General features: G+C 70.6%; 50 protein-coding genes, 1 tRNA gene and 1 pseudogene (2 of these 52 only partly in view). 17 read left to right on the forward strand and 35 right to left on the reverse strand.

Going from position 1 to position 57,175, the window contains the following annotated elements:
• The 8 genes from tmk to bldG form a co-directional block, all read right to left on the reverse strand.
• Positions 1–272, reverse strand: the 5' end (the start) of a protein-coding gene (tmk, locus tag D1369_RS18160; RefSeq protein WP_118082524.1) for a dTMP kinase. Its footprint begins 2,926 nt before the window's first position; only the first 272 of its 3,198 coding nucleotides appear in the window; the start codon lies at positions 270–272; its stop codon lies beyond the left edge, outside the window.
• A gap of 135 nt (positions 273–407) precedes the next feature.
• Positions 408–3,242: a type I DNA topoisomerase gene (gene topA / locus D1369_RS18165; RefSeq protein WP_037900954.1), complete on the reverse strand. Its 2,835-nt coding sequence runs from the start codon at positions 3,240–3,242 to the stop codon at positions 408–410.
• Positions 3,243–3,501: 259 nt separating this feature from the next.
• A complete protein-coding gene (locus tag D1369_RS18170; protein WP_037900952.1) occupies positions 3,502–3,699 on the reverse strand; it encodes a hypothetical protein in 198 nt (65 codons plus the stop codon).
• 417 nt (positions 3,700–4,116) lie between these two features.
• Positions 4,117–5,643, reverse strand: coding sequence for a class I SAM-dependent methyltransferase (locus D1369_RS18175; protein WP_007383694.1), 1,527 nt, complete (start codon positions 5,641–5,643; stop codon positions 4,117–4,119).
• A 276-nt stretch (positions 5,644–5,919) separates the two neighbouring features.
• Positions 5,920–6,522 carry a hypothetical protein gene (locus D1369_RS18180; RefSeq protein ID WP_007383693.1) on the reverse strand — a complete coding sequence of 201 codons (603 nt, stop codon included), beginning with the start codon at positions 6,520–6,522 and terminating at the stop codon, positions 5,920–5,922.
• A gap of 214 nt (positions 6,523–6,736) precedes the next feature.
• Positions 6,737–9,145: a sodium-translocating pyrophosphatase gene (locus tag D1369_RS18185; protein WP_007383692.1), complete on the reverse strand. Its 2,409-nt coding sequence runs from the start codon at positions 9,143–9,145 to the stop codon at positions 6,737–6,739.
• A 287-nt stretch (positions 9,146–9,432) separates the two neighbouring features.
• Positions 9,433–9,870 (reverse strand): ATP-binding protein, encoded by a 438-nt coding sequence (locus tag D1369_RS18190; protein ID WP_007383691.1) that lies wholly within the window; start codon positions 9,868–9,870, stop codon positions 9,433–9,435.
• Positions 9,871–9,988: 118 nt separating this feature from the next.
• Complete coding sequence (bldG, locus tag D1369_RS18195; RefSeq protein WP_006132569.1) at positions 9,989–10,330, reverse strand: anti-sigma factor antagonist BldG; 342 nt, start codon at positions 10,328–10,330, stop codon at positions 9,989–9,991.
• Between the two features lie 80 nt (positions 10,331–10,410).
• Here bldG and D1369_RS18200 point away from each other — a divergent pair, with 80 nt between their 5' ends.
• Positions 10,411–12,972, forward strand: a complete 2,562-nt coding sequence (locus D1369_RS18200) for a DEAD/DEAH box helicase (protein WP_237557652.1) — start codon at positions 10,411–10,413, stop codon at positions 12,970–12,972.
• Here D1369_RS18200 and D1369_RS18205 read toward each other — a convergent pair.
• From D1369_RS18205 to ssd, 7 genes and pseudogenes are all read right to left on the reverse strand, one after another.
• Positions 12,944–13,267: pseudogene (locus D1369_RS18205) on the reverse strand (Rv3654c family TadE-like protein); the annotation flags it as partial. The gene D1369_RS18200 and the pseudogene D1369_RS18205 overlap by 29 nt on opposite strands.
• A gap of 221 nt (positions 13,268–13,488) precedes the next feature.
• Positions 13,489–13,866: a TadE family type IV pilus minor pilin gene (locus D1369_RS18210; RefSeq protein WP_007383688.1), complete on the reverse strand. Its 378-nt coding sequence runs from the start codon at positions 13,864–13,866 to the stop codon at positions 13,489–13,491.
• The gene (locus D1369_RS18215; RefSeq protein WP_007383687.1) at positions 13,853–14,074 is read right to left on the reverse strand and encodes a DUF4244 domain-containing protein; all 222 of its coding nucleotides are present in this window, start codon (positions 14,072–14,074) and stop codon (positions 13,853–13,855) included. The genes D1369_RS18210 and D1369_RS18215 overlap by 14 nt, the downstream gene beginning before the upstream one ends.
• Before the next feature lie 121 nt (positions 14,075–14,195).
• Positions 14,196–14,984: a type II secretion system F family protein gene (locus tag D1369_RS18220; protein WP_037900947.1), complete on the reverse strand. Its 789-nt coding sequence runs from the start codon at positions 14,982–14,984 to the stop codon at positions 14,196–14,198.
• Positions 14,981–15,910 carry a type II secretion system F family protein gene (locus D1369_RS18225; RefSeq protein ID WP_037903543.1) on the reverse strand — a complete coding sequence of 310 codons (930 nt, stop codon included), beginning with the start codon at positions 15,908–15,910 and terminating at the stop codon, positions 14,981–14,983. Before D1369_RS18225 ends, D1369_RS18220 begins: the two co-directional genes overlap by 4 nt.
• 79 nt (positions 15,911–15,989) lie before the next feature.
• Positions 15,990–17,159, reverse strand: a complete 1,170-nt coding sequence (locus D1369_RS18230; RefSeq protein ID WP_037903541.1) for a TadA family conjugal transfer-associated ATPase — start codon at positions 17,157–17,159, stop codon at positions 15,990–15,992.
• 188 nt (positions 17,160–17,347) lie between these two features.
• Positions 17,348–18,460 (reverse strand): septum site-determining protein Ssd, encoded by a 1,113-nt coding sequence (gene ssd / locus D1369_RS18235; protein ID WP_007383683.1) that lies wholly within the window; start codon positions 18,458–18,460, stop codon positions 17,348–17,350.
• A 611-nt stretch (positions 18,461–19,071) separates the two neighbouring features.
• Between ssd and D1369_RS18240 the strand changes: the two genes are divergently transcribed.
• Positions 19,072–19,905 carry an HAD family hydrolase gene (locus tag D1369_RS18240; RefSeq protein ID WP_007383682.1) on the forward strand — a complete coding sequence of 278 codons (834 nt, stop codon included), beginning with the start codon at positions 19,072–19,074 and terminating at the stop codon, positions 19,903–19,905.
• A 335-nt stretch (positions 19,906–20,240) separates the two neighbouring features.
• Here the strand turns inward: D1369_RS18240 and D1369_RS18245 are convergent, their stop codons facing one another.
• On the reverse strand, positions 20,241–21,065 hold the full coding sequence (locus tag D1369_RS18245; RefSeq protein WP_007383681.1) for a Fic family protein: 825 nt from the start codon (positions 21,063–21,065) through the stop codon (positions 20,241–20,243).
• Between the two features lie 101 nt (positions 21,066–21,166).
• Between D1369_RS18245 and D1369_RS18250 the strand changes: the two genes are divergently transcribed.
• On the forward strand, positions 21,167–22,147 hold the full coding sequence (locus D1369_RS18250) for an ATP-binding protein (protein WP_037900944.1): 981 nt from the start codon (positions 21,167–21,169) through the stop codon (positions 22,145–22,147).
• A gap of 18 nt (positions 22,148–22,165) precedes the next feature.
• Here D1369_RS18250 and D1369_RS18255 read toward each other — a convergent pair whose 3' ends face one another.
• Positions 22,166–23,443, reverse strand: a complete 1,278-nt coding sequence (locus D1369_RS18255; protein ID WP_007383679.1) for a hypothetical protein — start codon at positions 23,441–23,443, stop codon at positions 22,166–22,168.
• A gap of 297 nt (positions 23,444–23,740) precedes the next feature.
• Here D1369_RS18255 and D1369_RS18260 point away from each other — a divergent pair, with 297 nt between their 5' ends.
• Complete coding sequence (locus tag D1369_RS18260; RefSeq protein WP_007383678.1) at positions 23,741–26,155, forward strand: bifunctional SulP family inorganic anion transporter/carbonic anhydrase; 2,415 nt, start codon at positions 23,741–23,743, stop codon at positions 26,153–26,155.
• A 52-nt stretch (positions 26,156–26,207) separates the two neighbouring features.
• Here the strand turns inward: D1369_RS18260 and D1369_RS18265 are convergent, their stop codons facing one another.
• Together D1369_RS18265 and D1369_RS18270 are read right to left on the reverse strand one after the other, a co-directional pair.
• Complete coding sequence (locus D1369_RS18265) at positions 26,208–26,813, reverse strand: hypothetical protein (protein ID WP_007383677.1); 606 nt, start codon at positions 26,811–26,813, stop codon at positions 26,208–26,210.
• Positions 26,810–27,415, reverse strand: a complete 606-nt coding sequence (locus D1369_RS18270) for an RNA polymerase sigma factor (protein ID WP_037900934.1) — start codon at positions 27,413–27,415, stop codon at positions 26,810–26,812. Before D1369_RS18270 ends, D1369_RS18265 begins: the two co-directional genes overlap by 4 nt.
• Positions 27,416–27,661: 246 nt before the next feature.
• Here D1369_RS18270 and acs point away from each other — a divergent pair, with 246 nt between their 5' ends.
• From acs to D1369_RS43890, 5 genes are all read left to right on the forward strand, one after another.
• Positions 27,662–29,620: an acetate--CoA ligase gene (gene acs, locus D1369_RS18275; protein ID WP_007383675.1), complete on the forward strand. Its 1,959-nt coding sequence runs from the start codon at positions 27,662–27,664 to the stop codon at positions 29,618–29,620.
• 150 nt (positions 29,621–29,770) lie between these two features.
• Positions 29,771–31,189, forward strand: coding sequence for a Na+/H+ antiporter NhaA (gene nhaA, locus D1369_RS18280; protein WP_037900932.1), 1,419 nt, complete (start codon positions 29,771–29,773; stop codon positions 31,187–31,189).
• A gap of 76 nt (positions 31,190–31,265) precedes the next feature.
• A complete protein-coding gene (locus D1369_RS18285; protein WP_007383673.1) occupies positions 31,266–31,772 on the forward strand; it encodes a phage holin family protein in 507 nt (168 codons plus the stop codon).
• Positions 31,769–32,710: an alpha/beta hydrolase gene (locus D1369_RS18290; protein WP_007383672.1), complete on the forward strand. Its 942-nt coding sequence runs from the start codon at positions 31,769–31,771 to the stop codon at positions 32,708–32,710. The genes D1369_RS18285 and D1369_RS18290 overlap by 4 nt, the downstream gene beginning before the upstream one ends.
• Before the next feature lie 127 nt (positions 32,711–32,837).
• Complete coding sequence (locus tag D1369_RS43890) at positions 32,838–33,023, forward strand: hypothetical protein (protein WP_007383671.1); 186 nt, start codon at positions 32,838–32,840, stop codon at positions 33,021–33,023.
• A 22-nt stretch (positions 33,024–33,045) separates the two neighbouring features.
• On the opposite strand, the gene D1369_RS18300 is transcribed toward D1369_RS43890, so the two are convergent.
• From D1369_RS18300 to nth, 3 genes are all read right to left on the reverse strand, one after another.
• Positions 33,046–34,245, reverse strand: a complete 1,200-nt coding sequence (locus D1369_RS18300) for a MarP family serine protease (protein WP_007383670.1) — start codon at positions 34,243–34,245, stop codon at positions 33,046–33,048.
• 90 nt (positions 34,246–34,335) lie between these two features.
• Positions 34,336–35,025 (reverse strand): CoA pyrophosphatase, encoded by a 690-nt coding sequence (locus D1369_RS18305; RefSeq protein WP_037903539.1) that lies wholly within the window; start codon positions 35,023–35,025, stop codon positions 34,336–34,338.
• A gap of 601 nt (positions 35,026–35,626) precedes the next feature.
• Entirely contained in the window at positions 35,627–36,589 is a 963-nt protein-coding gene (nth, locus tag D1369_RS18310; protein ID WP_205574477.1) for an endonuclease III, read from the reverse strand.
• 336 nt (positions 36,590–36,925) lie between these two features.
• On the opposite strand from nth, the gene D1369_RS18315 reads away from it, so the two are divergent.
• Positions 36,926–37,600, forward strand: a complete 675-nt coding sequence (locus D1369_RS18315) for a Crp/Fnr family transcriptional regulator (RefSeq protein ID WP_007383667.1) — start codon at positions 36,926–36,928, stop codon at positions 37,598–37,600.
• A 288-nt stretch (positions 37,601–37,888) separates the two neighbouring features.
• A complete protein-coding gene (locus D1369_RS18320; RefSeq protein ID WP_007383666.1) occupies positions 37,889–38,713 on the forward strand; it encodes a nucleotidyltransferase domain-containing protein in 825 nt (274 codons plus the stop codon).
• Here D1369_RS18320 and D1369_RS18325 read toward each other — a convergent pair.
• The 4 genes from D1369_RS18325 to D1369_RS18340 form a co-directional block, all read right to left on the reverse strand.
• Positions 38,706–39,536 (reverse strand): MBL fold metallo-hydrolase, encoded by an 831-nt coding sequence (locus tag D1369_RS18325; protein ID WP_007383665.1) that lies wholly within the window; start codon positions 39,534–39,536, stop codon positions 38,706–38,708. The two genes, D1369_RS18320 and D1369_RS18325, sit on opposite strands and share 8 nt — an antisense overlap.
• Positions 39,533–40,402 carry a hypothetical protein gene (locus tag D1369_RS18330; RefSeq protein WP_007383664.1) on the reverse strand — a complete coding sequence of 290 codons (870 nt, stop codon included), beginning with the start codon at positions 40,400–40,402 and terminating at the stop codon, positions 39,533–39,535. The genes D1369_RS18325 and D1369_RS18330 overlap by 4 nt, the downstream gene beginning before the upstream one ends.
• Before the next feature lie 558 nt (positions 40,403–40,960).
• Positions 40,961–41,440: a RidA family protein gene (locus D1369_RS18335; RefSeq protein WP_007383663.1), complete on the reverse strand. Its 480-nt coding sequence runs from the start codon at positions 41,438–41,440 to the stop codon at positions 40,961–40,963.
• Between the two features lie 14 nt (positions 41,441–41,454).
• Complete coding sequence (locus D1369_RS18340; protein WP_007383662.1) at positions 41,455–41,619, reverse strand: DUF4177 domain-containing protein; 165 nt, start codon at positions 41,617–41,619, stop codon at positions 41,455–41,457.
• A gap of 142 nt (positions 41,620–41,761) precedes the next feature.
• On the opposite strand from D1369_RS18340, the gene D1369_RS18345 reads away from it, so the two are divergent.
• Both D1369_RS18345 and D1369_RS18350 read left to right on the forward strand, forming a co-directional pair.
• Positions 41,762–42,739, forward strand: coding sequence for an ArsA-related P-loop ATPase (locus tag D1369_RS18345; RefSeq protein WP_007383661.1), 978 nt, complete (start codon positions 41,762–41,764; stop codon positions 42,737–42,739).
• The gene (locus tag D1369_RS18350; protein ID WP_007383660.1) at positions 42,736–44,223 is read left to right on the forward strand and encodes an ArsA family ATPase; all 1,488 of its coding nucleotides are present in this window, start codon (positions 42,736–42,738) and stop codon (positions 44,221–44,223) included. Before D1369_RS18345 ends, D1369_RS18350 begins: the two co-directional genes overlap by 4 nt.
• A gap of 126 nt (positions 44,224–44,349) precedes the next feature.
• On the opposite strand, the gene wblA is transcribed toward D1369_RS18350, so the two are convergent.
• Positions 44,350–44,688 carry a transcriptional regulator WblA gene (gene wblA / locus D1369_RS18355; RefSeq protein ID WP_030324083.1) on the reverse strand — a complete coding sequence of 113 codons (339 nt, stop codon included), beginning with the start codon at positions 44,686–44,688 and terminating at the stop codon, positions 44,350–44,352.
• Between the two features lie 507 nt (positions 44,689–45,195).
• Here wblA and D1369_RS18360 point away from each other — a divergent pair.
• Positions 45,196–47,493, forward strand: coding sequence for a transglycosylase domain-containing protein (locus tag D1369_RS18360; RefSeq protein WP_007383658.1), 2,298 nt, complete (start codon positions 45,196–45,198; stop codon positions 47,491–47,493).
• A gap of 84 nt (positions 47,494–47,577) precedes the next feature.
• On the opposite strand, the gene D1369_RS18365 is transcribed toward D1369_RS18360, so the two are convergent.
• Positions 47,578–48,042, reverse strand: a complete 465-nt coding sequence (locus D1369_RS18365; RefSeq protein ID WP_007383657.1) for a GatB/YqeY domain-containing protein — start codon at positions 48,040–48,042, stop codon at positions 47,578–47,580.
• Between the two features lie 176 nt (positions 48,043–48,218).
• On the opposite strand from D1369_RS18365, the gene D1369_RS18370 reads away from it, so the two are divergent.
• The 3 genes from D1369_RS18370 to D1369_RS18380 all read left to right on the forward strand — a co-directional run bounded on the left by D1369_RS18370 (position 48,219) and on the right by D1369_RS18380 (position 50,169).
• Positions 48,219–49,145, forward strand: coding sequence for a metallophosphoesterase (locus tag D1369_RS18370; RefSeq protein WP_007383656.1), 927 nt, complete (start codon positions 48,219–48,221; stop codon positions 49,143–49,145).
• Positions 49,146–49,275: 130 nt separating this feature from the next.
• Positions 49,276–50,061: a Pr6Pr family membrane protein gene (locus tag D1369_RS18375; RefSeq protein ID WP_007383655.1), complete on the forward strand. Its 786-nt coding sequence runs from the start codon at positions 49,276–49,278 to the stop codon at positions 50,059–50,061.
• 34 nt (positions 50,062–50,095) lie between these two features.
• Positions 50,096–50,169: transfer RNA gene (locus D1369_RS18380), tRNA-Pro, on the forward strand.
• 120 nt (positions 50,170–50,289) lie between these two features.
• On the opposite strand, the gene D1369_RS18385 is transcribed toward D1369_RS18380, so the two are convergent.
• From D1369_RS18385 to D1369_RS18415, 7 genes are all read right to left on the reverse strand, one after another.
• The gene (locus D1369_RS18385; RefSeq protein WP_007383654.1) at positions 50,290–51,798 is read right to left on the reverse strand and encodes a LacI family DNA-binding transcriptional regulator; all 1,509 of its coding nucleotides are present in this window, start codon (positions 51,796–51,798) and stop codon (positions 50,290–50,292) included.
• A 58-nt stretch (positions 51,799–51,856) separates the two neighbouring features.
• Positions 51,857–52,213: a helix-turn-helix domain-containing protein gene (locus tag D1369_RS18390; protein ID WP_106433516.1), complete on the reverse strand. Its 357-nt coding sequence runs from the start codon at positions 52,211–52,213 to the stop codon at positions 51,857–51,859.
• A gap of 431 nt (positions 52,214–52,644) precedes the next feature.
• Positions 52,645–54,120 (reverse strand): hypothetical protein, encoded by a 1,476-nt coding sequence (locus D1369_RS18395; protein WP_007383652.1) that lies wholly within the window; start codon positions 54,118–54,120, stop codon positions 52,645–52,647.
• Between the two features lie 2 nt (positions 54,121–54,122).
• Positions 54,123–55,001, reverse strand: a complete 879-nt coding sequence (locus D1369_RS18400) for a hypothetical protein (RefSeq protein ID WP_007383651.1) — start codon at positions 54,999–55,001, stop codon at positions 54,123–54,125.
• Positions 55,002–55,089: 88 nt separating this feature from the next.
• Positions 55,090–55,527 (reverse strand): NUDIX hydrolase, encoded by a 438-nt coding sequence (locus D1369_RS18405; protein ID WP_037900929.1) that lies wholly within the window; start codon positions 55,525–55,527, stop codon positions 55,090–55,092.
• Between the two features lie 23 nt (positions 55,528–55,550).
• A complete protein-coding gene (locus D1369_RS18410; protein ID WP_007383649.1) occupies positions 55,551–56,045 on the reverse strand; it encodes a hypothetical protein in 495 nt (164 codons plus the stop codon).
• 236 nt (positions 56,046–56,281) lie between these two features.
• Positions 56,282–57,175: the final stretch of an FtsK/SpoIIIE domain-containing protein gene (locus D1369_RS18415; RefSeq protein WP_007383648.1), read on the reverse strand. It continues 1,281 nt past the right edge of the window; 894 of the gene's 2,175 nt are visible here — the last part of the coding sequence; the start codon falls outside the window, past its right edge — the gene reads right to left on this strand; the stop codon is at positions 56,282–56,284.

Genomic DNA, 57,175 nt, shown 5'->3' on the forward strand with positions numbered 1-57,175 from the left:
AGGATGCGCGTACCGAAGACGGTCGCCACTGCGAAGGCCACGCCACGGTAGCCGCCGCCGAACGAGCCCTCGGCGATCGCCGCCTGAAGGGCCAGCAGCACCAGCGCCAGAAGGGCGAGGGTGTCGCCGACACCCCCCACGAGCTGGGCGCTCCACAGGCGTTTGAGCTGGGGCCTGCGCAGCAGGGCGCGGACGGCGCGCTCGCGGGAGTCCGCGACCAGGGCGTCGTCGGGGGCCGGGTGAAGGGCCGTTGGCTGCTCGGCACGGGTCATGCATTCAGCCTATCGGGAGCCACCGACAGCCCGGGGAGTGCGTCCTGACGTGCGCACGTCCCGACACCAAAGTGATGCCGGGACGTTCGTTTTGCGAAGCCTGCGCGGGGAAACGGGTCCGTGAGAAGGCCGGACTCAGTCCTCGGACGCCGTCTTGGAAGCCGTCGCCTTCGCGGTGGTCTTCTTCGCCGTCGTCTTCTTCGCTGCCGTGGTCGTCTTCTTCGCCGCGGTCTTCTTGGCGGCCGTCGCCTTCTTGGCCGGGGCCTTCTTCGCGGGCGCCTTCTTCGCCGTCTTCTTGGCGGGCGTCTTCGCCCGCTTCTCGGCGAGCAGCTCGAAGCCGCGCTCGGGGGTGATCTCCTCGACGCTGTCGCCGGAGCGCAGGGTCGCGTTGGTCTCCCCGTCGGTCACATACGGTCCGAAGCGGCCGTCCTTGACCACGACCGGCTTCTCGCTGACCGGGTCGGTGCCCAGCTCCTTCAGCGGCGGCTTGGCGGCCGCGCGACCGCGCTGCTTGGGCTGGGCGTAGATCGCCAGCGCCTCGTCCAGCGTGATCGTGAAGAGCTGCTCCTCGGCCTGCAGCGAGCGCGAGTCCGTGCCCTTCTTCAGGTACGGGCCGTAGCGGCCGTTCTGCGCGGTGATCTCCTGGCCCTCGGCGTCGACGCCGACGACGCGCGGCAGCGACATCAGCTTGAGGGCGTCCTCCAGCGTCACCGTGTCGAGCGACATCGACTTGAACAGCGAGGCCGTACGCGGCTTCACGGCGTTCTTGCCGGTCTTCGGGGTGCCCTCGGGGAGCACCTCGGTGACGTACGGGCCGTAGCGGCCGTCGCGGGCGATGATCTGATGACCCGTCACCGGGTCGGCGCCGAGCTCGAAGTCACCGCTCGGCTTGGCGAGCAGCTCCTCCGCGAGCTCGACGGACAGCTCGTCCGGCGCCAGGTCCTCGGGCACGTCCGCCCGCTGGTGGTTCTCGGAGTCCTTCTCGCCGCGCTCGATGTAGGGGCCGTAGCGGCCGACCCTGAGCACGATGTCGTTGCCCACCGGGAACGAGGAGACCTCGCGCGCGTCGATCGCGCCCAGGTCGGTCACCAGTTCCTTGAGGCCGCCGAGGTGGTCCCCGTCGCCGTTGCCCGCGTCGGCGGCGCCGCCGGTGGTGGAGCCGCTGTTCGGCGATGTCTCACCGAAGTAGAAGCGCCTCAGCCACGGCACGGACTGCGCCTGACCGGCCGCGATGCGGTCGAGGTCGTCCTCCATCCGGGCGGTGAAGTCGTAGTCGACCAGCCGGCCGAAGTGCTTCTCCAGGAGGTTGACCACGGCGAAGGACAGGAAGGACGGCACGAGTGCCGTGCCCTTCTTGAAGACATAGCCGCGGTCGAGGATCGTGCCGATGATCGACGCGTACGTCGACGGGCGGCCGATCTCGCGCTCTTCGAGCTCCTTGACCAGGCTGGCCTCGGTATAGCGGGCCGGGGGCTTGGTGGCGTGCCCGTCGACCGTGATCTCCTCGGCGCTCAGGGCGTCGCCCTGGGCGACCTGGGGCAGCCGGCGCTCGCGGTCGTCCAGCTCGGCGTTCGGGTCGTCGGCGCCCTCGACGTAGGCCTTGAGGAAGCCGTGGAAGGTGATCGTCTTGCCGGAGGCGCTGAACTCGACGTCCCGGCCGTCGGCGGCGGTGCCACCGATCTTCACGGTCACGCTGTTGCCGGTCGCGTCCTTCATCTGGGAGGCGACGGTGCGCTTCCAGATCAGCTCGTAGAGCTTGAACTGGTCGCCGGTCAGGCCTGTCTCGGCAGGCGTGCGGAAACGATCACCCGAGGGGCGGATCGCCTCGTGCGCCTCCTGGGCGTTCTTGACCTTCCCGGCGTAGGTGCGTGGGGAGGAGGGCAGGTAGTCGGCGCCGTACAGCTGCGTGACCTGGGCGCGGGCCGCGGTGATCGCGGTGTCGCTGAGGGTCGTGGAGTCCGTACGCATGTAGGTGATGAAGCCGTTCTCGTACAGCTTCTGGGCCACCTGCATGGTCGCCTTCGCGCCGAAGCCCAGCTTGCGCGAGGCCTCCTGCTGGAGGGTCGTCGTACGGAACGGGGCGTAGGGCGAGCGGCGGTACGGCTTGGACTCGACCGAGCGGACCGCGAACCGGGTCTGCTCCAGGGCGGCGGCCAGCGCGCGGGCGTTCGCCTCGTCGAGGTGGAGGGTGTTCGCGCTCTTGATCTGTCCCAGGGAGTCGAAGTCGCGGCCCTGCGCGACCCGCCTGCCGTCGACGGTCTGCAGGCGCGCGACCAGCGACGACGGGTCCGAGGAGTCTCCCGCGCGGCCGGTCGCGAAGGTGCCCGTCAGATCCCAGTACTCGGCGGAACGGAACGCGATGCGCTCGCGTTCCCGCTCGACGACGAGCCGGGTGGCGACCGACTGGACACGGCCGGCCGACAGGCGCGGCATGACCTTCTTCCACAGGACCGGCGAGACCTCGTAGCCGTAGAGGCGGTCGAGGATGCGGCGGGTCTCCTGGGCGTCGACCAGCTTCTGGTTCAGCTCGCGCGGGTTGGCGACAGCGGCCTGGATCGCGGCCTTGGTGATCTCGTGGAAGACCATCCGCTTGACCGGGACCTTGGGCTTGAGCACCTCCTGGAGGTGCCACGCGATGGCCTCGCCCTCGCGGTCCTCATCGGTGGCGAGGAAGAGCTCGTCGGAGTCCTTCAGCAGGTCCTTGAGCTTCTTGACCTGGGCCCGCTTGTCGGCGTTGACGACATAGATCGGCTCGAAGTCGTGCTCGACGTCCACGCCGAGGCGGCGGACCTCACCGGTGTACTTCTCGGGCACTTCGGCGGCGCCGTTGGGGAGGTCGCGGATGTGCCCGACGCTCGCCTCGACGACGTATCCGGGGCCGAGATAGCCCTTGATCGTCTTCGCCTTGGCAGGCGACTCGACGATGACGAGTCGGCGGCCGCCCTGTGCGGTCTCGCTGGTCGGGGACAACTTCGCTCTTCTCTCCGGTCGACACTGGGGTCTCCCCAGGTCTTGTTTCCCGGGGTCGGGTCATACGGACGCTTGCGGAGTGTGACGGTACATCCCGCCCCCGTGTCAAACGGGAAAAGCCCGCAACGGCCACTCGAACGGTAACCCGACTACCGCCATTCCTGCCGCCCGGAGTACCCACCTGCCTTTTCGAGCTCGACCGGAAGGCGATCTCCCCATTACCGGTCGACCCGCTTGCGCCGACCTCCCAGGAGCCGTCCTAGAGACGGTTGAAGCACCAGACGCCGAGGGCCAGCGTGATGAGCGCGACGAGGGTCGTGAGGCTCGCGGATGCGACGGGACTCACACCGTGTGCGACGGGCTCGCGATGCCGTACCCGGGCCGCGGTCCACACCAGCAGCCCTCCTCCGAACAGGGCGAACACCATTCCCGCGAAGATCGCCGGTCCGCTCTCCATGGTTTCCCGCGCCCCTTTTCCCCTGTCCGCGCATGTACTTCCTGCGGAGACTGGCACGCGCGGGCGGCGGGCAGGCGAACCCCGGGTGAACGCCCGCGCCGACCCCGGGCCCGGACTCCCCCGACGGACCCCTGACCGACCGCCGGGCCGCCACCCCGGCCGCCCGGACCCCCATGGATCCCGTCCGGTTCTCGCCCCCTTCTCACCCGGATCCCGCACTTCCGCGACCGATCCGCACCGGATTCGGCACGAAAACCGACCGGATTCAGACCGCGCTGTCGGTCAGGCCGACCGTGGACACGATCTTGGTGCGTCTCTCTTTTGTCGCTGAGTTCAGTGGCGAGGTCCCGGAAGCGGCCTGGGCCAGCTACTGGCGCGCCCGGCTCAGGCGCGGTTACGCCGGCAGGCGGCGGTGGGTCACGCGGGTTCCAGGAACCCCTGCTCCACCAGCAGCCGGATCTGCGCGGGCGTACGGTCGCGCAGCATGACCGGGTCCTCGTCCATGAGCTGGGCGATCGCGTCCAGGATGCGGCCCGCGCTCAGCGAGCCGTCGCACACGCCGGCGAAGCCCGCGCCGACGGTGTCCACCTTGGTGGCCCGGCGCATCCCGCGGTGCTGGCGCAGCACCACATGTTCGGGGTCCTCCGCGCCGGGCAGCCCGACCTGCTCCTGCACGATCTCGGGCACGAGCTTGAAGTGGGCCTCCAGCAGGGCCGCGTCGTCATGGGCCCGCAGGTAGTCGAGGCGCTCGAAGTGCGCGCGGACGGTGTCGCCGAGCGGCTGCTCGACGGGGTGCGGCCACTCCTCGACGGTGATCGAGGGCTCGGCGGAGTCCGTCCTGCGCAGGGTGATCCAGCCGAAGCCCACGGCCCTCACCTTGCGCGCCTCGAACTCGTCCAGCCATGCGTCGTAGAGCGCCTGGTACTCGGCCGGGTCGCCGCGGTGGTCACCGGCGTCCCTGAGCCACAGCTCGGCGTACTGCGTGACGTCCTGGACCTCGCGCTGCACGATCCACGCGTCGCACCCGCGCGGCACCCACGACCTGAGCCTGTCCTGCCAGTCCTCCCCCGCGACGTGCTGCCAGTTGGCGAGGAACTGCGCGAACCCGCCCTCGTTCAGCAACTCCCCCGCCCCCTGAACGACCGAGCGGCACAGATCGTCCCCGCCCATCCCGCCGTCGCGGTACGTCAGCCGCGCTCCGGGCGAGATCACGAAGGGCGGGTTCGACACGATGAGGTCGTACGTCTCGCCCTGCTTGACGGGCTCGAACAGCGAGCCCTCCCGCAGGTCGGCCGCCGGGGCGCCGGACAGGGCCAGCGTGAGCGCGGTGATGTGCAGCGCGCGCGGGTTGAGGTCGGTCGCCGTCACGCGCGTGGCGTGCTGGGCGGCGTGCAGGGCCTGGATGCCGGAGCCGGTCCCGAGGTCGAGGGCGGAGCCGACGGGCGTGCGGACGGTGATGCCGGCGAGGGTCGTGGAGGCGCCGCCGACGCCGAGCACGACCCCTTCCTCCCGGCTGCCGATGCCACCGGCACCGCCCACGGCGCAGCCCAGGTCCGACACGATGAACCAGTCCTCGCCACCAGGGCCGCCGTACGGCCGTACGTCCACCGTCGCGGCGACCTCGTCCGTCCCGGAGCGCACCAGCCAGCCGCTCTCCAGACACGCCTCAACGGGCAGAACGTCGGCCACGCGCGCGTGGAGCACCGGCTGCTGGAGGAGGAACAGGCGTACGAGCACCTCCAGCGGGGTGTCCCCGCGGGTCGCCCGGAGCGCGGGCACGGTCTCGCTGCGCGCGAGAGCCGCGTACGCGGGGGCGCCGAGCAGCTCCAGCAGCCCGTCGGCGGTGAAGGAGGCCCCGAGCAGGGCGTCCCGGAGCCGGGCGGTGGCATCGGGACGGCCGGGAGCGGGGGCAGCGGGCAGCGTGGGCAGACTCGAGGTACTCACGCCCCCATTGTGTCCCGCACCCGCCCCGCCGCACGCCTCACCGAGCGACTCGGGGCGCGGCCTCGGGGCACGGCTCGGGGCGCGACTCGGCCACCGAGGCCGGCACGGGCGCAGAACGGGGCGGCGCCGGGAGCGTCCACAGGAGGCAGGCAGCCGGCGGCTAGGTGACAGGCGTCATGCGGCAGGCGGCAGGCGGCAGGCGGCAGGCGGCTAGGTGTACTCGGCGATCCATGACCGCATGCGCCCAGCCGCCTCTCCCCAGCACCCACCGACCGCTCAGCTGTCCGTCGCCGGCGCGGACGCCGCCGGGGACGTGGACGCCTGCTTGCAGCCCGACTGCTCGGACAGGGCCTTCTTGGTGTCGCCCGACTCCAGGTCCTTCAGCGCGGCGAGGGCGGTCTGGCGCTGCGTCTCGACCTTGTTCATCTCGGCCGACACGTCCTTGAGACCGGTCGCGAACTTCGCCTGGTCCTTGGTGTCGAGCCCGTCCACCTGCGTCTTCATGTCGGCATAGGACGCCGAGAGCGCCGTGAGCTGCTTGACGGCCGCCTGGAGCTTCTTCGCACCGTCCTCGGCACCGGGAGGCGCCCCGGCGTTGCTGATGACCGTGGCGCGCGCCTTATAGCCGTCGGACAGGTCCTGGAAGGCCTGGGAGTCGGCCTTCTGGAGCTCCGCCGGGGTGCTCTCGGTGTCCTCGGCCGCCTTGGTGATCGCGTCGTAGGCCGCCGTGATCTTCTGATTCTGGGCCGGCACCAGGTCACAGACCTTCTTGGCCCAGGCGTCGAGTTCCTTGTTGTCCTTGTCGCCGCCGCCGCATCCCGACAGCGCCAGTACCAGTACCGCACCGCCGGACAGTGCGGCCGCGAGCTTCGTGTTCACCGGATCGGTCCCTTCCGTGGCCTCTCAGCCCCCGGACCTTACACAGGACCCGCCCCGCACCCGCGAACCGAATGTCGCTTATAGATGTCTTTATTACTGTATGCGCCAGGCGAGAGAAGCCTCACGGCCGAGCGGCGCGCACGCACAGGGCGGGCGTGCGGCGCATGAACACACGCCGCACGCCCGCCCCTTGAGCTGGGCCTCGTGCCAGGACCTACGAAACCACCGCGGGATCCACCGACTTGGCCACCTTCTTCTCGTTGTCTTCGTCACCCACGGCGATGCCGCGCCGCTTGGAGACGTAGACCGCGCCGGCGATCACGAGGAACGCGAGAACGGCGATGAAGATCCGTACGCCGATGCTCTTGTCCTCGCCGTAGCTGAACTTGATCACCGCCGGGGCGATCAGCAGCGCCACCAGGTTCATCACCTTCAGCAGCGGGTTGATCGCGGGGCCCGCGGTGTCCTTGAAGGGGTCGCCGACGGTGTCGCCGATCACCGTCGCCGCATGGGCCTCGCTGCCCTTGCCGCCGTGGTGGCCGTCCTCGACGAGCTTCTTGGCGTTGTCCCAGGCACCGCCGGAGTTGGCCAGGAAGACCGCCATCAGGGTGCCCGCGCCGATCGCGCCCGCGAGGAACGCGCCGAGCGCGCCGACGCCGAGCGTGAACCCGATGAAGATCGGCGCCAGCACGGCGAGCAGACCGGGTGTGGTGAGTTCCCGCAGGGCGTCCTTGGTGCAGATGTCGACGACCTTGCCGTACTCCGGCTCCTCGCTGTAGTCCATGATCCCGGGATGGTCGCGGAACTGCCGCCGCACCTCGTAGACCACCGAGCCCGCCGACCTCGACACCGCGTTGATCGCCAGCCCCGAGAAGAGGAAGACGACCGCCGCGCCGGCGATCAGGCCGACGAGGTTGTTGGGCTGCGAGATGTCCATCATCAGGCTCATCGGCGCGCCCGCCCCGCTGAGCTTCTCGCCGACGTCCTGCGCGCCGGTCGTGATCGCGTCACGGTACGACCCGAAGAGCGCCGACGCCGCGAGGACGGCGGTGGCGATGGCGATGCCCTTGGTGATGGCCTTGGTGGTGTTGCCGACGGCGTCCAGGTTGGTGAGCACCTGCGCGCCCGCGCCCTCGACGTCGCCGGACATCTCGGCGATGCCCTGCGCGTTGTCGGAGACCGGCCCGAAGGTGTCCATGGCGACGATCACACCGACCGTGGTGAGCAGGCCGGTGCCGGCCAGCGCCACCGCGAACAGCGCCAGCATGATCGACGTGCCGCCGAGCAGGAAGGCCCCGTAGACGCCGAGGCCGATCAGCAGGGCGGTGTAGACGGCCGACTCGAGACCGATGGAGATACCGGCGAGGACGACGGTGGCGGGCCCCGTGAGCGAGCTCTTGCCGATGTCCTGGACCGGGCGGCGGGTGGTCTCGGTGAAGTAGCCGGTCAGCTGCTGGATGACGGCCGCCAGCAGAATGCCGATCGCCACCGCGACCAGGGCGAGGATCCGCGGATCGCCGTCCCTGCCGCTGATCGCCGTGTCGGTGACGCCGTCGAGGTCGGCGTACTTCCCCGGCAGGTAGACGAAGGCGGCCACCGCCACCAGCACGAGCGAGATCACCGCGGAGATGAAGAACCCGCGGTTGATCGCGGACATGCCGCTGCGGTCGGAGCGTCGCGGGGCCACCGCGAAGATGCCGACCATCGCGGTGAGCACGCCGATCGCCGGGACGAGCAGCGGGAAGGCGAGTCCGGCGTCACCGAAGGCCGCCTTGCCGAGGATCAGCGCGGCGACGAGGGTCACGGCGTACGACTCGAAGAGGTCGGCCGCCATGCCCGCGCAGTCACCGACGTTGTCGCCCACGTTGTCGGCGATGGTCGCGGCGTTGCGCGGGTCGTCCTCCGGGATGCCCTGCTCGACCTTGCCGACCAGGTCGGCGCCGACGTCGGCGGCCTTGGTGAAGATGCCGCCGCCGACCCTCATGAACATCGCGATGAGCGCCGCGCCGAGACCGAAACCCTCCAGGACCTTCGGCGCGTCGGCCGCGTACACCAGCACCACACAGGAGGCGCCCAGCAGACCGAGCCCCACCGTGAACATGCCGACCACGCCACCCGTACGGAAAGCGATCTTCATGGCTTTGTGGGAGACGGCGGTGAGATCCTTTTCCGGCTCGCCTTCCGCCGGAGTGGCTTCTCGCGCCGCCGCGGCCACACGCACATTGCTGCGCACGGCGAGCCACATGCCGATATAGCCGGTGGCCGCCGAGAACGCCGCGCCGATCAAGAAGAACACGGATCGGCCTGCGCGCTGATTCCAGTCGTCCGCGGGCAGCAGCATGAGCAGGAAGAACACGATGACGGCGAATACGCCGAGCGTGCGCAACTGGCGCGCCAGATAGGCGTTCGCGCCTTCCTGGATGGCCTTCGCGATCTTTTTCATGCTGTCGGTGCCCTCGCCGGCCGCGAGCACCTGGCGCACCAGGACGCCTGCCACCACGAGTGCCGCCAGGGCGACGACCGCGATGACGGCGATCAGCACCCGGTTGTCGTCAGTGAGCACCGCGGCCGCGAGGGTTGTTGTGGGCTGGTCCAACTGATCAGGGGTAGAAAGCCCCGCCATTCGTCCTCCTTGACGCTTGGGCTGAGCTCAAGATGTGGACGGATTGTAGGTACCCCGCCCTGATCAAAACAGGGCGCGGTAAACGGAATTGGCCTTTACACAACCGAAAGCAGTAATGCCCCGAAGGCATTCATGGCCGATATCTAGATCGTGAACCAATTCACGATACGCATCGCGCCTGACCACTGTAGGCACAGAAAGCCCACGCCGACATGCGGAAGGGCCCCACCGGTGTGGTGGGGCCCTTCCGCTGTCGAACAGAAATCTGATGCGAACCGGGGAGAAAGTCAGGGAAGCACTGCGGCCGGCGGCGTGGTCGGCCAGGTCATACGGATCTGTCCGCCATGCTCCCCTGCGGTGACCTCGACGTCGTCGACGAGGCCGCTGATGACCGCGAGGCCCATCTCGTCCTCCTCGGTCTCGGCGTCGGGCTCCTCGCCCGGTGCGCCCGACGCCCGGTCACCCGGGGTCGAACGCGGTGCCTCGTCGCCGACCTCGATGGAGAACTGCTTCTCCTCCTCGATCAGCAGCACCTGGACCGGCGCGGAGATGCCGCCGCTCTGGTGCAGTCCGACGGCACGGGTGCAGGCCTCGCCGACGGCGAGCCTGACCTCGTCGAGGACGGCCTCGTCCACTCCGGCCCTGCGCGCCACCGCTGCCGCCACCAGTCGGGCGGTCCTGACGTGCTCGGGCAGCGCGCTGAAACGGAGTTCAACGGTGGCCATGCGTCCCCCTCGGAACTACGGGCGTGCTGTCGGGGGACCGGGCCGCCGAAAGCCCGGACCCCCTCTCTTGCTTCTGTCGACGTCCTTCTGCCGCTCCGGGCACGGGCCCGGAGACGGATCAGTCGGTCGCCGCCACCGCTTCCTCGACCGAGGTGTGAATCGGGAACACCTTGGTGAGTCCGGTGATACGGAAGATCTTGAGAATGCGCTCCTGGTTGCAGACCAGGCGCAGCGAGCCCTCATGGGCGCGCACCCGCTTCAGTCCGCCGACCAGTACGCCGAGCCCGGTGGAGTCGAGGAAGTCCACGCCCTCCATGTCGACGACAAGGTGGAAACTGCCGTCATTCACCAGCTCGACCAGCTGCTCGCGCAGCTTGGGCGCGGTATATACGTCGATTTCGCCACCGACCCTGACGATCGTGCGATCGCCGACGGTCTCGGTCGACAGGGACAGGTCCACGGATCCTCCAGCACCTTGCTATCGAGCGGTCGCCCCTCGGGACACCTCGGCAGAGCCCCCGGGACGGTTCGCCAGCCGCGATGGCATTCAATCACTTACCGGCAGGCGTGCACGACGCCTTGGTCCCATTGTCCGTCACGCCAGTGACACACTCGGTGCCGATGGCCAAGAATCTCCGATCCGATCGACCCTCGACGGACACCGGTCCCCGCCCCACGCCGAGCACGGTCCTGGACCGACTCGCCGCCGGGCCGAGCCGGGCTGCGCGCATCACTCATACGGAGCACTTGCCCCCACGTGCGGGTCGCCATGCCGTCTGGCCGGACCGGATCCGCTCGGAGGTCATCGCGGCCGTCCAGGCCTGCGGCATCGAGCACCCCTGGGCCCACCAGGCACGCGCGGCCGAACACGCCCTGGACGGCGAGTCGGTCGTCGTCGCCACCGGCACCGCCTCCGGCAAGTCCCTGGCCTACCTCGTGCCGGTCCTGTCCACCCTCCTGGACGGCTCCGAGGCCCCGAACGGCCGCGGCGCCACCACGCTCTACCTGTCCCCCACGAAAGCCCTGGCGGCGGACCAGTGCCGCTCGGTGAAGGAACTTTCACAACCGCTGGCCAATTCCGTACGCCCCGCGGTCTACGACGGCGACACGCCGTTCGAGGAACGCGAGTGGATCCGCCAGTACGCCAACTACGTGCTGACCAACCCGGACATGCTGCACCGCGGGATACTCCCGTCCCATGCCCGCTGGTCCTCCTTCCTGAAGGCGCTCAAGTACGTCGTCATCGACGAGTGCCACACCTACCGGGGCGTGTTCGGCTCCCATGTCGCCCAGGTGCTGCGCCGCCTGCGCCGCCTCTGCGCCCGCTACGGTGCCTCCCCCGTCTTCCTGCTGGCCTCCGCGACCGCCGCCGAGCCGTCGGTCGCCGCCCGCCGCCTCACCGGCCTCCCGGTGGTCGAGGTCGCCGACGACGCCTCACCGCGCGGCGAACTGGTGTTTGCCCTCTGGGAGCCCCCGCTGACCGAGATGCAGGGCGAGAAGGGCGCCCCCGTCCGCCGCACCGCCACGGCGGAGACCGCCGACCTCCTCACCGACCTCGCCGTGCAGGGCGTGCGCTCGGTCGCCTTCGTGCGCTCCCGGCGCGGCGCCGAGCTGATCTCCGTGATCGCCCAGGAACGACTGGCCGAGGTCGACCGCTCCCTGGCCCGCCGCGTGGCGGCGTACCGCGGCGGCTATCTCCCGGAGGAACGCCGGGCCCTGGAACAGGCACTCCACTCGGGAGAGCTGCTGGGCCTGGCCGCCACCACGGCCCTGGAACTCGGCATCGACGTCTCCGGCCTCGACGCCGTGCTGATCTCCGGCTACCCCGGCACGCGCGCGTCCCTGTGGCAGCAGGCCGGCCGGGCGGGTCGAGCCGGCCAGGGCGCCCTGGCGGTCCTGGTGGCCCGCGACGACCCCCTGGACACCTTCCTCGTCCACCACCCCGAGGCCCTGTTCGACCAGCCGGTGGAATCCACCGTCCTCGACCCCGACAACCCGTACGTCCTCGCCCCGCACCTGTGCGCGGCCGCGGCGGAACTGCCGTTGACGGACGAGGACATGGAGCTGTTCGGGCCGGAGACCGAGAACCTGCTGGGGCAGCTGGAGTCCGCGAAGCTCCTGCGCCGCCGCACCAAGGCCTGGCACTGGACCCGCCGGGAGCGGGCCGCCGACCTCACCGACATCCGCGGGGAGGGCGGCCGGCCCATCCAGATCGTCGAGTCGGGCACGGGCCGCCTCCTCGGCACGGTCGACGCGGGCTCCGCCCACACCGCCGTCCACGAGGGCGCGGTCCACCTCCACCAGGGCCGCACCTACCTCGTCCGCTCCCTGGACCTGGAGGACTCGGTCGCCCTGGTCTCGGAGGCCAACCCGTCCTACTCGACGGTCGCCCGCGACACGACCTCCATCACCGTCCTGGAGACGGACACCGAGATCCCCTGGGGGGACGGACGCCTGTGCTACGGCTCCGTCGAGGTCACCAACCAGGTCGTCTCCTTCCTCCGCAGACGCCTCATCACCGGTGAAGTACTGGGCGAGACGAAACTCGACCTCCCTCCTCGTACGCTCCGCACCCGCGCGGTGTGGTGGACGGTCACCGAGGACCAGCTCGACGAGGCCCGGATCAACCCGGAGATCCTCGGCGGCGCCCTGCACGCCGCCGAACACGCCTCGATCGGCCTGCTGCCCCTCTTCGCGACCTGCGACCGCTGGGACATCGGCGGCGTGTCGATCCCCCTGCACCCCGACACACTGCTCCCCACGGTCTTCGTCTACGACGGTCACCCGGGCGGCGCGGGCTTCGCGGAGCGCGCCTTCCACACCGCCCGCGCCTGGCTCACCGCCACCCGCCAGGCCATCGCCTCCTGCGAGTGCGACGCCGGCTGCCCGTCCTGCATCCAGTCCCCCAAGTGCGGCAACGGCAACGACCCGCTGCACAAGAGGGGCGCGGTGCGGCTCCTCACGGTGCTGTTGCGGGGGGCGCCGGAGGAGGGGCGCCCTGAGAAGCCTCAAGAGGAACCCCCTCCGGAGCCCGGGCTCCGGGAGTCGGCGGAAGCGGAGCCTGCGACGGAACCGGCCCAGCAGGCCCCGCCCGCGCCCTGACCTCCGCCGTGAACGGGCCCCGACCGGAAGCGGCCGTCACATCGGAGATCTCACCGACCATCACGCATCGCACGATCCGCGCATCCTGATCCCGCGCCACCTCCTCCGCCCGAGCGCAGGCCACCGCCGGTCCGTCCGCCCAGTGGTCCGCCGCCGCGAGCGCCGCCAGATCCGCGCCACCGGCCGCACGATGCCGTACGACCACGGCCTGCCCGAGGCCCAGCACGGCCCCGAACACCACGCACAGCACCGCGATGGCACCGACACTCCAGACGGTTGCCGAACCCCGGTCCGAACGGGCGCCGACGACCTGCGCGCCGACGCACCGGGCGACAGAGCGGCAGCCGGCTCGGGTGAACCGCCCAGCACCCACCCAGGCTTTCGCGAACCGCCCAGAGTCCGACGGAGCACAGGCACACCGGGCACCGTCCAACCGAGCACAGGCGCACCATTCACCGCCATACCGAGCGGCCGAGAACCCCCCGCCGCCGACCTCGCGCTCCGTAGCTCCGCCGCTCATCCCTCCTCCCCCACCGTGGCCTCGACCGTCGCCTCCACCAAGGCCACGGCCTCCTCCCGCACCTCGAAGGGCAGGCCGTGCAGCGCCGGTGGCCTCGCCACGACCACGACACGGACCCGGTCGCCCTCCCGGGCGACCGTCACCTCCGCGTCGCGCGGTGCCGTGTCCCTAACCACCCGGACGACCGCCTCGGTGGGGTCCTCCCGGGCCGCCGCGCGGGCGCCCGTCCTGGCCGCGTCCACGCACTGGATCTGGGCGGCCACCACGAGCAGCCCCCACACCAGCGCCATCGCGAACATCACCAGCACGGGCAGCACCATGGCCGACTCCGCCGTCACGAACCCCTGGTCCGCCGTCCGTTCACGCCTTCGCATCGAGCGCCCGTTTCACGATGGCCTGGAGTTCCGCGCTGACGGCCCCGCTCGTCACCACCTTGTAGAGCACCACCGCGAACGCCACCGCCGCGACGATCCCCATCGCGTACTCGGAGGTGACCATTCCGTCGTCCCCGCGCATCGACCGCATCCGGCACATCGTCCTGCACACCAGGGCACCCATCCGCGCCCGCACTGCCTTGTACATCTCAACCCCCGTAAGGATCAGTCCTGTTGACTACCGTCTGACTGCTCGTTGACTGCTTGTACGCCTGCTCGTCCGTCTCCTCGTCCGTCTCCTCGTCCGCCGCCTCAGCGACCGTCGGCCGTCATCGCCCACCCCCTCCCAGCACTCCTCCCGCGAGCCCGATCACGATCGGCAGCACGCCGACGGCGATGAACGCGGGCAGGAAACACAGCCCCACCGGCGCGGTGACCAGCACAGCGGCCTTGCGTGCCCGTGCCGTCGCGGCGCGCCCCCAGTCGGCGCGGGCGTCCGCCGCGAGGCCGCCGACCGGTCCGGCCGCGGGCAGCCCGGTCACGTCGGCGCGTTCCAGCAGCCGGGCCAGCGCCCCCGCACCCGGTGTCGAGGCGAGCCTTCGCCAGGCCTCGTCCGGTTCGCCGCCGAGCCGTACCTCCGCCGCCCCGCGCGCGAGTCCCTCTCCCACGGGCCCGCCCAGAGCCTCACCCACAGCCTGGGCCGCGATCACGGGTCCGGCGCCCGCCGCGATACAGGCGGCCAGCAGGTCGGCGGCGAGCGGTAGTTGCCGGGCCGCCTCACCCGCGTCGGCCTCCTCCGCACCCACACCGGCCCTCTGGCGCAGCCGCCACCGCCACAACCCCACCGCGACGACCAGTCCGACCACGGCACCGGCGACTCCCCCGACCAGCACCCACCCGGCACACCCGACGCCGAGCACGGGCAGCCACCGCCGCGCGAACTCCCTCCCCTCGAACCGCGGGCCCTCGCCCCTGGCCTCCGATGCGGCCAGCAACTCTCCGAGCCGCCGTCGCATCCTGCGCTCACGCCGCACCGCCACGGCCCACCGGGCGAGCCAGGCGAGCGCCGACGCGGTCCCCAGAACCGCCCCCAGCCTGTGGACGAACTCCGCACTCATGCCGCCTCGGCTCCCCGTACGATCCGCGTCGCCCACCACATCCCGACGCCCTCCAGCAGGCCGCCGACCAGCAGACAGCCCAGCCCGCTCCCGGTGTGCAGAAGGACGTGCAGGGGGTCGGCGCCGAGGGCGGCACCGAGGCCCAGCCCCAGCACCGGCAGCGCGGCGAGCATCCACACCGTGGACCGTGCTCCCGCCAACTGGGCGCGGAGATCGGCCCGTTGGTCACGCTCGGCCCGCAATGCCCCTTCGAGCCGGTCGAGCCCGGCTGCGAGCCCCGCGCCCTGGTCCACGGCCACCCGCCAGCACGCGGCAAGCCCCAGCAGCCCCTCCGCCCCGGGCCGGCGAGCCGCCGCGGCGAGAGCCCCAGGAACATCCCCACCGAACCGGGCCGCCGCCAGCACAGATGCCTGTGTCTCTCCGAACCCACCGGCCTCCGGGGCCGCAAGACCGGACCCGCCCGAGCCGGCCCCAGCGCGCCCCGGCCCCTCGAAGTCCCGCACAGCCCGCACCAGCGCCTCTCCCGGTTGCCGCCCCGCACGCACCTCCCCGGCGACCAACGCGCACAGCGCGATCACCTCGGCCGCCCGCCGCTCACGCACCCGACGTTCCTCCCGGGCCAGCCGCACCCGCCGCAGCAACGGCACCCCGGCCGCCGCCGCGACGACCGGCAGCACCGAGGCCCCAAGGACGGCGAGCACCAGCCCGGCGGCCACCGCCCACCACTCGAACCCCAGCCGCCCTCGAACCCGCCGCAGCTCCCCCGCCAGCCGCCGCCACGGCGGAGGCCCCAGTCCCACCGCTCCTCCGTCGGTCAGCAGCACCTGTGCCCGCCGCACCCCGGAACGCCGCCCGCCCCACAGCCACACGGCCATCCCGAGGCACCCCACGGCCACTCCCGTCGACCCCACCGACATCTCCCCCATCCCGATCACCACGTCCTCTCACCGTCCGAGCCCGTTCGTCGCCGTCCCGTCGCCCCCCTCCCGTCCCCTCCCGTCCGGGTCATCCGCCCTCCCCCGGGCCCCGCATCGCATCCCCGAGCAGCCCCCGCAGCCGCTCCCACCCCCGCTCGTACACGAACGCCTCCGCTCCCCACCGCAGCGCCGGCACCGTCCGCACCAGCCCGGTGGAGTCCCGCTCCAGCACCCGCACCTCGGCGATCCGCCGCCGCCCGGTCCGGTCGCGCACGAGATGCAGGACGACCGACAGCGCGGCCGCCAACTGGCTGTGCAGCGCGGCCCGGTCGAGCCCGGCTGCCGTACCCAGCGCCTCCAGACGGGCCGGTACGTCGGCAGCCGCGTTGGCGTGCACGGTCCCGCAGCCGCCCTCATGGCCCGTGTTCAACGCGGCCAGCAGGTGCACCACTTCGGGCCCGCGCACCTCGCCCACGACGAGCCGGTCCGGTCGCATCCGCAGGGCCTGGCGCACCAGGTCCTCGAGCGTGACGAGCCCGGCGCCCTCCTGGTTGGCGGGTCTCGTCTCCAGCCGAACCACATGCGGATGGTCCGGCCTGAGCTCTGCCGAGTCCTCCGCGAGCACGATCCGCTCACCCGGTCCGACGAGCCCCAGCAGCGCGCTCAGCAGCGTCGTCTTCCCGGTGCCCGTCCCACCGCTGATGAGGAAGGACAGCCGCGCGTCGAGCAGCGCCCTGAGCACCCGGTCCCCGCCGGGCGGCACCGTGCCGGCGGCGACCAGTTCGTCCAGCGTGAACGCGCGGGGCCGTACGACCCGCAGGGACAGGCAGGCACAGCCGACGGCGACCGGAGGAAGCACCGCGTGCAACCGCGTTCCGTCCGGCAGCCGGGCGTCCACCCAGGGCCGCGCGTCGTCGAGGCGCCGCCCCGCCACCGCGGCGAGCCGCTGCGCGAGTCGTCGTACGGCGGCAGCGTCGGGGAAGGAGACGGCGGTCAGTTCGAGTCCGCCGCCCCGGTCCACCCAGACCCGGTCCGGCGCCGACACCAGGACGTCCGTCACCGACGGGTCGGCGAGCAGCGGCTCCAGAGGTCCGCTGCCGACGAGTTCGGACCGCAACCGCTCGGCCGCGCCCAGCACTTCGGCGTCCCCGAGGACCCGCCCCTGCTCCCGGAGCGCCTGTGCCACCCGCGCGGGTGTCGGTTCGGCTCCGCTCTCGGCCAGCCACTGCCGTACGCCGGCCAGCAGACCGGGGGCCATGTCGGCGCCGGCCGCCGAGGCCGCCGTAGGCACACCGGCCGGGGTCGGCCGCAGCCGTCCGCCGGTGCCGACCGATGCCTCGTCCGACAGCCGTCGCTCGACAGGGCCCGCTGCCGGATCACCCGTCCGCCACGCCTCGGCAGAACCGCTGCCCGCCCCGTCCATCCGTTCGACCCCTGAGAACACGCTCATGCCGCTCCCGCCTCGGTCAACGCGCGCTCCCAGAACTGCTTGCAGAACCGCGCCAGCGGTCCCCGGACGGCCGCCCCGGGTGGTGATCCGCTTCCCTGGGGCCGTTGGAGTGCCGACTCGACCGGGACCTCGCCCACCAGGGGCAGGCTCAGCAGGCGGGCCACCTCGCGGTCGTCGAGGCCGGGTGCGTACGGGCCGCGGACCGCCACCCGCAGGTCGCGCAGGACCATGCCGACCGCCGAGGCCACGCGGCCGGCCGCGGCGACGGCGCGCAGTTCGGCGGGGACGACGAGGATCCCGAGGTCCAGTTGGGCGAGGGCCTCGGCGACGCCGTCGTCGAGGCGGCGGGGCAGGTCGACGACGACGGTGCCGCCCCGACGCCGGGCTGCGGCGAGCACCGCCCGTACGGCCTGCGGCGGGACGGCGATGCGGTCGCCGCGGTCCCAGCTCAGGACCCGCAGCGAATGCAGTTGTGGCAGCGACTCCTCCAGGGCGCCGCCGCCGACCCGCCCGCGCGAGGCGGCGAACGCGGGCCAGCGCAGGCCCTCGGTGGTCTCGCCGCCGAGGAGTACGTCGAGTCCGCCGCCCAGCGGATCGGCGTCCACGAGGAGCGTGCGCAAGCCCTCACGCGCGGAGGTGACGGCGAGGGCACACGCGAGCGTGGAGGCTCCGGCCCCGCCGCGGCCGCCGATGACGCCGACGGTGAGGGCCGGGCGGCCGACGCCCTCGGTGACGTCGGCGATCCGGTCGACCAGCCACTGCTCGCCGTCGGGCAGCATCAGGACGTGGTCGGCGCCGATCTCGACAGCCCGCTTCCACACCCCGGAGTCGTCCTGGTCCCGGCCCACGAGCACCACTCCGCGCCTGCGGGCGGCTCCACGCACCCGCCGTGCGGCGTCGTCGCCGACCAGGATGAGCGGGGCGGCCTCCCAGCTGCCCCTGGGCTGCGGCACCCCGTGATGGACCTCGGCGGTCGCCCCGGCCGCCGCGCACAGCCGCAGCAGGTCGTCGAGCAGGTCCTCGTCCTCCGTGACGATCAACGGCCGGCCCGGCCGCCCCCCGGCGGCGGGCTGTCCCTCGTGTGTGACGGCTGCGGTCACGGTCTCCATCCCCCTTCGCCGCGCCACGCGGGAGCCTCCTCGAAGGCCCGCGCGACGCCTCTCTCACGCGGCCCCTTCGGCCCCGCGATTCCCAAACATGTGAAGAACCGGCAACCGGCCTCCATATGAACGGCCGATACGAACCGGCCAAACACCCCCGACTAACCAGAACCGGCCATGAAGGCGGCCCGAGCGGGACGTGTGGGAATCACGGTGCAGCGATCCTGGAAATCGTGTGGATCTTGGTCGATAACTGTGGACAACTCGGCGGTTGTGAATATCGCCATCACCCATACCGGTGAGCCCGCACCACACCGTGGACGACCTCCACAGAGCAGCGCGGTGACTACACACAGTGACCGATCATGGGCATGCAGAAAAGGCGGCCGAAGCCGCCTCGGTACGGTCACAGGACCGCGTACGAAAGAGGAAAACCCACCCGGACATGCGACGACCCCCACCGGGGGGGAGAGTGGGGGTCGCCTCCACGGCCGACTCGGGGGGGGGAGGAGCCGGACCGGGTTAGCACGGTCGCGAACGATCCGTGACTTCCATGGTGTACCCGAGAGCCCTCTCAGGCAAACCCACGCGCCTCACCTTACGCCGAATGGGCTGCGCCTATGCTCGGGGTCGTGGAAAACCACTCGTTGCCCCGCACAGCCGCCTTCTTTGACCTGGACAAGACGGTCATTGCGAAGTCGAGCACGCTCACGTTCAGCAAGTCGTTCTACCAAGGCGGTCTGATCAACCGCAGGGCCGCCTTGCGGACCGCATATGCCCAGTTCGTCTTCCTCGTCGGCGGTATGGACCACGACCAGATGGAGCGCACCCGCGAGTACCTCTCCGCGCTCGTGCGCGGCTGGAACGTCCAGCAGGTCAAGGAGATCGTGGCCGAGACCCTCCACGACCTGATCGACCCGATCATCTACGACGAGGCCGCCTCCCTCATCGAGGAGCACCACACCGCCGGCCGGGACGTCGTCATCGTCTCCACGTCCGGCGCCGAGGTGGTCGAGCCGATCGGCGAACTCCTGGGCGCCGACCGGGTGGTGGCAACCCGGATGGTCGTGGGTGAGGACGGCTGCTTCACCGGCGAGGTGGAGTACTACGCGTACGGCCCGACGAAGGCGGAGGCGGTCAAGGAGCTGGCGGAGTCCGAGGGATACGACCTGGAGCGCTGCTACGCCTACAGCGACTCGGCGACCGACCTGCCGATGCTGCGGGCCGTGGGCCATCCGCACGTGGTCAACCCGGACCGGGCGCTGCGCAAGGAAGCCCTCGCGCGCGGGTGGCCGATTCTCGATTTCCACCGTCCGGTCCGCCTCAAGCAGCGGCTGCCCGGATTCGCCGTACCGCCCCGCCCGGCGCTCGTCGCGGTCGCCGCGATAGGCGCGGCAGCGGCGACGGCAGGCCTCGTCTGGTACGCGAACCGGCGGCGCTCGACCGTGGCCTGAGGTGATTACGACTACTTGGCGCCTGTTTGAGACAAAAGTAAAGAACGACGGCCAGGGCTTCCGCTTGCTGCGGTCCAGGAGTACAAAGGGGTTAACGGCCCGCGAGACCAAGGACATCCGAGAGGATCACCTTAGAAACGCATTTGGCCCCACGGACCGAGCATGAACACCGGGCACCCACGCGACGTCGACCCGTCGATTACGGGCCAGCCGCACCAGGTGACGGGCAAAGTTCCCGACCTGATGGGCAATATCTCGAGGACGCTTGGTAACTCGGTGAACATGCCAGCGGCGGTACGAGTCCTCGTACCGCCGCAACCCTGTTCCAGGGGTTTCTACGCCGCTCCGCGCTGAAGCGCCTCGCACACCGCCGTCGACTCGCGCGCGCCCAGTTCGATCGCGCTGCCGCAGTGGGCGATCCAGGCGGCCATGCCCTCGGGAGTGCCGGAGACGTACCCGTCGAGCGCCGCCAGATAGGCCGCGCGGCCCAGTTCGGCGTGACCGACCTCCGCCGGGCAGACCGACTTCGGGTCGAGACCGCTGCCGACCAGGACGATCCGCGCGGCCGCGCGCGCCACCAGGCCGTTGTGGGAGACGAAGGGCCTGAGGGCGAGCAGCTCGCCCTGTACGACGGCGGCCGTGACCAGCGCGGGGGCCGAACTGCCCGCGATGATCAGCTCGGACAGGCCCTCCAGCCGGCCCGAGACCTCCGCCGCGGCCGGCAGCGGCAGCTCGATCAGCGGTTCGTCGACGCTCTCGCCGGCCTGACGGGGACGCCCGACCTCGTCCTCGTCGGTCGCCGCCGCGACCAGATGCAGCCGGGCCAGCACCCGCAGGGGCGACTGCCGCCAGATGGACAGCAGTTGGCCGGACTCGGAGGTCAGCCTGAGCGCCGCGCCCACGACCCTCGCCTCGTCGTCGACGCCGAAGTCGGAGCGTCGACGTACCTCTTCGAGGGCCCAGTCCGCGCCGGACAGCGCGGCCGAGCCACGGGCGCCGCGCAGGGCCGCCTCGGAGGTGATCTCGTTGCTGCGGCGCCGCATGACACGGTGTCCGTAGACCCGGTCCACGGACTTGCGCACGGACTCCACGGACTCGGCCACACCGGGCAGCGAGCCCAGGGCCGCGAGCGGATCGGCGTTCGCGCCTGTCGTACTCATGAGTACGACATTACGCAACCTCGCCGCCCACCCCTCGATGGAGTGGTCTTCTTCACGCACTCCTGTCACATACAGCTATCTGCCGACTACTCTTGGTGAACATGAAAATTGCTTTCGTCGGGAAGGGCGGCAGTGGCAAGACCACCCTGTCCTCCCTGTTCATCCGCCACCTGGCGGCCACCGGAGCACCGGTGATCGCCGTCGACGCCGACATCAACCAGCACCTGGGGCCCGCGCTCGGCCTGGACGAGGCGGAAGCGGCCGCGCTGCCCGCCCTGGGCGAGCGGCTGTCGCTGATCAAGGAGTACCTGCGCGGCACCAACCCGCGGATCGCCTCGGCCGCGGAGATGATCAAGACCACCCCGCCCGGCGAGGGCTCGCGGCTGCTGCGGGTGCGCGAGGACAACCCGGTCTACGACGCCTGCGCCCGGCCGGTGGAACTCGACGGCGACGTCGTCCGTTTGATGGTCACCGGCCCCTTCACGGACGCCGACCTGGGGGTCGCCTGCTACCACTCCAAGACGGGAGCGGTGGAGCTGTGCCTGAACCACCTGGTGGACGGGCAGGGCGAGTACGTCGTGGTGGACATGACGGCTGGCTCGGACTCCTTCGCCTCCGGCATGTTCACCCGCTTCGACATCACGTTCCTCGTCGCCGAGCCGACACGTAAGGGGGTCTCCGTCTATCGCCAGTACAAGGAGTACGCCCGTGACTTCGGCGTCGTCCTGAAGGTCGTCGGCAACAAGGTGCAGGGCCAGGACGACCTCGACTTCCTCCGCGCCGAAGTCGGGGACGACCTGCTGGTGACGGTCGGGCACTCCGACTGGGTGCGGGCCCTGGAGAAGGGCCGGCCGCCCCGGTTCGCGCTCCTGGAGGACGTCAACAGGCGCGCCCTGCACCGGCTGCGGACGGCCGCCGACGCGACGTACGACCTGCGCGACGGGCAGCGCTACACCCAGCAGATGGTGCACTTCCATCTGAAGAACGCCCAGGCGTGGGGCAACGAGCGCACCGGGGCCGATCTGGCGGCGCAGATCGACCCCTCGTTCGTGCTCGGTGAAAGCACGGTGGCGGCCGTCTGAGGACGGCCGCACAGCCGCCTACTGCTTCTTGGCCGCCGGCGCCCCCGGGACGCCCTTCGGCGCCGGGGCGGGCCGGTCGGACAGGAAGGCCGGCCAGCCCTGCTTCGGTGCCTCGCCGACCCCCAGGGCACGCAGCTTCTCAAGGGTGTTCGGGTCCTGGGCGTCCAGCCAGTCGGCGAGCTGCCGGAAGGAGACACAGCGCACGTCGGGCTTGTTGCACACCTGCTCGACGGTCTCCTTGACGGCGCGCATGTAGGTGCCGCCGTTCCAGGACTCGAAGTGGTTGCCGATGATCAGAGGCGCGCGGTTGCCTTCGTAGGCCCGCCGGAAGCCCGTGAGGAGGCCGTCGCGCATCTGGTCGCCCCAGAACTCGTACTTGCCCGGGTCGCCCTGGGTCCTGGTGCCGGACTGGTTGACCATGAAGTTGTAGTCCATGGTGAGCTGCTCGTAGGAGTGCCCGGGGAAGGGCACGAGCTGCATCGACAGGTCCCACAGGCCCTGCTTCTTCTTCGGCCAGAGCTGCTCGTTGACGCCGCTGGTGTCGTAGCGGAAGCCCAGCTCGCGGGCGGCCTTCATGAAGTTCTCCTGGCCCTCCAGGCAGGGGGTGCGGCCGCCGACGAGCTCCTTGTCGTAGTCGAAGGGCAGCGGGGAGGCCTTCGTCATCCCGGTGTTGGTCTTCCAGGACTTGACGAACTTCTTCGCCTGGGCGATCTCGTCCTTCCACTCCTCGACCGACCACTGGCCGACCCCGCCGCCGCTGCCGCAGAAGTGGCCGTTGAAGTGGGTGCCGATCTCGTTGCCCTCCAGCCACGCGAGGCGCAGCTGCTTGACGGTGTCGGCGATGCCCTGCTCGTCGTTGAAGCCGATGTCGGACCGGCCCGGGGAGTGCTGCGGCGGCCTGTACTCGGCGCGCTTGTCCTCCGGCAGCATGTACACACCGCTCAGGAAGTACGTCATCGTCGCGTGGTTCGCCTTGGCGACCTCACGGAAGTGGGAGAACAGCTTCTGGCTGTCCTCGCCGGCGCCGTCCCAGGAGAACACCACGAACTGCGGGGGCTTCTCGCCGGGCTTGAGGCGCTGGGCTCTGGGCAGGTGCGGCTGGGCTCCGGTGTACGCGGTGGAGCCGTCGCCGATCAGGCGGAACACCCGCTTGGGGGGTGCCTGGGCGGGCTTCGCCTTCAGCGGGCCGGCGGCTCCTCCCTCGAGGTCGTCGGTGCCGGTCGCGCAACCGGCGAGTGAGGCGGCGCAGACCGCGGCGACCACGGCTCCCGCGGCAATCCTGTGGGTGGCGGCCATGTTCCGCCCACCTTCTTCCTTCTCTCGGGGCAACGACAGCGCCGCCAAGTTCGCACGAGCCCGAGAAGGAATTAGTACGACAAGCCGATGAAATTGCCACTTCACCCGTTCAGGTGAGCAATTCCCCTATTTGCCCGGAAAGTCTATGCCTGCGCTTTACTCTGCATTACGATCCATTTACCGAGCGTTGATTCATCCCGCCGCTGCACGCCGTGACCCACGGCCGCGACCCGACCCCCGCCATCGACGGGGGACCACCTATTCCGCGACCGCGCTGCCCCGGAGGAGACGGGAAAAATGTCAGCCAGTGTTCCCACCCGAGCCACCGACCCGAGCGACTCGCACCACACGAGGCGCATCCACCCTTCCCACAGCCCCCCGCCGACCCCGCCCCGCCGCTTCCGTGTCGCTGGCGCCGACGTGTCGGCCTCGATCGCGGTCTTCCTGATCGCCCTGCCCCTGTCCCTGGGCATCGCCCTCGCCACCGGCGCCCCCCTCCAGGCCGGTCTCGTGGCCGCCGCCGTCGGAGGGATCGTCGCCGGCCGGCTGGGCGGCTGTCCGCTCCAGGTCAGCGGTCCCGCCGCCGGACTCACCGTGGTCACCGCCGATCTGATCCACCGCTACGGCTGGCGGACGACCTGCGCCATCACCGTCCTCGCCGGAGTGGTCCAACTCGGCCTCGGCTGCCTGCGGGTGGCCCGTACCGCGCTCGCCGTCAGCCCCGCGATCGTGCACGGCATGCTCGCCGGCATCGGTGTCACCATCGCCGTCGCCCAGTTGCACATCGTCCTCGGCGGCACCCCGCACAGCGCCGTCCTCGACAACCTCCGCGCCCTGCCCGCCCAGTTGGCGCGCGTGCAGCCCGCCGCGGTCTCGGTGAGCGCGCTGACCCTGGCGCTGCTCTTCATCTGGCCGCGCATCCCGGGCCGGGCCGGCCAACTCCTGCACAGGATCCCGGCCGCGCTCGTGGCCGTCGCCGGAGCCACCACCGCCGCCTCCCTCGCCGGGCTGGCCGTGCCGAAGGTCGACCTGCCGTCCTGGAGCAGCCATGCCCTGGCCGGACTGCCCGAGGGTCCCGTGCTGGGGCTCACCGCCGCCGTGCTCACCACCACGCTGGTGTGCAGCGTGCAGTCGCTGCTGGGTGCGGTGGCCGTCGACAAGCTGGCGTCGGGACGACCCGACCTGATCGCCGCGAGCCCGGATCCCGGTCGCCGTACCCGGGTCGGCCGCTCCGACCTGGACCGTGAGCTGCTCGGACAGGGAGCCGCCAACATCGTCTCCGGCGCCCTGGGCGGACTGCCCGTCGCCGGTGTGGCGGTGCGCAGTTCGGCGAACGTCCAGGCGGGTGCCGTCAGCCGGAACTCCACGATGCTGCACGGCGTTCTCGTAGTGATCGCCGCGCTGCTGATGGTCCCGGTCCTCGAGTTCATCCCGCTCGCCTCGCTCGCCGCCCTGGTGATGGCCGTCGGCATCCAGATGGTGTCCCTGCACCACATCCGCACGGTGACCCGCCACCGAGAGGTCCTGGTCTACGCCGTCACCACCCTCGGCGTGGTCGTGTTCGGCGTCCTGCAGGGCGTGACGCTGGGGATCGCCGTCGCCGTCGCCGTCTCCCTGCACCGCCTCACCCGCACCCGGATCACCCACTGCGAGAGGGAAGGAGTCCATCATGTCCACGTACGCGGGCAGTTGACGTTCCTCGCGGTGCCCCGGCTGAGCCGGGCCCTGCACCTCGTCCCCCAGGGGGCCGACGCCGTCGTGGAGCTGGACGGGTCGTTCATGGACCACGCGGCCTACGAAGCGCTGCAGGACTGGCAGAAGACGCACACCGCGCAGGGCGGTTCCGTCGAGCTGACCGGACGCAGACCTGGGACGCGCATCGCCGAGCCCGACTCCGCCCACTGCCGCTGCCGCCCCTGGACGGCCTGGCGCAACCACCAGTGCGAGCGCCCGCACACCGCGCAGGCCGCCGGACAGCCCGGTGCGTCCGGCGAGCCCTGTACCGCGCAGGCTCCGGGCGCGCCCCGCGAGTCGAGCGGGCAGGAACTGGCGCGTGGCATCAGCGCGTTCCAGCGCAACACCGCGCCGATCGTGCGCGGTGAGCTGGCCCGGCTGGCGCGCGAGGGCCAGCAGCCCGACCAGCTCTTCCTCACCTGCGCCGACTCACGGCTGGTCACCTCGATGATCACCTCCAGTGGTCCGGGCGACCTGTTCGTGGTGCGCAACGTGGGCAACCTCGTCCCCCTGCCCGGTGAGGAGAGCGGGGACGACTCGGTGGCGGCCGCCATCGAGTACGCGGTGGACGTGCTGAAGGTGCGCTCCATCACGGTGTGCGGGCACTCCGGCTGCGGGGCCATGCAGGCGCTGCTCAACTCCGAACCGGGCGGCGCCCGTACCCCGTTGAAGCGGTGGCTGCGACACGGACTGCCCAGTCTGGAGCGGATGGCCGACGGCAGCGGGCCCTCCGCCGGGCTTGCCGGGCGGGCGCCCGCCGACGCGGTGGAACAGCTCTGTCTGACCAATGTGGTGCAGCAGTTGGAGCATCTGCGGGCGCACGAGCCGGTGGCCCGGGCGCTGCGGGAGGGAGAGTTGGAGCTGCACGGGATGTACTTCCATGTGGCCGAGGCGCAGTCGTATCTGCTCACCGAAGCGTCCGGCGCGGAGGTGTTCGACCTCGTGAGGGATGCGGAGGGCCTGCCCAGCCCTGCGTAGCCGGGGCCCGCCCCTGGGCGCGCGGAGACACCGGCGCGCCCACACCGCCTGCTCAGTGGAGACCGGACGTCTCCGCCGGGCGGGGCTCCGGGGCTGGGATCGGATTGCACGGGGCGACCTCGCCGCGGAAGAAGCCGTAGCCGGTGACCGGCTGGAAACTCCCGTCGGGCCGGCGCTGCCTCAGGTTTTCGAGGACCAGGGAGTCCCCGCGCCGCAGGTCGAAGATCCAGCTGGGGCCCTCGCTCGGATCGGAGCGGCCCGAGACCTCCTTCCCCCGTGGCTCGGTGCACTCGTAACCGTTCGGCACCTTGTCCACGACCACGTGGATGCCGTGCTTCTCGAGCCGTTCGACGAGTCCGTCCGGCAGGGTGCCGCCGAGGCCGAAGTCGTTCATGGTGACCGTCACACTCCCGTCCGAGTGCGACACCACCGCGTAGGCGGGGCTCTGGGCGGGGGAGCCCGGCATCAGCACCCACGCGCCCGCGACAGCGGCGCAGGCCAGGGCGACGAGGCCGAGCCTCGGCGTGGTGAGGGCCGGGAGACGGCGGCGCCGCCCGGGCGGCGGCGCCGCGTCCGCCGCAGGGGCGTCCGCGCGCAGGTCGATCTCGCGGTGCAGTTCCGCCAGCAGCCGGTCCTCGAATGTCGTCCTGGTGGTCATGCCTCTCCCCCGGTTCCGCCGGTGACGTATGACAGGGATGTGCCGAGCGGCCCGTCGGTGGGCTCACCCGCCGCCCCGCGCAGCGACTTGCGCGCCCGGTGTAGCCGTACCCGGGCCGTGACCTGGGTGATGCCCAGTGCGGCGGCGGCCTCGGAAACCGTCAGCTGGTCGACCGCGACCAGTTCCAGGACGGCCCTCTCCCCCGCGGGGAGCCGTTCCAGCGCGGCCAGGGCGCGGCGGCCCGGGCTCTGCGCGTCGAGCTTGTCCTCCAGGCGAGCGATGTCGTCGGGCTCCAGCAGCCGCCGGCCCGAGATGCGCCGGTCGCGGTCGGTCTCGCGGGCCACCCGTCGGCGCTCCCCGGCGACCACGTTGCGCGCGACGCCGTACAGCCATGCCCTCTCGCTGCCCCGGGACGGGCGGTAGGTGTGGGCGGAGTCCAGGACCGCCAGGAAGATCTCGGCCGTCAGGTCGGCGACCGTGTGGGGATCCGCGACACGCCGGGCCACGAAAGACGTCATCGCGTCCACATGGCGCCGGTAGAACTCCTCGAAGAGCTGTGGGTCGCGGGCCGCGGCCCGCGGTCCGCCCCGTATCCCGTCCACTCGGGCTCCCTTCTCGTCGAGCGCCGGTGCTCGACGGCGCTTCACCCGTACTTGGGCGGGAGTGTGAAAGGCGTTACACGTGGTGAACTCCGCCTGGTCGGCGTCCGTGGGTACGGATGGGCCGGGCCGCCGGACTCGACGAATCCACAGGTCTAAACCAATTTTCGGTCGGCCCTTGTCATCGCACCCCCGGTCTGATGAGCTGTGGCCCGGGACACAACGGACACCCTGGGAAAGGCAGATGCCGTGAGCAACGAAAGCCTGGCCAACCTGCTCAAGGAAGAGCGCAGGTTCGCACCCCCCGCCGACATGGCCGCCAACGCCAACGTCACGGCGGAGGCGTATGAGGAGGCCAAGGCTGACCGGCTGGGTTTCTGGGCCGCGCAGGCCCGCCGGCTGAGCTGGGCCAAGGAGCCGACCGAGACCCTGGACTGGTCGAACCCGCCGTTCGCCAAGTGGTTCCAGGACGGCGAGCTCAATGTGGCGTACAACTGCGTCGACCGGCATGTCGAGGCGGGGCACGGCGACCGGGTCGCCATCCACTTCGAGGGCGAGCCGGGCGACAGCCGCGCGATCACCTACGCCGAGCTCAAGGACGAGGTCTCCAAGGCCGCGAACGCCCTGCTGGAACTGGGGGTCCGCAAGGGCGACCGGGTCGCCGTCTACATGCCGATGATCCCCGAGACGGCCGTCGCGATGCTCGCGTGCGCGCGGATCGGCGCGGCCCACTCCGTGGTCTTCGGCGGGTTCTCGGCGGACGCCCTCGCCACCCGTATCCAGGACGCCGACGCCAAGGTCGTCATCACCTCCGACGGCGGCTACCGGCGCGGCAAGCCGTCCGCGCTCAAGCCGGCCGTCGACGAGGCGGTCGGCAAGGCCGGCAACGTCGAGCACGTGCTGGTCGTCCGCCGGACCGGCCAGGAGGTCGCCTGGAACGACAGCCTGGACGTGTGGTGGCACGAGATCGTCGAGCGGCAGTCCGCCGAGCACGCCCCCGAGGCGTTCGACGCCGAGCAGCCGCTGTTCATCCTCTACACGTCCGGTACGACGGGTAAGCCCAAGGGCATCCTGCACACCTCCGGCGGCTACCTCACCCAGGCCGCGTACACCCACCACGCCGTCTTCGACCTCAAGCCGGAGACCGACGTCTACTGGTGCACGGCCGACGTCGGCTGGGTGACCGGGCACTCGTACATCGTCTACGGCCCGCTCGCCAACGGCGCCACCCAGGTCATGTACGAGGGCACGCCGGACACCCCGCACCAGGGCCGTTTCTGGGAGATCGTCCAGAAGTACGGGGTGACGATCCTGTACACGGCGCCGACCGCGATCCGTACGTTCATGAAGTGGGGCGACGACATCCCCGCGAAGTTCGACCTGTCCAGCCTGCGGGTGCTCGGCTCGGTCGGTGAGCCGATCAACCCCGAGGCGTGGATCTGGTACCGCAAGCACATCGGCGCCGACCGGACCCCGATCGTGGACACCTGGTGGCAGACCGAGACCGGCGCGATGATGATCTCCCCGCTGCCGGGGGTGACCGCGACCAAGCCCGGTTCCGCGCAGACGCCGCTGCCCGGTATCTCGGCCACCGTCGTCGACGACGAGGCGAACGAGGTCCCGAACGGCGGAGGCGGCTACCTCGTCCTCACCGAGCCGTGGCCGTCGATGCTTCGCACCATCTGGGGCGACGACCAGCGCTTCCTGGACACCTACTGGTCCCGCTTCGAGGGCAAGTACTTCGCCGGTGACGGCGCGAAGAAGGACGACGACGGCGACATCTGGCTGCTGGGCCGCGTCGACGACGTCATGCTGGTCTCCGGCCACAACATCTCCACCACCGAGGTGGAATCCGCGCTCGTCTCCCACCCCTCGGTCGCCGAAGCGGCCGTCGTCGGTGCCGCGGACGAGACGACCGGACAGGCCATCGTCGCCTTCGTGATCCTGCGCGGCACGGCGAACGCCGAGGACGAGGGCCTCGTCGCCGACCTGCGCAACCACGTGGGCGACACCCTCGGTCCGATCGCCAAGCCGCAGCGGATCCTGCCGGTGGCCGAGCTGCCGAAGACCCGCTCCGGCAAGATCATGCGCCGTCTGCTGCGGGACGTGGCCGAGAACCGGCAGCTCGGTGACGTCACCACGCTGACGGACTCCACGGTCATGGACCTCATCCAGGCCAAGCTGCCGGCCGCGCCCAGCGAGGACTGAGCGGCTTCTTGAACAAGGGGGCGCCGGGCGCGAGAGCGCGCCGGGCGCCCCTTTTAGGTAAACTAAACAAAACAGCGTGACCCTCAAGGTGTGCCGGGAAGTCTGGTCGGCGAGTAGCCCAGTCCTGCCCACCGACCGGAGGTCCCCCTGATGCCCGCGCCCACCCGTAAGGTCCTCGGACGTCTCTCCCTTCCCGAGCGGACCTTCGTCGCGGACGCGCTGCGCACCGAGACGGTCGGCGGTGTGCTGCTGCTCATCGCCGCGGTCGCCGCGCTGGTCTGGGCGAACGTCCCCGCCCTGCACGGCAGTTACGAGAGCGCCAGCGACTACCACCTGGGCCCCGCGGCCCTCGGACTCGACCTGTCGATCGAACACTGGGCCGCCGACGGACTCCTCGCGATCTTCTTCTTCGTGGCCGGCATCGAGCTCAAGCGCGAGCTCGTCGCCGGTGACCTGAAGGACCCCAGGGCGGCCGCGCTGCCCGTGGTCGCGGCCCTGTGCGGCATGGCCGTACCGGCACTCGTCTACACGCTCACCAACCTCACCGGCGGCGGCTCCCTGTCCGGCTGGGCCGTGCCCACCGCCACCGACATCGCCTTCGCGCTCGCCGTGCTCGCCGTCATCGGCACCTGGCTGCCGAGCGCGCTGCGCGCCTTCCTGCTCACCCTCGCCGTCGTCGACGACCTCTTCGCGATCCTGATCATCGCGGTCTTCTTCACCTCCGACATCGACTTCGTGGCACTCGGCGGCGCCGTCGTGGGCCTCGCGGTCTTCTGGGTGCTCCTGCGCAAGGGCGTGCGCGGGTGGTACGTGTACATCCCGCTCGCGCTGGTGATCTGGGCGCTGATGTACAACAGCGGCATCCACGCCACGATCGCGGGCGTCGCGATGGGTCTGATGCTGCGCTGCACCAGACAGGAGGACGAGAAGCTCTCCCCGGGCGAGCGCATCGAGCACCGCGTACGGCCGCTCTCGGCCGGCCTGGCCGTCCCACTGTTCGCCCTCTTCAGCGCGGGTGTCTCCGTCTCCGGCGGCGCGCTCGGCGATGTGTTCACCCAGCCGGAGACGCTCGGCGTGGTCCTCGGGCTGGTGGTCGGCAAGGCGCTCGGAATCTTCGGCGGGACCTGGCTCACGGCCCGCTTCACCCGGGCCTCGCTCAGCGACGACCTCGAGTGGGCCGACGTGTTCGCGGTGGCGACCCTGGCGGGCATCGGCTTCACCGTGTCCCTGCTCATCGGGGAGCTCGCCTTCGACGGCGACGCGACGCTGACCGACGAGGTCAAGGCCGCCGTACTCCTCGGCTCGCTCATCGCGGCCACCCTCGCGACCGTGCTGCTGAAGCTGCGCAACGCCAAGTACCGCAGGCTGTACGAGGCCGAGGAGCGCGACGACGACCAGGACGGCATCCCGGACGTGTACGAGGAGGACGACCCGGCCTACCACCTGCGGATGGCGGCCATTTACGAGCGCAAGGCGGCCGAGCACCGCCGGATCGCCGAGCTCAAGACCGCCGAGCGGCTTGCCGAAGTGACGGGCGGGGCAGGCGAGGAGGACCACCGTCGGGCATGATCTGACGGGACGGTACAAAAGACACGACCCATACACAGTCACGGCCCATACAGAGTCAGTGAAGAGGGAGACCGCGATGAGCGCACCCGACGGCAGCCCGGTCGGCGCCGAACGCAGCATCGGCCAGCTGTTCGCCTCGGCGACGACCGAGATGTCGGCACTGGTGCACGACGAGATCGCGCTGGCGAAGGCGCAGCTCAAGCAGGACGTCAAGAAGGGCGCGATGAGCGGCGGCGCGTTCAGCGTGGCCGGCGGGGTCCTGCTGTTCTCCCTGCCGATGCTCAACTTCGCCCTGGCGTACGGCATCCGGACCTGGAGCGACTGGAACCTCGCGGTCTGCTTCCTGCTGTCCTTCGCCGCCAACGTCCTCGTCGCGCTGGTCCTCGCGCTGATCGGTGTCGTCTTCGCGAAGAAGGCGCAGAAGAGCAAGGGCCCGCAGAAGGTCGCCGCGTCGATGAAGGAGACGGCGGGCGTGCTCCAGAACGCCAAGCCCCACCCGCGTGCCGACAGCGACACCAAGGTCCTGGAGGAGCGGGTCCGTAACGCGAAGGCCATCGAGGCTGTGGCACGCTCGTCGTCATGACCGATCCCGCCGCTTCTTCGGCGCAGCAGCCCGCCTCCCTCGTACGGCCCGACGGTCCCTGGACGCACCGGGACGTGGCGGCCAACGGCGCGCGCTTCCACATCGCCGAACTGGGCGACGGACCGCTCGTGATGTTCCTGCACGGCTTCCCCCAGTTCTGGTGGACCTGGCGCCACCAGCTGGAGGCGCTCGCCGACGCCGGCTTCCGGGCCGTGGCCATGGATCTGCGCGGCGTCGGCGGCAGCGACCGCACCCCGCGCGGCTACGACCCCGCCAACCTCGCCCTCGACGTCACCGGCGTGATCCGCTCCCTCGGCGAGCCGGACGCCGCGCTGGTCGGCCACGACCTGGGCGGCTATCTGGCGTGGACGGCGGCCGCGATGCGCCCCAAGCTCGTACGACGGCTCGCGGTCGCCTCGATGCCGCATCCCCGGCGCTGGCGCTCGGCGATGCTCTCGGACGTCAAGCAGACGCGGGCCGGCTCCTACATCTGGGGGTTCCAGCGGCCCTGGGTCCCCGAGCGGCGGCTGACCGCGGACGACGGCGCCCTGGTCGCCGAGCTGATCCGGGACTGGTCCGGCCCGCGGCTGCCGGACGACAAGGCGGTGGAGACGTACCGCGCGGCGATGTGCATCCCCTCGACGGCGCACTGCTCGGTCGAGCCGTACCGCTGGATGGTGCGGTCGATGGCCCGCCCCGACGGGATCCAGTTCAACCGGCGCATGAAGCGGCCTGTCCGTGTGCCGACCCTGCATCTGCACGGCTCGCTCGACCCGGTGATGCGGACGCGCAGTGCGGCCGGGTCCGGGGAGTACGTCGAAGCGCCGTACCGCTGGCGGCTGTTCGACGGTCTGGGGCACTTCCCGCACGAGGAGGATCCGGTCGCCTTCTCGACAGAACTGATCAATTGGCTGAAGGATCCCGAACCCGATCGGTGACCGACGCGTCGCGCCCGGTATCCGGACCTGAACACCTGTCCTACGAACGGCCACTTGCCCGGCGCATAGGCCAATTGGGGGGCGTGGGGGCGGTTATCGACCTTGGGGCAGGGGCACACGTCCGGGTATGGGCTGGACGCACGACTACGGTGACGTGGCACGCAATCGACGCTCGGGCGCTGCCCTGAGCTCCCACCATCAGGGCGGTGCCCCGCAACTGCCGGGGGGCACGGATCTGAGGGTGGGCATCCCGCGCATCCTGCGCCGCCGGGCCCGCTGGGTCTCGGTACGCCTGCGTCACCCCCGGGGCTGACGCACCCGTCGTCCAACCCCTCTCACAGCGCGCAGCTGTCGCTGTCCACCTGCTGGTTCGCGGTGCGCCCCTTGACGATGTCCTGCTGGATCTCGTCCGCGGTGAGCGCGTACCCGGTGTCGGGGTCGTCGAGCGACTTCGCGAAGACCACGCCGTAGACCCTGCCCTGCGGGGTCAGCAGCGGACCGCCGGAGTTGCCCTGGCGGACGGTCGCGAAGAGGGAGTAGACGTCGCGGTTGACGGTGCCGCGGTGGTAGATGTCCGGTCCGTGGGCGTCGATGCGCCCGCGCACGCGCGCGGAGCGGACGTCGTACGAGCCGTTCTCCGGGAAGCCCGCGACGATCGCGCTGTCCCCGCTGGCGGCGTCCTCGGACGTGAACTTCAGCGCGGGCGCGTCCAGATCGGGCACGTCCAGGACGGCGATGTCACGCTGCCAGTCGTACAGGACGACCGTGGCGTCGTACTTCCTGCCCTCGCCGCCTATCTGGACCGTGGGCTCGTCGACGCCGCCGACGACATGGGCGTTGGTCATGACACGGCGGTCGCCGAAGACGAAGCCGGTGCCCTCCAGGACCTTGCCGCAGCTCTGCGCGGTGCCCATGACCTTGACGATGGAGCGCTGGGCGCGGGTGGCGACGGCGCTGTGCACGAGCTTGGGGTCGGGCGGCTGGACCTCCTTGATGGGCTCGTTGGAGAACGGGCTGAAGACCTGCGGGAAGCCGTTGTCCGCGAGGACCGAGGTGAAGTCCTTGAACCAGGTGTCCGCGTCGGAGGGCAGCACCTCCTGGACGCCGAGGAGCACCTTGGAGCCACGCACCTCCTTGCCGACCGTGGACATCGTGGTCTGCGCGAGCATGGCACCGATCAGCCAGGCCACCAGGAGCATCGCCACGACGTTCACGAGGGCGCCGCCGGTGGCGTCGACGGCTCGCGCGGGCGACCAGGTGATGTACCGGCGCAGCTTGTTGCCGAGGTGAGTGGTCAGGGCCTGGCCGACGGAGGCGCAGACGATCACGATGACGACGCCGACGACGGCGGCGACCGTGCCAACCTCGGCGTGATCGGTCAGCGCGTCCCAGATGACGGGAAGGGTGTAGACGGCGACGAGACCGCCGCCCAGGAATCCGATCACCGACAGGATGCCTACGACGAAGCCCTGGCGGTAGCCGACGATCGCGAACCACACGGCGGCGACCAGCAACAGGATGTCCAGCACGTTCACCGGTTCGAGCCTCGCCTCATCACTTCGCGTTCCCCACAGGTCGGCCGCCCGGGGGCTGCCCCGGGAAGACACAGCACGGACGCCACCCTGTCATGCGCGCCAGTCGAGCGGGACCTGCTTCTCGCGGTCCCAGGGGCGCTCCCAGCCCGCGTAGTGCAGGATCCGGTCGATGATTCCGGCGGTGAAGCCCCAGACCAGGGCCGATTCGACCAGGAATGCCGGACCTCGGTGTCCGCTGGGGTGGACGGTCGTCGCACGGTTGTCGGGGTCCGTGAGATCCGCCACGGGGACCGTGAAGACGCGGGCGGTCTCGTTCGGATCGACGACCCCGACCGGGGTCGGCTCGCGCCACCAGCCCAGCACCGGGGTCACCACGAAGCCGCTGACCGGGATGTACAGCTTGGGCAGCACGCCGAAGAGCTGGACGCCCGAGGGGTCGAGGCCCGTCTCCTCCTCGGCCTCGCGCAGGGCGGCCCTGAGCGGCCCGTCGCCTTTCGGATCGCCGTCCTCCGGGTCGAGCGCGCCACCGGGGAACGACGGCTGCCCGGCATGCGACCTGAGCGAACTCGCCCGCTCCATGAGCAGCAGCTCGGGCCCGCGGTCGCCCTCCCCGAACAGGATCAGCACCGCAGACTGCCGCCCCGCGCCATCCGCGGGCGGCAGGAAGCGGCTCAGCTGGAGCGGCTCGACCGTCTCCACGGCGTGCACCACCGGGTCCAGCCAGGCCGGCAGCCCGTCCTTGCTGAGCGTCACGCCCTCCGTATGGCTCGCCCGAGTCATCGCCACCCCTGTCGTCCTGCACTGCCCAACGCCTGACGGCCCCTAGATCGTTCCGCCCGGACCCGGCACCGGCCCGACCGGCACGGCCTCGCACTCGGCCGGGCCCGGCCAGGCGAACACACCGACGGGGCCCGGACCGGCACGCCGACTGGGGTTGACGCGTCGGTCCGGCTCAGCACCGCGGTCCAGCGCAGACCTCGGGCCCGGCTCGGCGTTTCGGCCCGGGCCGCTTCTCCGGTCCGGCTCAGCTTTTCGGTCCGGGCCGCTTGTCCGGTCCGGCTCGGCCTTTCAATCCGAACCGCCTCTCCGGTCCCGCCGGGTTCATCCGCCCGACCGGATACTCCGGCTCGACGCCGCTCTCCTGGCGGCCGGCCCGGAGCTCCCGCCCCACCGGTCATCCCGGCCCGACTCAACTCACCTGCCCGACGCGGCACTACCGCCTGGCCCGGCTGTCGGGTCGCCCGACCGCCCCGTACCGGCGCCTCCGCTCCCCGCGGCTCGGCCCAGAACGAGCCGGCCGGTGGCACGGCACGGGCAGCCCCGGCCATCCGATGCGGCCCGCCGGCCCGTGCCGGTCCTTCCCGCCCCGCCGTCCGCGTCCTCACCCGGTGGCCCCCAGGGGCGGCGCGGCCTTGCCGCCCGCGTCCAGGTAGGCCTGCGGGGGGTTCAGCCGCTGGCCCGGGAAGCCGCCCTTCTCGTACTTGAGGAGCTTCTGCGCCTTCTCCGGGTCCGTCTCGCCCTCGCCGTAGGCCGGGCAGAGCGGAGCGATGGGGCAGGCGCCGCACGCGGGTTTGCGGGCGTGGCAGATGCGGCGGCCGTGCCAGATGACGTGGTGCGACAGGTCCGTCCAGTCGCTCTTCGGGAAGAGCGCGGAGACGGCGGCCTCGATCTTGTCGGGGTCGGTCTCATCGGTCCACTGCCAGCGCCTGACCAGCCGCATGAAGTGCGTGTCGACGGTGATGCCGGGCCGCCCGAAGGCGTTGCCGAGGACGACGAAGGCGGTCTTGCGGCCCACACCGGGCAGCGTGACGAGGTCGTCGAGCCGCCCCGGGACCTCCCCGCCGAAGTTCTCCACGAGGGTCTTGGACAGCCCTATCACGGACTTGGTCTTGGCCCGGAAGAACCCGGTCGGCCGGAGGATCTCCTCGACCTCCTCCGGGTTGGCCGCGGCGAGGTCCTCGGGGGTCGGGTACTTGGCGAACAGCGCGGGGGTCGTCTGATTGACCCTCAGGTCGGTGGTCTGCGCGGACAGGACCGTCGCCACGATCAACTGGAAGGGGTTCTCGAAGTCCAACTCGGGGTGGGCGTAAGGGAACACCTCTGCGAGCTCGCGGTTGATACGCCGGGCGTGGCGGACGAGAGCGGTCTGCGACTCGTTCCTCGGGGGCTTCGGGGCAACCTTCTTCGTGGCCGAGGCCTTCTTCACCGGAGCCGACGCCTTCTCGGGAGCAACGGCCGCCTTCTTCACGGCGGCCACCTTCTTCACGGCGGCGGCCTTCCGCACGGGAGGCGCCTTTTTGGCCACCTTCTCCGTCGCCTTCTTCGCCGAAGCCCTCTTCTCCACCGGAGCCTTCCCTGCCGCTTTTGCCGTTTTCTTTCCGCCCCCGACGCCCTGTTCGCCCAGAGCGGAATCCCGACGTGCAACCACCCGCCCAGCCCCCTTGGCCTGTGCTCTCACCGGCGTTTTGGACACCCGGCCAGCCTAGAGCCCGGCACTGACATCCGCCCCGGACCCCGAAGACCGGCCCCCAATTGGACCCCTGCCGCTTACCCCGGGACATGTGTGCGGCATCCTTGTGACAGATCACACTGTTTGGACCGTCCGGCAAAATGGGCACCGGGTTCCCCTGGTACCAAGGGGGAACAAGATCCCCTGAGCAGGTCGACAAGGAGAGAACTCGTGGACGACGTTCTGCGGCGCAACCCGCTCTTCGCGGCACTCGACGACGAGCAGTCCGCGGAACTGCGCGCCTCCATGAGTGAGGTGACTCTCGCGCGTGGCGACTCCCTGTTCCACGAGGGCGACCCGGGCGACCGGCTCTACGCGGTCACCGAGGGCAAGGTGAAGCTCCACCGCACCTCACCCGACGGCCGCGAGAACATGCTGGCCGTTCTCGGCCCCGGCGAACTCATCGGAGAGCTGTCGCTCTTCGACCCGGGTCCGCGCACGGCGACCGCCACCGCGCTGACCGAGGTCAAGCTGCTCGGCCTCGGCCACGGCGACCTCCAGCCCTGGCTGAGCGCGCGTCCCGAGGTGGCCTCCGCGCTCCTGCGAGCCATCGCGCGACGGCTGCGCAGGACCAACGACCAGATGTCCGACCTGGTCTTCTCGGACGTGCCGGGCCGCGTGGCCCGCGCGCTGCTCGACCTCTCCCGCCGCTTCGGCGTGCAGTCCGAGGAGGGCATCCACGTCGTCCACGACCTCACGCAGGAGGAGCTGGCCCAACTGGTCGGCGCCTCACGCGAGACGGTCAACAAGGCCCTCGCGGACTTCGCCCAGCGCGGCTGGCTGCGCCTGGAGGCCCGCGCGGTGATCCTCCTGGACGTCGAGAGGCTCGCCAAGCGCTCGCGGTGAGCGCACGACCGTACGGACGACGTAGAACGACCGCCGAGAACGACCGACGCAGAGGGGCCCTGCCACACGGCGGGGCCCTTCGCGTACGGCCGAGGGCGGGGACAAAAGGTCCGCGGCGCACGTCGGCGTTCGCTGCGCCCCGTGACGTGATCGTCCTGAGCCGCGCCTCCGGCGGCGACACACACCGTCCGCGCGTCATCGGTGGCGCTGACCACGTTCGGCCCCACACGGCCCGCCCAGGGCCGTAAATGAGCTGCCCACGGTCCCGCCCCCGGGCACAGTGATCGCATGGCCGCCGAAACAGTTCCTCCCATCGCCCCCAAGGGACTCGACGCCCAGGGCTACATCGAGCGCGAGGGCTCCCTCGGGCGGATCCCGCAGCCCTTCCGCCCCGTCGTCGCCGCCGCCCGCGACCGGGTGCTGGAGCTGTTCGGGCCGCGGCTGCACAGCGCGTACCTCTACGGCTCGATTCCGCGCGGCACCGCGCGCGTGGGCCGCAGCGACCTCGACCTCCTGCTCGCCCTGCGGGACGAGCCGACCGACGCGGACCGGGAGGGCGTACGGCAACTCGGGGAGGCCCTGGACAAGGAGTTCCCGCAGATCGACGGCGTCGGAGCGCTGCTGTACGGCCGGGATGTCCTGCTGAGCGACTTGGAACGCCACGACATGGGCTGGTTCGTGGCCTGTCTGTGCACCCCGCTGCTCGGCGACGACCTGGCGGAGTACCTCCCCCGCTACCGCCCCGACTCCCTCCTGGCCCGCGAGACGAACGGCGACCTCGCCGTGCTGCTCCCCCGCTGGCGCGTACGGATCGGGACGGCGGACTCGGAAGAGACCCGGACCCGCCTAGTCCGCTTCATGTCCCGCCACCTGGTCCGCACCGCGTTCACCCTGGTCATGCCCCGCTGGAACGGCTGGACGAGCGACCTGGGAGAGATGGCGGAGGTCTTCGCCGCGTACTACCCGGAGCGCGGCGACCAGCTGAGAACGGCGGCCGGCCTGGGCCACGCCCCGACCGCCGACACGGCCGTACTGCGCGCGTACGTCGACGACCTGGGCCCCTGGCTGGCGGACGAGTACGCGCGCGTGCACGGCACGAAGACCCCTAGATGAGCCCGTGCTCCTCCAGGTACTCGAGCTGGGCCCGCACCGACAGCTCGGCGGCGGGCCAGAGCGACCGGTCCACGTCGGCGTACACGTGCTCCACGACGGCACCGGGCGTCCGGTGTCCGTCCTCCACGGCCGTCTCGACCTGGGCGAGCCGATGGGCCCGGTGAGCGAGATAGAACTCGACGGCACCCTGCGCGTCCTCCAGGACGGGCCCGTGGCCGGGCAGGACGGTGTGTACGCCGTCGTCGACCGTCAGGGACCTCAGCCGTCGCAGGGAGTCCAGATAGTCGCCCAGGCGGCCGTCGGGATGGGCCACGACGGTCGTGCCGCGCCCCAGGATGGTGTCACCGGTCACCACGGCCTGATCGGCCGGGAGATGGAAGCACAGCGAGTCCGCGGTGTGCCCGGGCGTCGGGACGACCCTCAGCTCCAGCCCGCCGACGCGCACCACGTTCCCCGCGCCGAGCCCTTCGTCCCCCAGCCGCAGCGCGGGGTCCAGGGCCCGCACCTTGGTGCCGGTCAGCGCGGCGAAACGGACGGCGCCCTCGGCGTGGTCGGGGTGGCCGTGGGTGAGCAGCGTGAGCGCGACCCGCTTGCCGGCCGCCTCGGCGGTGTCGACGACCGCGCGGAGGTGCCCCTCGTCCAGGGGACCGGGGTCGACGACCACCGCCAGTTCCGAGTCCGGCTCCGACAGGATCCAGGTGTTGGTCCCGTCCAGGGTCATCGCGGAGGCGTTGGGCGCGAGGACGTTGACGGCTCGCGTTGTGGCGGGGCCCGAGAGGACCCCGCCCCGTGGCTGGCCGGGCAGGGCTGCGGCGTCGGTCATGCGGAGGCTCCACCGGTCGGGATGTGTTTGGTGAACTCGTCGTGTCCCGGCCAGGAGAGCACGATCTCGCCGTCCACCAGCCGGGCCTGGGCGAGCACAGGGGTCAGGTCACGGTCGGGCGCGGCGGCGAGCGCGCCGGCGGCGGTGCCGTACGCGGCGATCTGCCACAGCGTGGCGATGGTGGGCGGCATCATCAGCAGCTCGCCCTTGTCGTAACCCTCCGCCGCATCCTCTGGCCTGATCCACACCGTGCGGTCGGCCTCGGTGGAGGCGTTGCGGGTGCGCTGCCCCTCCGGGAGAGCGGCGACGAAGAACCACGTGTCATAGCGGCGGGGTTCGAACTCGGGCGTGATCCAGCGCGTCCAGGCCCCGAGCAGATCCGATCGCAGCACGAGCCCCCTCCGTTCCAGGAACTCCGCGAAGGACAGGTCCCGCGCCACGAGAGCGGCCCGGTCCGCCTCCCACTCCGCGCCCGTGGTGTCACCGACCACCGACTCGGCCGTCGGCCCGGCGAGCAGGACGCCCGCCTCCTCGTACGTCTCCCGCACGGCCGCGCAGACGATCGCCTGAGCCGTCGTCTCGTCCACGCCCAGCCGGGCCGCCCACCACGCGCGCGTGGGGCCCGCCCAGTGGATCTGGTGCTCGTCGTCACGGGGGTCGACGCCACCGCCGGGATAGGCGTACGCGCCACCGGCAAACGCCATGGAGGCCCGCCTGCGCAACATGTGCACGACGATCCCGGCCGGCCCGTCCTTCAGCAGCATCACGGTGGCGGCACGTCTCGGCATGGCCGGCGCGAGCGTGCCGTCGGCGAGCGCGCGGATACGGTCCGGCCATTCCGCTGGGTACCACTGCCCGTTTGCCATGGCCGGAGGCTAACTCCTGAGGCGCGGATGTTCGAGGCCCGGGCCGCCCAGGGGGGTGCCGGGTCAGGTTGTGGGGCGGGTGCGGACCGGTGGGGGCTGGTCGCGCAGTTCCCCGCGGTTCCGCTGCGCTGGGCTTGAGCGGGGCGCCTACGAGGGTGCCGGGTTCGGTTGTGGGGCGAGTGCGGACCGGTGGGGGCTGGTCGCGCAGTTCCCCGCGCCCCTAGGGGGGTTGCAGTTACCTGCGCCACGATGGACCGTTCGCCGGACCGCGCGGCGCGACGGGCCGTTGGCCGCGTACGGCGGGCAGGGGACGGGGTGGGGGGTGTCCGCCCGCAGCGGCCGGCGTCCGTTACCGAGCCCTGCTCAAGCAGCAGAACCGCCGGACCGAGGACGGATACCCCCCACCCCGGCCCCGACCCAAACCACACCGCACGCGCTACACAAGCCCCCACCGAACCCGCAGCTGCGCCGCAGGCACCCAGGGGCGCGGGGAACTGCGCACAAACACCCGCCCCCACCAACCCGCACAAGACACCGCCCACCCGCCGGAGGCAACCGTCACGCCTCAGCGACCAGCTCCACCTGCACCTCAACCTCAACCGGCGCATCCAGCGGCAGCACAGCCACCCCCACCGCACTACGCGCGTGCACACCCGCCTCGCCGAGCACCTCGCCCAGCAACTCGCTCGCCCCGTTGATCACACCCGGCTGCCCCGTGAAGTCCGAGGCCGACGCCACGAACCCCACGACCTTCACCACGCGCGCGATCCGGTCCAGATCACCGGCCACGGCCTTCACCGCCGCCAGCGCGTTCAGCGCACACGTGCGGGCCAGCTCCTTCGCCTCCTCGGCCGTGACCTCCGCGCCCACCTTCCCGGTGACCGGAAGCTTCCCGTCGACCATGGGCAGCTGACCCGAGGTGTACACGTACACACCCGACTGCACGGCCGGCTGGTACGCGGCCAGCGGCGGCACCACGGCCGGCAGCGTCAGCCCCAGCTCCGCGAGCCGCGCCTCGACCGACCCGCCCCCGCTCACGGCCCCGCCCCCGCTCACGCGGCCTTCTCCCGCTTCAGGTACGCCACCAGCTGCTCGGGGTTGTTCGGCCCGGGCACGACCTGCACGAGCTCCCACCCGTCCTCGCCCCAGGTGTCCAGAATCTGCTTCGTGGCGTGGACGAGCAGCGGCACGGTCGCGTATTCCCACTTCTTGGTCATGCGGCCGACTTTAGCCGCTGCTCACCCGTGGCCTTCAGGCACTGCCGACCCCCGGCTTTCAGCCACCGCTCACCACAGCCGATATCCGCGTTATCCACAGCCTCCTGCTTAGGTTCGCCGCCGACTGGTTACGCTCGAATACGTGAGCAGGCTCCAGGTCGTCAGCGGCAAGGGCGGGACCGGAAAGACCACGGTCGCCGCAGCCCTCGCGCTGGCCCTCGCCACCGAGGGGAAGCGGACGCTTCTCGTCGAGGTGGAGGGTCGCCAGGGAATCGCGCAGCTCTTCGAAACGGAGGCGCTGCCCTATGAGGAGCGGAAGATCGCCGTCGCTCCAGGGGGCGGGGAGGTGTACGCACTGGCCATCGACCCCGAACTGGCCCTTCTGGACTACCTCCAGATGTTCTACAAACTCGGCGGAGCGGGACGCGCCCTGAAGAAGCTCGGCGCGATCGACTTCGCGACCACCATCGCACCCGGCCTCAGGGACGTCCTCCTGACGGGCAAGGCATGCGAAGCGGTCCGCCGCAAGAGCAAGTCGGGCCGCTTCGTCTACGACTACGTCGTGATGGACGCGCCCCCCACGGGCCGTATCACCCGCTTCCTGAACGTCAACGACGAGGTCGCGGGACTCGCCAAGATCGGCCCGATACACAATCAGGCGCAGGCCGTGATGCGGGTGCTGAAGTCCAAGGAGACCGCCGTCCACCTGGTGACGCTCCTGGAGGAGATGCCCGTCCAGGAGACCGCGGACGGCATCGCCGAACTGCGGGCCGCCCACCTCCCCGTGGGCCGGGTCGTCGTGAACATGGTGCGCCCGGAGGTGTTGGACGGCACCGACCTGGAACTCGTACGGACCACGCCGCGTTCAGCCGTGGCGAAGGCGCTGTCCTCGGCCGGCCTCGGCGGCGCCCGCCGCGGGGGCAACGCGGAGAAGCTGGTCGACCCGCTGGTCCAGCAGGCCGAGGAGTACGCCGAGCGGTACGCGCTGGAGCACGAACAGCGCTCGGTCCTCGGCGAACTGGGGCTGCCGCTGCACGAACTGCCCTTGCTGACCGAGGGCATGGACCTGGCGGGTCTGTACGAACTGGCCACCGAGCTGCGGAAGCAGGGGATGTCATGAGCCCGGACTCCGACCGGCACAACCGAACCCCCCAGAGTCCGCACCCGGACCGCCAGCACCGCCTCACCCCCGCGCCCGTGCTCGACCTCGACCCCCTCATCGACGACCCGAAGACCCGGATCGTGGTCTGCTGCGGCTCGGGCGGCGTCGGCAAGACCACGACCGCGGCGGCCCTCGGCCTGCGCGCCGCCGAGCGGGGTCGCAAGGTGGTCGTCCTCACCATCGACCCGGCCCGTCGGCTCGCCCAGTCGATGGGCATCGACTCGCTGGACAACGTCCCGCGCCGGGTGAAGGGCCTCGACGACTCCGCGAGCGGCGAGCTGCACGCGATGATGCTCGACATGAAGCGCACCTTCGACGAGATCGTCGAGGCGCACGCGGACGCCGAGCGGGCGGCCACGATCCTGGCCAACCCCTTCTACCAGTCGCTCTCGGCGGGCTTCGCGGGCACGCAGGAGTACATGGCGATGGAGAAGCTGGGGCAGTTGCGGGCCCGGGACGAGTGGGACCTGATCGTGGTCGACACACCGCCTTCCCGCTCCGCCCTCGACTTCCTGGACGCGCCGAAGCGGCTCGGCTCCTTCCTCGACGGAAGGCTCATCCGGATGCTCACCGCCCCGGCCAAGCTCGGCGGACGGGCGGGAATGAAGTTCCTGAACGTCGGCATGTCGATGATGACCGGCACCCTCGGCAAACTGCTGGGCGGTCAGCTCCTCAAGGACGTCCAGACGTTCGTGTCCGCGATGGACACGACCTTCGGCGGCTTCCGCACGCGCGCGGACGCGACGTACAAGCTGCTCCAGGCGCCCGGGACGGCGTTCCTGGTGGTCGCGGCCCCGGAGCGGGACGCGCTGCGCGAGGCCGCGTACTTCGTGGAGCGGCTGGCCGCGGAGCGCATGCCGCTCGCCGGTCTGGTGCTCAACCGGGTCCACGGCAGCGGCGCCGAGCGGCTCTCGGCCGAGCGTGCGCTCGCCGCCGCGGAGAACCTCGAGACCGCGGAGAACCCCGAGAGCGCGGAGAGCCCCGAGGGCCCGGAGACCGCCGTAAATCCCGAGGCCGTGGAAAATCTTGAAGAGCCCCGCATTGTCGATCAGGAGGGCGGGAAAGCTGGACTTCGTAACTCTCCCGACACGTACGGCAGTTCAGAATCTCCCGCTTCCGAGGCCCCGGCTCCTGACGAAGGCTCCCCCGCCCACTCGGAGAACCCGAGCTCGAAGCGCACGGAGAAGGAGCGGTCCGCCCAGCCGGCTGACCGGTCCGTCGACCAGCTCACCGCAGGCCTGCTGAGGCTGCACGCCGACCGTATGCAACTGCTCTCCCGCGAGCAGCGCACGCGTGACCGCTTCACCGCGCTCCACCCCGAGGTGGCGGTGGCCGAAGTGGCCGCGCTGCCCGGCGATGTGCACGACCTCGCGGGGCTGCGGGACATCGGAAACCGGCTCGCGGCCGGGCAGCCGGAGCTGCCCGCGCCTGCCGTCGACTGATCCGAGTCGACCGACTTGAGTCGGTTGACCCGAATCGGCTGACCCGAATCGGCTGACCCGAGGGAAGCGTCCCGCTCTACAGGGACCTCAGCAGGCGTGTGGCCCTCTCAGCGGGGCGTGGCCCCCTCAGCTCACCGCCGCGTAGTTCTCGTAGATCTCGTCGTCTTCGAGCGGCAGGATGCCGACCCCCCGCTCGTACTCGACGCGTGCCGTCTCCAGCAGCCTGCGCCACGACGTCACCGTCGGCCGCCGGCGCAGCAGTGCGCGGCGCTCGCGCTCCGTCATGCCTCCCCACACGCCGAACTCGACGCGGTTGTCCAGCGCATCGGCGAGGCACTCCGTACGCACCGGACATCCGGTGCACACCGCCTTCGCCCGGTTCTGCGCTGCTCCTTGAACGAACAGTTCATCCGGATCGGTAGTGCGGCAGGCCGCCTGCGCACTCCAGTCGACTACCCAGCCCATACCGGCGCCGTCCTCTCCCGAATCGAGGCTCCCCCACGGCGGCAGCGGCATATTCACCGCCGCCAGTTGAGGACGTTACGGAAGGCAGGCACAGCGCAACACCCCCTTCGGGCCCAATCTTGAATGGCCCGAACGGACTATGCGTAGGCGACAGATCACCCGGGGGAGTGAGCCCGCGACATACATGACTATCCCGGCAAACCAGGACACTTGTCTTGCGTCACAACGGGCACCTGATGACACACGAGGCGATTCGGACACGCCCCCACCAAAAAAGTTGGGGAACGACCGGAACGATTCGGGGTCGCCGGACGTATTGATACGTGGCCCTACTGCTGTGACAGTTGAGAGCAGCTTAGGCCAAGGCCTGTGCGCGTGTCCGGCGAATGAGAAGGTAGGGCGCTCCTGTCGCCATGCCCGCTCCGACGCGGTCGTGCCCTCTTCCGTCGCCATGCCGTGACATGGGCTCCCTCTGAACGCTCATCAGTACGGATTAGGCTGCCCCCTATGTCGAAGAAGCGCTCGGGCGGCGGTCTGTCGCCCACGCAGCAGGCCGCCAAGTTCCTCGGTGTCAGTGTCCTCGCGGGAGCGGTGATGGCCGGCATCGCGCTGCCCGCGGCCGGCGCGTTGGGGCTCGCGGCCAAGGGGTCGGTGGAGAGTTTCGACGAACTCCCGACCAACCTGAAGACCCCGCCGCTGAGCCAGCGCACCACGATCCTCGACAGCGAGGGCGGCACCATCGCCACGGTGTACTCGCGCGACCGTACGGTGGTCGACCTCAAGAACATCTCGCCGTACATGCAGAAGGCGATCGTCGCGATCGAGGACTCGCGCTTCTACCAGCACGGCGCGGTCGACCTGAAGGGCGTCCTGCGCGCGCTCAACAAGAACGCCCAGAGCGGCGGGGTCGCCCAGGGCGCCTCAACCCTGACGCAGCAGCTCGTGAAGAACGTCGCGGTGGAGGAGGCCGGTGACGACCCGACGAAGGTCGCCGAGGCCACCCAGCAGACCATCGGGCGCAAGATCCGCGAGCTGAAGTACGCGATCCAGCTCGAAGAGGAACTCGGCAAGCACAAGATCCTCGAGAACTACCTGAACATCACCTTCTTCGGCCAGCAGGCGTACGGCGTCGAGGCCGCCGCCCAGCGCTACTTCTCGCAGCACGCCAAGGACCTCAACCTGGAGCAGTCGGCGCTGCTCGCGGGCATCGTCCAGTCCCCCAGCCGCTACGACCCGGTCAACGACGAGGCCGAGGCGACCAAGCGGCGCAACACCGTGCTCCAGCGCATGGCCGAGGTCGGTGACGTCTCCCAGGCGGAGGCCGACAAGGCCAAGGAACAGCCGCTGGGCCTCAAGGTCAGCAAGCCCAAGAACGGCTGCATCACGGCGGTCAAGGGCGCCGGCTTCTTCTGCGACTACGTCCGTGAGGTCTTCCTGACCGACCCGGTCTTCGGCAAGACCCAGGAGGCCCGCGCCAAGGTCTGGAACCAGGGCGGTCTGACGATCCGGACCACGATGGATCCGCAGGCCCAGAAGTCGGCCCAGAGCTCCATCAAGGAGCACGTCTACCAGAGCGACGAGGTCGCCACCGCGGCCACCATCGTCCAGCCCGGCACCGGCAAGATCCTGGCGATGGGCCAGTCGCGGCCGTACGGCATCAACAACAAGAAGAACGAGACGACGATCAATCTCTCGGTCAACCAGTCCATGGGCGGCGGAGCGGGCTACCAGCCCGGTTCGACGTTCAAGCCGATCGTGGCCGCCGCCGCCATCGAGGGCGGTATGCCGGCGACGAAGGTGTACCCCTCGCCGTACGAGATGGACTATCCGGCCCCGGTCCAGGCCTGCAACGGCAAGGTCTGGAACGAGAAGGGTGTCCCGGTCTCCAACGAGAACGAGTCGGAGGTCGGCCCGTTCGACATGAAGGAGGCGACCGCGAAGTCGGTCAACACCTACTACGTGTCGTTGATCAGCGACATCGGCATCTGCCCGGTGACGGAGATGGCCGCGAAGATGGGCGTCCAGCGCGCGGACGGCGGCAAGATCCAGCAGGCCCCGTCGATCGCTCTGGGCACCCAGGAGATGTCCCCGCTGACCATGGCGAACGCATACGCCACCTTCGCCTCGCGCGGAATGTACTGCACCCCGGTCGCCATCGAGTCGATCACCCAGCGGGTCGGCGAGAAGTCGAAGTCCCTTCGGGTGCCGAAGTCGACCTGCTCGCGGGCGATGTCGGAGAAGACCGCCGACACCATCAACACGCTCCTCAAGGGAGTGGTCGAGGACGGTACGGGCTCGAAGGCGGGCCTCGGCGACGGCCGTGCCAGCGCAGGCAAGACCGGTACGACCGACGAGCGCTACGCGGCCTGGTTCGTGGGCTACACGCCGAACATGGCCGGCGCGGTCTGGGTCGGCGACCCGGCGCACAAGCGCAAGATGCAGTACATCACCATCGGCGGCGTCGGGCACCAAAAGGTCTTCGGTGGCGAGGTCCCCGGCCCGATCTGGCGCGACATGATGAACGGCGCGCTGGAGGGCAAGGACGCTCCTCCGTTCAACCTCGTCTACATCCCGAACCGCCCGAAGGACAACGGCGACGGGAAGGGCAACCACGGCGGGGACAACGGGGACAACGGCGGGAACGACAACGGCGGCAATGACGCCGGGGGGAACGACAACGGTGGGAACGACGGCGGAAACGACGGCAACACCACCTTCCCGACGCCGACCTTCTCGATCCCGGAGGGCTTCATCCAGGGCGCCACGAACGGCAACGGGAACGGCAACGGGGGCGGGCGCGGCTGACGCCCGCGGGCCTGCGTACAGATGAGAGCCCGGTCCCGCTGAACACGCGGGACCGGGCTCTCGTACGACTGCGAGCTGCTGTTCTCAGCCGGCCAGGTGCTTCTTCACCGCGGCGGCGACGCGGCCGCCCTCGGCCAGGCCGGCCACCTTCGGGTTCACGATCTTCATCACGGCGCCCATGGCCCGCGGCCCCTCGGCGCCGGTCGCCTTCGCCTCCTCGACGGCCTGGGCGACGATGTCGTTCAGCTCCTCGTCGCTGAGCTGCTGGGGCAGGTACTCGGCGAGAACCTCGCCCTCCGCCTTCTCCCGCTCGGCGGACTCGGCGCGACCACCCTGAGCGAAGGCGTCCGCGGCCTCGCGGCGCTTCTTCGCCTCCTTGGTGATCACCTTCAGCACCTCGGCATCGGAGAGCTCACGCTTCTCCTTGCCCGCGACCTCCTCATTGGTGATCGCGGCGAGCGTCATCCGGAGCGTCGAGGAGCGCAGCTCGTCGCGCCCCTTGATCGCGGCGTTGAGGTCTTCCTGCAGCTTCGACTTGAGCGTGGTCATGGGGGTGATTGTCGCAGGTGTGGGGGCGGGGTGCGCTTGCATTAACTAGGGGGTTCTGGGGGTGGGGGCCGGGGTTCAGGGGGGTGGGGGCGGGGTTATGGGGTGGCGGGGGGCCTGCACTACGGGACTGCGGGCGCCCGGTCAAGGAGGTGCTCGTGATCTGACACGATGGAGGCATGCGCTCGCGATACGGAGTTCCCTTGGGAATCGCGGCGGTTGGCGCCGCCGGTCTCGTCTACTCGGCGGGTTTCGAAGCCCGTTCCTTCCGGCTGCGACGAGTGACGGTCCCCGTCCTGCCGCCCGGCATGCGCCCACTGCGGGTGCTCCAGATCTCCGACATCCACATGGTCGGCGGCCAGCGCAAGAAGCAGCGATGGCTGCGCTCACTGGCGGGCCTGCGCCCCGACTTCGTGATCAACACGGGCGACAACCTCTCGGACCCGGAGGGCGTCCCGGAGGTCCTGGACGCGCTGGGCCCGCTGATGGAGTTCCCGGGTGCGTACGTCTTCGGGTCCAACGACTACTACGGTCCCAAGTTCCGTAACCCCGCCCGCTACCTGTACGAGAAGGCCCAGGGCCGCCACGGCCTGAACGGCAACGCCCCCGCCGTAGGTGTCATCCACAACCCGTGGGAGAACCTGCGGGACGGCTTCGACGCGGCGGGCTGGCAGAACCTCACCAACACGCGGGGCATGCTGAAGATCGAGGGCGTGTCGGTGGAGCTGACCGGCCTGGACGACCCGCACATCAAGCGGGACCGTTACGCCGAGGTGGCCGGCGGTCCGTCGGGCGCGGCGGACTTCTCAATGGGCGTCGTGCACGCACCGTACCTGCGCGTCCTGGACGCGTTCACGGCCGACGACTACCCCTTGATCCTGGCCGGCCACACCCACGGCGGCCAGCTCTGCCTCCCCTTCTACGGCGCCTTCGTCACCAACTGCGACCTGGACACCGACCGGGTGAAGGGCCTGTCCCGGCACACGGCGGAGGGCAGGACGTCGTACCTGCACGTGTCGGCGGGCTGCGGCACCAACCGCTACACGCCGGTGCGGTTCGCGTGCCCGCCGGAGGTGACGTTGCTGACGCTGGTGGGCAGGGAGTAGGAGGGCCGGGGCAGAAGGCCGTGAGAGGGCGGGCCGTAAGCAGGTGGGCCGTGAGCAGGAAGCGTTGATGCGGTAACCCGCACGGCTCGCCCGTATCGCCCCTTTTGCCGGGTATGCCTAACGTGAAGGCATGACCGCGCCAATACCGAGGGACATCCCGGACCTTCCCGCCCTCCCGGGCATGCCCACCTTCCTGCCCTCGACCGTCCCCGCGACGGCGGTGGTGGCTCCCGTACGCCATCCCGTGGCCGCCGCCTACCGGGTACTGGTGGCACTGGTGGCCGCGGGGGCCGTGACCGTCGAGCTGCTCCTGGGCAGCAAGGTCCGCACCCTGAGCTATTTCTCGATCCAGAGCACGATCCTGCTGACGATGGTGCTCCTGCTGTCGGCCCGCAGAGCCTGGACCGCCCGCCGCCCCCTCCCGTCCGCGCTGACGGGCGCGGCCCTGCTCTACGTCACGATCACGGCCCTGGTGCACCACGTACTGCTGGCGAACGCGGCGAGCCCGTTCCTCCTGACCGGCGAGGCTGCGCACCCGACGGGCTGGCACGCCGTGACCGCCCACCTCCTGGACACGGCGATCCCCGCGGCGGCCCTGGCCGACTGGCTCCTGCTCACACCCCCCGGCCGCCTGCACCTGCGCCAGGCGGCGACGTGGCTGCTCTACCCGCTGGCGTACCTGCTGTTCTCCTTCACCCGAGGCGAACTGATCCCACCGGGCACACCGGCCCGCTACCTCTACCCCTTCCTGGACGTCGACCTCCACGGCTACAAGAACGTCCTCGGCAACGCCCTCCTCCTCGGCCTCTCCTTCTACGCCCTCGCGATCCTCCTGGTCGCCCTCGACCACGCCCGCCCGAACCCCACCCGCCACCGCGCCAAAACCGGATTTCGTCTCCAGCCACCGGTGGGCTAAAGTAAACGACGTCGCAGCGACGAGCAGCGACGATCGGGGTGTAGCGCAGCTTGGCAGCGCGCTTCGTTCGGGACGAAGAGGTCGTGGGTTCAAATCCCGCCACCCCGACAGAGAAACACCAGTTCAGGGCCGATGCTGAGAGATCAGCATCGGCCCTGAACTGTTCTCCAGAGGCTCTCTGGAGAAATCCTGGAGAAGATCTTGGAAAATCGTCTCCAGACCAGTGCCCTACCCGCGAGCCCTCAGCAGCGCATCCAGAACAGCCACAGGCGAGCCGGGGCTCATCGCCCGGCGCGCGTCCAACGCCTCCTCCCACATTCCAGTGAGCGCGGTCATCAGCGCCTGCCGCATGCCAGCTGTAATGTGGTCATAGCGGGACTGCACTGAGCCGTCCTCGTGCCCCATGCGTTCGTCCATCAGCTTCGGCGGGGTCCCGACCTCTCTCATCAGGGTCTTGTGCGTATGGCGCAGCCCGTGCGGCGTCAGCCCCGGAGCGATCGGCACCCAGCACGCCTCAGCCCGCTTGGAGGCCCCTCGCCCACGTGCCGGAATCCCGGGCCACGGCTCAGCAACCACCGGCACAGGGTGCTCTTCTTGATTGCCGCGTCCGGGGTACCGTCCCGTGGCGGCAGGTCGAAAGAGCCAGGTGGCGAAGCCCGAGCGTCGCCAGTGTGCGGCCAGCTCGCCCGCTCCCCCATTACGGACGTACCCGAGATCGGTGATGGCCTCCAGCACCTTCAGGCGAGTCGGCTCCGCCACAGCGCCAGGGCGGTTGAGGACGTTGGAGACCGTGCCTGTCGAGACGCCGGCGCGGCGAGCGACGTCGACCAGCTTTGCCCCCGGACGGCTCACAGAGCCATTGGCAGCGCCGTGACCACGGAAGACGTAGGTCAGTCCGTGGCACTCACAGGGCTTCGGTTTCGTCCGGGCGATGTGGCCCGCAACCAGTGCGGCGAGGAAATCCGGAGCATCAATGTCACGGTAGGAGTCGTCCTTGGGCGGGCAACGGTGCAGTTCGCCGGTATCCAGCTCGTAGAGCTGCCACTCAACGCGAATGCTCTTCGGTCGGACGAACTCGGTCTCAAGGCCAACGATTTCGCCCCAACGCATGCCTGTGTAGCCCTTGAGGACTCCACCAACGAACTCATCGTCTCGGCCGGACAGCAGCGCCATCCGCTCGGCGAGCAGCAGAATGCCGAGCGCCGTGGTGACCGCCTTCTCCGGGCCACGGTTGCGGGAACGGCCGGCGCGCTTCCCTCGTCCGCGCCGCTTGGTTGCCGGGTTGGAATCGCGCAGTCCCTCGTCAACGGCGTCGGCAAGGATCAGGTGCAGTGTCGCCCGCCATGTCTTGACGCTGGTAGCCGCGTAGGGGACGGCGCGTTCGCGCTTCTCCCAAGCGGCAATGTCGGTGCTCAGGATGTCGGCGATGGCGAAATCTTCGAACGCTGGGAGCAAGTGCTCTTCGATGTGGCGCCGGTAGTTCTGCATGGTGGACGCTGCCAAGTCCTGCGCGGCATACCAGCGGTTCACATACGCACTGAAAGTGATCTGCTCAGGTGGTGCCTTCTTCGTTCCGGCCAACAGCTTCGCTTCTTCGGCATCCGCCGCCTTCTTTGCCGCTGCCCTGGTCCGAAAGCGAATGGCGTCACCATCTGCATCGCGCACCGTGGCGTACTTGCCGGGCGCGAGCTTGTATCGGCCGCGCCAGTAGTTACCGAGGTTCTCGGCATAACCCAACTTGCTCTCCCTACAGATGGGTGTGCCGCCCGACTGCGGAACCAGGCGGCACACGGAATCAGGCTGCGGTGGACTGCGATTGGCTGTACCGCGCCCTACGGGGGGTCCTAGCCTTCAGGGAGGTGACGGGCACCGGCGTTGTGGCCGTCCGGCGGCGCGGCGCTCGTGGGGCAGGTACGGCAGTGCCGACGCTTTCGGTGGGGCGGCGCTCGAAGATGCGCATGATCTCTGCAACGTGCTCAACCGTGAACCGGTAGCTGCCTCCGGGCTTGGTGAAGGGAATGCGTCCCCTGCGGGCCTGTTCCTTCACCCACCACTCGGAGCAACGCAGAGCTTGGGCAACATCCGCAGCGGAGTAGAGCTGAGGCAAGTCAGTGATCTGCTGACGCACTTTCATGTCTCCTCTTGGACTCATATCGGGGGTTCCGACGCTGGACCTGTCCGAGGTGCGAATTTCTGCGTCACCCACGTCATCTGCGTCATTCAGGCGGCTGACCTGCGGGTATGGGGTGACGCAGGGCGTTGGGGGTGCGTCATCGGTGACGCAGTCGGTGCGTCACCGATGACGCAGATGACGCAAGGTGACGCAGACTTCGGCCGTCTGCGTCACCCCCTGTCTGCGCAGGTCACCCGCCGTTTTCCGGGCTGTGGTGACGCAGGTGACGCAGCGTTCCCCTACTTAGGAAAAAAAGGGGGGTGTCTGTGGTGGTGCGGCGCGGCTCAGGACAGGAAGAAGGAGCCGCTACGCGGCACGACTTGCGCAGGGCGGCGGCCGCCGCCGAACAGCAAGAAGAGCACGCCCGGCCGGTGGTGCTCTTCTTGCTTGTGCGAGCGGCAGGGAGGCCGCTAGAACGCCGGTTGCTGCTCGTGCGGGGGCGCTGCCACCAGCCGGGTCATTTCGAGGTAGCGGCCCTCTTTGGTGCGCCCGGAGTCGATGAGGACGCCCCGGGCCGCGAGGGTCGGCTGAAGCCGCTTCAGACGGTCGGAGAGGACTTTGCCGGTGGTGGGCCACCCCTTGGGCAGCGGACGGCAGTCCTCGCCGCTGTAGAGGCGGGAAAGGCAGTGCAGCCACTCCGTGGACGTCATCTGCTGCTCCGCCCCCGGTTCCAGTTCGGCGGCATGCTGCAGGACGGTCTGCGCGAGCAGGTCGCCCTCTATGACGTCGTCGTTGAGGTCATCGAGACTGGCCCGGTACGCGGCGAGCGCCCCGAGCCCGGTGGCCGCGTCAAGTTGGGCGCACAGGTGCGCGAAGTCGGCCATGCGCAGGTCGGTGGGGGTCTCCGCCTGCGCCGCGCGGACCTTGACCGTGAGGTCCAGGAGCGAGCCGAGGACGACGGGCAGCACGTCCGCGTACTCGGTCCACAGCTCATCCTCGGTGCGCCGCACCCGCGGGCGTTCCAGGCGCAGCGGCAGGAGCCGTTCGGCGAGGTCGGGGCGGATGACGCCGACGTCGATACCGGTCAGGAGCAGGGGGCGGCGGTAGCCGACGCGGAAGACGTCCCCGTCGGTGAACAGCGCGCGTTTGACGTTCTCGGCTCCGGTGACTATGCAGCACATGGCGTCCGACAGGTCCGGGGTCATGTGGGAGAGGTTGTCCAGGGCGGTGACCCATCCGGCCGCGACCGCCGCGATCAGGTTCTCTTCATCCTTCGGCGCCCGGCGCAGGTCGCCGCTCATGCCCTCGATGATCCGCACGAGCATGCGGCCCCCGGTGGACTTGCCCGCGCCCTGTGGGCCGGTGAGGAAGGGGGCGGGGACGGGCACGGACGGTCCGAGGCAGCCGATGAGCCAGGCGATGGCCAGGCATTCGGTTTCCGCGTTGGCGAAGTTGCATAGCCGCATCAGCAGGTCGATGCCTTTGCCGTTGGTGTCTTTGGCCGGTAGGGGCAGTTCGCCGGTGAGCTGGGTGCGCCGCCAGCTCACCTCGCGCGGGTCGGGGACGGTGATGTCCCAGCCGGTGGGGTGGATGCGGACGGACTGTCCGTCGTTGCGCCCGAGGTCCAGCCACGTGGCCCCGTCGTATCCGGGTGCGACGCGGATGTGGACTGGCTGTACGTCCTCGGTCAGTGCGAGGGCTTCGATCAAGTCCAACGCCTCCTTGAGCGCGGTCCCGTTGAACACGCCGACCCCGTCTTTGAACAGGCCGACCATGAGTTCTTGGCGGTGGCTGCCGGTGGTGCCCTGGGAGCGGATGGGGCGGGCCACGGGGTGGCCGTTCTTCTGCGCGTAGACGGTGCCGTCGGCGGTGCGGAAGTAGCGGAAGTGGGATTGTGCGTAGTCGGTGATGACCTGGCGGGCCGGGTTCTTCTCGTCGTCGGACATGCCTAGAGTCCCACCCTGGTGCGGGCGTTGGTCCACGCGTCGGTGCAGTGCCGCGCCGTTTCGCCCTTGGCCTGCGCGGCGGTGAACAGCCGCGCGATATGGGTGTCGGTGAGGCAGCCGCACCCGCCGTGCGTGGACAGTACGGCGAGGAAGGTGCGGTAGACCGTGGCGTGGACCGCGCTGCGGGCCTCGGTGATGCGCTGCTCCGCCATGGCGATGCCACGCTCCAGATAGGCGGGGGTTCGGTGTCGGCACTCCCCCTGTCCACCCCTGAGAGGCGCTGTGAGCGTCTGTGGCGCCCTGCGGGCAGGAGCGGGCTCCTTTACTGCCAGTGCACGCACAGCGTCCGGGAGAGGGGCGATGGCGCCGGTGCCGTGCCCGAGCCAACGGGCGTACGCCATAAGGGACTTGATGTCCACGCCGGGCCGGACGCCGTTCACGGACTGCATCACGCCCTGGTAGATCCAGTGCTCACCGCGCGTCGTCGGCACGGTCCGGGTCTCGGGCAGCGTCGCGCGGGCCCACGTGATGGCTTCCGCGTTGTCGAGATCCAGAATGGTCGATCCGGCGCCGCCGGGGTGGTAGGCGACGGCCGCTGCCTCGCGCCATGCCCACGCCCATTCGCGGGAGCGTAGGACGGCGGGGTCGGTGTCGGCGGCGGCCCATCCGTGGCACGGGTGGGGGCAGGCGCAGGGCCCGGGGGTTTTCATGTTCGGGCGACCGCCGCAAGCGTTGCGGGAGCACGCGCGGCAGTTACCGAAGGGCACCTTGCCTGCCCGCAGGGGCAGGGGAGGCAGACCGGCCGCCGCGAGGTGAAGCGCGGTGCGCAGATGGCTGTTGACGGTGTCCAGTACTGGCCGGGTGTCGGTGGGTTGAGTCATGCTGGGTGGTCTCCAGTTCCTTGGTAGGTGACTGGCTGGACAAGGGCGGCCCCGGACTTTGCCGAGACGGGGGCCGCCCTTGGCGTAGCTAGAAGGGGGCGTTGTGCCGGCCCTGCGCGGCGGCCACGATCTCGCTGTGGTCGAAGGCGAGGTGGCCGGTGTCGTGGAGGGGCTTCCAGCAGATGGCGGCGGCGTCGTCTTGGGCCTGCGCGGTGGTGTCGGCGGGGACGCTCACCAGGTAGGCGGCGGTGACGTACCGGCCGCGCGGGTCACGGTCGGGGGTGTCGTAAATGCCGATGAGGGTCAGGTCGTCGGGGTCGACGTGGACGCCGGTCTCTTCCAGCAGTTCGCGTGCGGCGGCGGTGCGGGAGGTCTCGCCGGGGTCGACGTGTCCGCCGGGCAGGGCGAGCCGTCCCTTGTGCGGCGGCCATCCCCGCTCGATGAGCAGGACGGCGCCGTCGCGGGCGCACACCACGTCGGCGGTGAGACGGATGATCTCGGGGGTCGTGTCTTCTTCGGTGCTCACAGTGGATTCCCTTTCTGGGCTGGTCAGTGCTGGTTGTTGGTCTTGGCCCACACGCCTCGGGTGGTGGTGTGGGTGTGGTGTTGTTCCTGGCGGACCGGCCCGCTGTAGTGGTGGTGGTGCTCATCCGGTGCGGCTTCGGCGACGCGACTGAAGAGGCGGGCGAGGGCGAGGACGGGCACGGCGACAGCGGCCGGGGCGGCGCAGATCATGCCGATGACGGTCGGGTCTGCCTGCCGGGAGGCGATGAGGACGCCGATGGCGATCAGGCCGGGCGGGACGGTGGCCAGTCCGGCGGTGAGCATGAGGCGGGAGGCGTCCACGGCCCGCTGGGACATCGGCGGCACGCCCGGCTGGGCGACGGGGGGTGTGTCGCCGTGGGCGGGCAGGGGGCAGGTGTCGCGGTAGGAGGTCGGCACGGTAGGGGCGGGCCGGTAGGCGTCGGCGATGATCCGACGTGCCTCAACGGCGGCCTGGTCGTCGCTCATCGCCACGGCGGGCCCAGTGGTCTCGGAGTGCATGCGGCTTCCCTTCCGGGGGTCGGTGGCGCGGGTGGGCGATGCCCTGAAACGGGCGCTGAGAGGGGTGGGGTAGGGGACCCTGCGGCCCCCTTTACCGGCCTTACCTTGCAGGTCAGGGCCCTCTACCGGCCCCTCTACCGGGGTAAGGAGCCCCCTCTACTCCGGGCCGCCCACGGATGACCGCGAGCGGCGGCGCGGAGGGGGTCTTGAGAGGGCCGGGGTAGAGGCGGGGGGCTTTACCTGCCGGTGCTGAGCAGGATCTCGGCGGGCACGGCGGCCTCGATGTCGCGGCGCTGGTAGCCCGCCCCGTTGGCGCCGGAGATCTTGACTTGCTTGCTGGTGCGCTTGACGCCGGCCGCTTCGAGGTCGGCGGCGAGGCGTTCGGCGTTGAGGTCGCCGTAGGTGTCCTCGTCGAGGTTGGCCAGGCCCGCGAGGAGGTCGGTGGTGAACATGCGCGGGGCGTGCCGCATGACCTCCAGGACGTCGGAGACGATCGCGGGCACGGTCAGGCCGGCCGCGTCGGCGGCGGCGGTGACGTCTCCGGCCGCGTCCCCGGTGAGCTGTCCGGCGGCCTCGCGCAGGGCGCGGCCACGGGCGCACAGGGCGGCGAAGCCGGTGCCGTCGAGGTAGTCGGCCCGCACGGTCACGAACGACGCCGGGCCGGTGACCAGCACACCGACCCCCTTGTGGTCCTCGGACAGCACGGAGGCATCCGCGCCCTGGGCGGCCTTGCCCTTGCCCAGGACCATGTCGGAGCTGGTGCGGTCGACGACCTGTGTCGAGTAGCGGATGGTGATGATCTCCCGCAGCTTCGGCGGCACCGACTCCGCATCCGGGCGCTGGGAGGCGAAGTTGGACACGAACCCGGCAGCCGGGCCGCGGCGGGCGACGCGGCACAGGTCGTTGATGACCTGCTCGCGGTCCTCGCGCTCCATCGCGGTGAAGTACTCCTGCAGCTCGTCGATGGTGACGAAGATGACCGGCAGGTTGTACTTGACCATGATCTCCGGGGTCAGCTTGCCCTCCGGGCACACCGACGTGGGCAGGTCCCGCAGCAGCGCGAAGCGGCGCTCCATCTCGGCAAGGAGCTCTTGCAGCATCGCCTTCAGCGCCTCGATGGCATCGTCCTC

Source organism: Streptomyces sp. CC0208 (assembly GCF_003443735.1).
In the GTDB taxonomy this organism is placed as follows: Bacteria; Actinomycetota; Actinomycetes; order Streptomycetales; family Streptomycetaceae; genus Streptomyces; species Streptomyces sviceus.

Excerpts from the sequence above, each read along its gene's own strand:
- D1369_RS18170 (WP_037900952.1), bottom strand. The coding sequence starts at position 3,699 with ATGGAGAGCGGACCGGCGATCTTCGCGGGAATGGTGTTCGCCCTGTTC.
- D1369_RS18185 (WP_007383692.1), bottom strand. The coding sequence starts at position 9,145 with ATGGCGGGGCTTTCTACCCCTGATCAGTTGGACCAGCCCACAACAACC.
- D1369_RS18190 (WP_007383691.1), bottom strand. The coding sequence starts at position 9,870 with ATGGCCACCGTTGAACTCCGTTTCAGCGCGCTGCCCGAGCACGTCAGG.
- D1369_RS18200 (WP_237557652.1), top strand. The coding sequence starts at position 10,411 with ATGGCATTCAATCACTTACCGGCAGGCGTGCACGACGCCTTGGTCCCA.
- D1369_RS18210 (WP_007383688.1), bottom strand. The coding sequence starts at position 13,866 with ATGCGAAGGCGTGAACGGACGGCGGACCAGGGGTTCGTGACGGCGGAG.
- D1369_RS18215 (WP_007383687.1), bottom strand. The coding sequence starts at position 14,074 with ATGTACAAGGCAGTGCGGGCGCGGATGGGTGCCCTGGTGTGCAGGACG.
- D1369_RS18220 (WP_037900947.1), bottom strand. The coding sequence starts at position 14,984 with ATGAGTGCGGAGTTCGTCCACAGGCTGGGGGCGGTTCTGGGGACCGCG.
- D1369_RS18225 (WP_037903543.1), bottom strand. The coding sequence starts at position 15,910 with ATGGGGGAGATGTCGGTGGGGTCGACGGGAGTGGCCGTGGGGTGCCTC.
- D1369_RS18230 (WP_037903541.1), bottom strand. The coding sequence starts at position 17,159 with ATGGCCCCCGGTCTGCTGGCCGGCGTACGGCAGTGGCTGGCCGAGAGC.
- ssd (WP_007383683.1), bottom strand. The coding sequence starts at position 18,460 with ATGGAGACCGTGACCGCAGCCGTCACACACGAGGGACAGCCCGCCGCC.
- D1369_RS18240 (WP_007383682.1), top strand. The coding sequence starts at position 19,072 with ATGCTCGGGGTCGTGGAAAACCACTCGTTGCCCCGCACAGCCGCCTTC.
- D1369_RS18245 (WP_007383681.1), bottom strand. The coding sequence starts at position 21,065 with ATGAGTACGACAGGCGCGAACGCCGATCCGCTCGCGGCCCTGGGCTCG.
- D1369_RS18250 (WP_037900944.1), top strand. The coding sequence starts at position 21,167 with ATGAAAATTGCTTTCGTCGGGAAGGGCGGCAGTGGCAAGACCACCCTG.
- D1369_RS18255 (WP_007383679.1), bottom strand. The coding sequence starts at position 23,443 with ATGGCCGCCACCCACAGGATTGCCGCGGGAGCCGTGGTCGCCGCGGTC.
- D1369_RS18260 (WP_007383678.1), top strand. The coding sequence starts at position 23,741 with ATGTCAGCCAGTGTTCCCACCCGAGCCACCGACCCGAGCGACTCGCAC.
- D1369_RS18265 (WP_007383677.1), bottom strand. The coding sequence starts at position 26,813 with ATGACCACCAGGACGACATTCGAGGACCGGCTGCTGGCGGAACTGCAC.
- nhaA (WP_037900932.1), top strand. The coding sequence starts at position 29,771 with ATGCCCGCGCCCACCCGTAAGGTCCTCGGACGTCTCTCCCTTCCCGAG.
- D1369_RS18285 (WP_007383673.1), top strand. The coding sequence starts at position 31,266 with ATGAGCGCACCCGACGGCAGCCCGGTCGGCGCCGAACGCAGCATCGGC.
- D1369_RS18290 (WP_007383672.1), top strand. The coding sequence starts at position 31,769 with ATGACCGATCCCGCCGCTTCTTCGGCGCAGCAGCCCGCCTCCCTCGTA.
- D1369_RS43890 (WP_007383671.1), top strand. The coding sequence starts at position 32,838 with ATGGGCTGGACGCACGACTACGGTGACGTGGCACGCAATCGACGCTCG.
- D1369_RS18305 (WP_037903539.1), bottom strand. The coding sequence starts at position 35,025 with ATGACTCGGGCGAGCCATACGGAGGGCGTGACGCTCAGCAAGGACGGG.
- D1369_RS18320 (WP_007383666.1), top strand. The coding sequence starts at position 37,889 with ATGGCCGCCGAAACAGTTCCTCCCATCGCCCCCAAGGGACTCGACGCC.
- D1369_RS18325 (WP_007383665.1), bottom strand. The coding sequence starts at position 39,536 with ATGACCGACGCCGCAGCCCTGCCCGGCCAGCCACGGGGCGGGGTCCTC.
- D1369_RS18330 (WP_007383664.1), bottom strand. The coding sequence starts at position 40,402 with ATGGCAAACGGGCAGTGGTACCCAGCGGAATGGCCGGACCGTATCCGC.
- D1369_RS18340 (WP_007383662.1), bottom strand. The coding sequence starts at position 41,619 with ATGACCAAGAAGTGGGAATACGCGACCGTGCCGCTGCTCGTCCACGCC.
- D1369_RS18350 (WP_007383660.1), top strand. The coding sequence starts at position 42,736 with ATGAGCCCGGACTCCGACCGGCACAACCGAACCCCCCAGAGTCCGCAC.
- wblA (WP_030324083.1), bottom strand. The coding sequence starts at position 44,688 with ATGGGCTGGGTAGTCGACTGGAGTGCGCAGGCGGCCTGCCGCACTACC.
- D1369_RS18360 (WP_007383658.1), top strand. The coding sequence starts at position 45,196 with ATGTCGAAGAAGCGCTCGGGCGGCGGTCTGTCGCCCACGCAGCAGGCC.
- D1369_RS18365 (WP_007383657.1), bottom strand. The coding sequence starts at position 48,042 with ATGACCACGCTCAAGTCGAAGCTGCAGGAAGACCTCAACGCCGCGATC.
- D1369_RS18370 (WP_007383656.1), top strand. The coding sequence starts at position 48,219 with ATGCGCTCGCGATACGGAGTTCCCTTGGGAATCGCGGCGGTTGGCGCC.
- D1369_RS18375 (WP_007383655.1), top strand. The coding sequence starts at position 49,276 with ATGACCGCGCCAATACCGAGGGACATCCCGGACCTTCCCGCCCTCCCG.
- D1369_RS18390 (WP_106433516.1), bottom strand. The coding sequence starts at position 52,213 with ATGAGTCCAAGAGGAGACATGAAAGTGCGTCAGCAGATCACTGACTTG.
- D1369_RS18395 (WP_007383652.1), bottom strand. The coding sequence starts at position 54,120 with ATGTCCGACGACGAGAAGAACCCGGCCCGCCAGGTCATCACCGACTAC.
- D1369_RS18400 (WP_007383651.1), bottom strand. The coding sequence starts at position 55,001 with ATGACTCAACCCACCGACACCCGGCCAGTACTGGACACCGTCAACAGC.
- D1369_RS18410 (WP_007383649.1), bottom strand. The coding sequence starts at position 56,045 with ATGCACTCCGAGACCACTGGGCCCGCCGTGGCGATGAGCGACGACCAG.